This window comes from Algoriphagus algorifonticola (assembly GCF_007655305.1).
In the GTDB taxonomy this organism is placed as follows: Bacteria; Bacteroidota; Bacteroidia; order Cytophagales; family Cyclobacteriaceae; genus Algoriphagus; species Algoriphagus algorifonticola.
In genome coordinates, this window is sequence record NZ_VLOG01000039.1 from 1 (window position 1) to 57,671 (window position 57,671).

The 57,671-nt window shown below is 39.8% G+C and carries 49 protein-coding genes and 1 other RNA gene (1 of these 50 running past the window's edge); 20 read left to right on the forward strand and 30 right to left on the reverse strand.

The window, feature by feature from the left end; genetic code table 11:
- Window positions 1–8: 8 nt before the first annotated feature.
- Complete coding sequence (locus FL972_RS08365) at window positions 9–1,331, reverse strand: IS1380 family transposase (protein ID WP_144603723.1); 1,323 nt, start codon at window positions 1,329–1,331, stop codon at window positions 9–11.
- A gap of 563 nt (window positions 1,332–1,894) precedes the next feature.
- Between FL972_RS08365 and tnpA the strand changes: the two genes are divergently transcribed.
- A complete protein-coding gene (gene tnpA, locus FL972_RS08370) occupies window positions 1,895–2,341 on the forward strand; it encodes an IS200/IS605 family transposase (RefSeq protein ID WP_144604718.1) in 447 nt (148 codons plus the stop codon).
- 470 nt (window positions 2,342–2,811) lie between these two features.
- Here tnpA and FL972_RS08375 read toward each other — a convergent pair whose 3' ends face one another.
- Window positions 2,812–3,036 (reverse strand): hypothetical protein, encoded by a 225-nt coding sequence (locus tag FL972_RS08375; RefSeq protein WP_144604720.1) that lies wholly within the window; start codon window positions 3,034–3,036, stop codon window positions 2,812–2,814.
- A gap of 45 nt (window positions 3,037–3,081) precedes the next feature.
- The gene (locus FL972_RS08380) at window positions 3,082–3,480 is read right to left on the reverse strand and encodes a helix-turn-helix domain-containing protein (RefSeq protein WP_144604722.1); all 399 of its coding nucleotides are present in this window, start codon (window positions 3,478–3,480) and stop codon (window positions 3,082–3,084) included.
- A gap of 547 nt (window positions 3,481–4,027) precedes the next feature.
- Here FL972_RS08380 and FL972_RS08385 point away from each other — a divergent pair.
- From FL972_RS08385 to FL972_RS08415, 7 genes are all read left to right on the forward strand, one after another.
- Complete coding sequence (locus tag FL972_RS08385) at window positions 4,028–4,663, forward strand: hypothetical protein (protein WP_144604724.1); 636 nt, start codon at window positions 4,028–4,030, stop codon at window positions 4,661–4,663.
- Window positions 4,664–4,680: 17 nt separating this feature from the next.
- Window positions 4,681–5,304, forward strand: coding sequence for a hypothetical protein (locus FL972_RS08390; protein WP_144604726.1), 624 nt, complete (start codon window positions 4,681–4,683; stop codon window positions 5,302–5,304).
- Entirely contained in the window at window positions 5,291–6,274 is a 984-nt protein-coding gene (locus FL972_RS08395; protein WP_144604728.1) for a HEPN domain-containing protein, read from the forward strand. The genes FL972_RS08390 and FL972_RS08395 overlap by 14 nt, the downstream gene beginning before the upstream one ends.
- A gap of 255 nt (window positions 6,275–6,529) precedes the next feature.
- Window positions 6,530–6,808: an MPN domain-containing protein gene (locus FL972_RS08400; RefSeq protein ID WP_144604730.1), complete on the forward strand. Its 279-nt coding sequence runs from the start codon at window positions 6,530–6,532 to the stop codon at window positions 6,806–6,808.
- A 103-nt stretch (window positions 6,809–6,911) separates the two neighbouring features.
- On the forward strand, window positions 6,912–7,397 hold the full coding sequence (locus FL972_RS08405) for a hypothetical protein (RefSeq protein ID WP_144604732.1): 486 nt from the start codon (window positions 6,912–6,914) through the stop codon (window positions 7,395–7,397).
- A gap of 103 nt (window positions 7,398–7,500) precedes the next feature.
- A complete protein-coding gene (locus FL972_RS08410) occupies window positions 7,501–7,761 on the forward strand; it encodes a hypothetical protein (RefSeq protein ID WP_144604734.1) in 261 nt (86 codons plus the stop codon).
- Between the two features lie 364 nt (window positions 7,762–8,125).
- The gene (locus FL972_RS08415; RefSeq protein WP_144604736.1) at window positions 8,126–8,782 is read left to right on the forward strand and encodes a DUF6266 family protein; all 657 of its coding nucleotides are present in this window, start codon (window positions 8,126–8,128) and stop codon (window positions 8,780–8,782) included.
- 1,195 nt (window positions 8,783–9,977) lie between these two features.
- On the opposite strand, the gene FL972_RS08420 is transcribed toward FL972_RS08415, so the two are convergent.
- The 12 genes from FL972_RS08420 to FL972_RS08475 form a co-directional block, all read right to left on the reverse strand.
- A complete protein-coding gene (locus FL972_RS08420) occupies window positions 9,978–10,526 on the reverse strand; it encodes a GNAT family N-acetyltransferase (RefSeq protein WP_144604738.1) in 549 nt (182 codons plus the stop codon).
- 156 nt (window positions 10,527–10,682) lie between these two features.
- Window positions 10,683–11,645, reverse strand: coding sequence for a transketolase family protein (locus FL972_RS08425; protein ID WP_144604740.1), 963 nt, complete (start codon window positions 11,643–11,645; stop codon window positions 10,683–10,685).
- 22 nt (window positions 11,646–11,667) lie between these two features.
- On the reverse strand, window positions 11,668–12,519 hold the full coding sequence (locus tag FL972_RS08430; protein WP_144604742.1) for a transketolase: 852 nt from the start codon (window positions 12,517–12,519) through the stop codon (window positions 11,668–11,670).
- 9 nt (window positions 12,520–12,528) lie between these two features.
- On the reverse strand, window positions 12,529–12,978 hold the full coding sequence (bcp, locus tag FL972_RS08435) for a thioredoxin-dependent thiol peroxidase (protein ID WP_144604744.1): 450 nt from the start codon (window positions 12,976–12,978) through the stop codon (window positions 12,529–12,531).
- A 28-nt stretch (window positions 12,979–13,006) separates the two neighbouring features.
- Window positions 13,007–14,881, reverse strand: a complete 1,875-nt coding sequence (locus tag FL972_RS08440) for a M23 family metallopeptidase (RefSeq protein WP_144604746.1) — start codon at window positions 14,879–14,881, stop codon at window positions 13,007–13,009.
- Window positions 14,868–15,479: a fumarylacetoacetate hydrolase family protein gene (locus tag FL972_RS08445; protein WP_144604748.1), complete on the reverse strand. Its 612-nt coding sequence runs from the start codon at window positions 15,477–15,479 to the stop codon at window positions 14,868–14,870. Before FL972_RS08445 ends, FL972_RS08440 begins: the two co-directional genes overlap by 14 nt.
- 106 nt (window positions 15,480–15,585) lie before the next feature.
- Complete coding sequence (locus FL972_RS08450) at window positions 15,586–16,245, reverse strand: DUF4377 domain-containing protein (protein ID WP_144604750.1); 660 nt, start codon at window positions 16,243–16,245, stop codon at window positions 15,586–15,588.
- 350 nt (window positions 16,246–16,595) lie between these two features.
- Window positions 16,596–17,225, reverse strand: coding sequence for an SGNH/GDSL hydrolase family protein (locus FL972_RS08455; RefSeq protein WP_250161324.1), 630 nt, complete (start codon window positions 17,223–17,225; stop codon window positions 16,596–16,598).
- A gap of 440 nt (window positions 17,226–17,665) precedes the next feature.
- Window positions 17,666–18,709, reverse strand: coding sequence for a S66 peptidase family protein (locus FL972_RS08460; RefSeq protein WP_144604754.1), 1,044 nt, complete (start codon window positions 18,707–18,709; stop codon window positions 17,666–17,668).
- A 30-nt stretch (window positions 18,710–18,739) separates the two neighbouring features.
- A complete protein-coding gene (locus FL972_RS08465) occupies window positions 18,740–20,032 on the reverse strand; it encodes a D-alanyl-D-alanine carboxypeptidase/D-alanyl-D-alanine-endopeptidase (RefSeq protein WP_186300061.1) in 1,293 nt (430 codons plus the stop codon).
- A complete protein-coding gene (locus FL972_RS08470; RefSeq protein WP_144604758.1) occupies window positions 20,022–20,417 on the reverse strand; it encodes a DUF423 domain-containing protein in 396 nt (131 codons plus the stop codon). The genes FL972_RS08465 and FL972_RS08470 overlap by 11 nt, the downstream gene beginning before the upstream one ends.
- A 10-nt stretch (window positions 20,418–20,427) precedes the next feature.
- Complete coding sequence (locus tag FL972_RS08475; protein ID WP_144604760.1) at window positions 20,428–21,099, reverse strand: YggS family pyridoxal phosphate-dependent enzyme; 672 nt, start codon at window positions 21,097–21,099, stop codon at window positions 20,428–20,430.
- 48 nt (window positions 21,100–21,147) lie between these two features.
- Here FL972_RS08475 and FL972_RS08480 point away from each other — a divergent pair, with 48 nt between their 5' ends.
- A complete protein-coding gene (locus FL972_RS08480; protein WP_144604762.1) occupies window positions 21,148–22,698 on the forward strand; it encodes a GH3 family domain-containing protein in 1,551 nt (516 codons plus the stop codon).
- Window positions 22,695–23,315 (forward strand): LysE family translocator, encoded by a 621-nt coding sequence (locus FL972_RS08485; protein WP_144604764.1) that lies wholly within the window; start codon window positions 22,695–22,697, stop codon window positions 23,313–23,315. Before FL972_RS08480 ends, FL972_RS08485 begins: the two co-directional genes overlap by 4 nt.
- Window positions 23,316–23,459: 144 nt before the next feature.
- Here the strand turns inward: FL972_RS08485 and ald are convergent, their stop codons facing one another.
- On the reverse strand, window positions 23,460–24,578 hold the full coding sequence (ald, locus tag FL972_RS08490; RefSeq protein ID WP_091654269.1) for an alanine dehydrogenase: 1,119 nt from the start codon (window positions 24,576–24,578) through the stop codon (window positions 23,460–23,462).
- A gap of 429 nt (window positions 24,579–25,007) precedes the next feature.
- On the opposite strand from ald, the gene FL972_RS08495 reads away from it, so the two are divergent.
- A complete protein-coding gene (locus FL972_RS08495; protein WP_144604766.1) occupies window positions 25,008–27,422 on the forward strand; it encodes an alpha-ketoacid dehydrogenase subunit alpha/beta in 2,415 nt (804 codons plus the stop codon).
- Window positions 27,423–27,475: 53 nt separating this feature from the next.
- On the opposite strand, the gene FL972_RS08500 is transcribed toward FL972_RS08495, so the two are convergent.
- The gene (locus FL972_RS08500; protein ID WP_144604768.1) at window positions 27,476–28,153 is read right to left on the reverse strand and encodes a hypothetical protein; all 678 of its coding nucleotides are present in this window, start codon (window positions 28,151–28,153) and stop codon (window positions 27,476–27,478) included.
- A 66-nt stretch (window positions 28,154–28,219) separates the two neighbouring features.
- Here FL972_RS08500 and FL972_RS08505 point away from each other — a divergent pair, with 66 nt between their 5' ends.
- Window positions 28,220–29,215 carry an acyl transferase gene (locus FL972_RS08505; protein WP_144604770.1) on the forward strand — a complete coding sequence of 332 codons (996 nt, stop codon included), beginning with the start codon at window positions 28,220–28,222 and terminating at the stop codon, window positions 29,213–29,215.
- A gap of 280 nt (window positions 29,216–29,495) precedes the next feature.
- Here FL972_RS08505 and FL972_RS08510 read toward each other — a convergent pair whose 3' ends face one another.
- Together FL972_RS08510 and rnpB are read right to left on the reverse strand one after the other, a co-directional pair.
- Complete coding sequence (locus tag FL972_RS08510; protein ID WP_144604772.1) at window positions 29,496–30,653, reverse strand: sigma-54-dependent transcriptional regulator; 1,158 nt, start codon at window positions 30,651–30,653, stop codon at window positions 29,496–29,498.
- A 16-nt stretch (window positions 30,654–30,669) separates the two neighbouring features.
- Window positions 30,670–31,067: RNase P RNA component class A (rnpB, locus tag FL972_RS08515), an RNA gene on the reverse strand.
- A 151-nt stretch (window positions 31,068–31,218) separates the two neighbouring features.
- On the opposite strand from rnpB, the gene FL972_RS08520 reads away from it, so the two are divergent.
- The 3 genes from FL972_RS08520 to FL972_RS08530 all read left to right on the forward strand — a co-directional run bounded on the left by FL972_RS08520 (window position 31,219) and on the right by FL972_RS08530 (window position 34,890).
- Window positions 31,219–33,648: a TonB-dependent receptor gene (locus FL972_RS08520; protein WP_144604774.1), complete on the forward strand. Its 2,430-nt coding sequence runs from the start codon at window positions 31,219–31,221 to the stop codon at window positions 33,646–33,648.
- Between the two features lie 155 nt (window positions 33,649–33,803).
- Window positions 33,804–34,280 (forward strand): DUF4442 domain-containing protein, encoded by a 477-nt coding sequence (locus FL972_RS08525; protein WP_144604776.1) that lies wholly within the window; start codon window positions 33,804–33,806, stop codon window positions 34,278–34,280.
- Window positions 34,281–34,326: 46 nt separating this feature from the next.
- Window positions 34,327–34,890 (forward strand): DUF3109 family protein, encoded by a 564-nt coding sequence (locus FL972_RS08530; protein WP_144604778.1) that lies wholly within the window; start codon window positions 34,327–34,329, stop codon window positions 34,888–34,890.
- A gap of 3 nt (window positions 34,891–34,893) precedes the next feature.
- On the opposite strand, the gene FL972_RS08535 is transcribed toward FL972_RS08530, so the two are convergent.
- Together FL972_RS08535 and FL972_RS08540 are read right to left on the reverse strand one after the other, a co-directional pair.
- The gene (locus FL972_RS08535) at window positions 34,894–35,448 is read right to left on the reverse strand and encodes a DUF4287 domain-containing protein (RefSeq protein ID WP_144604780.1); all 555 of its coding nucleotides are present in this window, start codon (window positions 35,446–35,448) and stop codon (window positions 34,894–34,896) included.
- A 16-nt stretch (window positions 35,449–35,464) separates the two neighbouring features.
- Window positions 35,465–36,610 carry an acyltransferase family protein gene (locus FL972_RS08540; protein WP_144604782.1) on the reverse strand — a complete coding sequence of 382 codons (1,146 nt, stop codon included), beginning with the start codon at window positions 36,608–36,610 and terminating at the stop codon, window positions 35,465–35,467.
- A 95-nt stretch (window positions 36,611–36,705) separates the two neighbouring features.
- Here FL972_RS08540 and FL972_RS08545 point away from each other — a divergent pair, with 95 nt between their 5' ends.
- The 3 genes from FL972_RS08545 to FL972_RS08555 all read left to right on the forward strand — a co-directional run bounded on the left by FL972_RS08545 (window position 36,706) and on the right by FL972_RS08555 (window position 40,418).
- Window positions 36,706–37,590 (forward strand): PPK2 family polyphosphate kinase, encoded by an 885-nt coding sequence (locus FL972_RS08545; RefSeq protein ID WP_144604784.1) that lies wholly within the window; start codon window positions 36,706–36,708, stop codon window positions 37,588–37,590.
- Between the two features lie 87 nt (window positions 37,591–37,677).
- Window positions 37,678–39,051 carry a S8 family peptidase gene (locus FL972_RS08550; RefSeq protein ID WP_144604786.1) on the forward strand — a complete coding sequence of 458 codons (1,374 nt, stop codon included), beginning with the start codon at window positions 37,678–37,680 and terminating at the stop codon, window positions 39,049–39,051.
- 140 nt (window positions 39,052–39,191) lie between these two features.
- A complete protein-coding gene (locus FL972_RS08555; RefSeq protein ID WP_144604788.1) occupies window positions 39,192–40,418 on the forward strand; it encodes a S8 family peptidase in 1,227 nt (408 codons plus the stop codon).
- On the opposite strand, the gene FL972_RS08560 is transcribed toward FL972_RS08555, so the two are convergent.
- The 9 genes from FL972_RS08560 to FL972_RS08600 form a co-directional block, all read right to left on the reverse strand.
- Window positions 40,393–42,603 carry an adenylate/guanylate cyclase domain-containing protein gene (locus FL972_RS08560; RefSeq protein ID WP_144604790.1) on the reverse strand — a complete coding sequence of 737 codons (2,211 nt, stop codon included), beginning with the start codon at window positions 42,601–42,603 and terminating at the stop codon, window positions 40,393–40,395. The genes FL972_RS08555 and FL972_RS08560 overlap by 26 nt on opposite strands.
- 335 nt (window positions 42,604–42,938) lie before the next feature.
- Complete coding sequence (locus FL972_RS08565; RefSeq protein ID WP_144604792.1) at window positions 42,939–45,908, reverse strand: DNA polymerase III subunit alpha; 2,970 nt, start codon at window positions 45,906–45,908, stop codon at window positions 42,939–42,941.
- 468 nt (window positions 45,909–46,376) lie between these two features.
- Window positions 46,377–46,937, reverse strand: coding sequence for a pentapeptide repeat-containing protein (locus FL972_RS08570; protein WP_144604794.1), 561 nt, complete (start codon window positions 46,935–46,937; stop codon window positions 46,377–46,379).
- A 13-nt stretch (window positions 46,938–46,950) separates the two neighbouring features.
- On the reverse strand, window positions 46,951–47,763 hold the full coding sequence (locus FL972_RS08575) for a creatininase family protein (protein WP_144604796.1): 813 nt from the start codon (window positions 47,761–47,763) through the stop codon (window positions 46,951–46,953).
- A 14-nt stretch (window positions 47,764–47,777) separates the two neighbouring features.
- On the reverse strand, window positions 47,778–49,664 hold the full coding sequence (locus tag FL972_RS08580) for a tetratricopeptide repeat-containing sensor histidine kinase (protein ID WP_144604798.1): 1,887 nt from the start codon (window positions 49,662–49,664) through the stop codon (window positions 47,778–47,780).
- Between the two features lie 361 nt (window positions 49,665–50,025).
- Complete coding sequence (locus tag FL972_RS08585; RefSeq protein ID WP_144604800.1) at window positions 50,026–50,634, reverse strand: hypothetical protein; 609 nt, start codon at window positions 50,632–50,634, stop codon at window positions 50,026–50,028.
- Between the two features lie 147 nt (window positions 50,635–50,781).
- A complete protein-coding gene (locus tag FL972_RS08590) occupies window positions 50,782–51,339 on the reverse strand; it encodes a GNAT family N-acetyltransferase (protein WP_144604802.1) in 558 nt (185 codons plus the stop codon).
- Complete coding sequence (locus FL972_RS08595; protein ID WP_144604804.1) at window positions 51,336–51,827, reverse strand: VOC family protein; 492 nt, start codon at window positions 51,825–51,827, stop codon at window positions 51,336–51,338. Before FL972_RS08595 ends, FL972_RS08590 begins: the two co-directional genes overlap by 4 nt.
- 1 nt (window position 51,828) lies before the next feature.
- Window positions 51,829–53,988, reverse strand: coding sequence for an alpha-glucuronidase family glycosyl hydrolase (locus FL972_RS08600; protein WP_144604806.1), 2,160 nt, complete (start codon window positions 53,986–53,988; stop codon window positions 51,829–51,831).
- Window positions 53,989–54,157: 169 nt separating this feature from the next.
- Between FL972_RS08600 and FL972_RS08605 the strand changes: the two genes are divergently transcribed.
- Both FL972_RS08605 and FL972_RS08610 read left to right on the forward strand, forming a co-directional pair.
- Window positions 54,158–57,355 (forward strand): UvrD-helicase domain-containing protein, encoded by a 3,198-nt coding sequence (locus FL972_RS08605; protein ID WP_144604808.1) that lies wholly within the window; start codon window positions 54,158–54,160, stop codon window positions 57,353–57,355.
- A protein-coding gene (locus tag FL972_RS08610; RefSeq protein ID WP_144604810.1) for a PD-(D/E)XK nuclease family protein crosses the window boundary here: on the forward strand, window positions 57,348–57,671 show its start. The gene runs 2,541 nt beyond the window's last position; 324 of the gene's 2,865 nt are visible here — the first part of the coding sequence; it begins with the start codon at window positions 57,348–57,350; its stop codon lies beyond the right edge, outside the window. The genes FL972_RS08605 and FL972_RS08610 overlap by 8 nt, the downstream gene beginning before the upstream one ends.

Here is a 57,671-nt window from a genome sequence, read left to right on the forward strand (position 1 = left end):
AACCCGAATTATGCATTAGAGTAATTAAAGGGGTTGTTCAGAGTTGAGATTTGGGAGAAAATTCCGTCCATCCACCGCCTTCGTTTAGTGGGCAAAGAGATCTTGAGGACCTTTTTGTTAGCGTGAGAAGCTGTCCATGCTCCTAATGCAAAGCAATAGGATCTGAGGGTTCCCAAGGTTGCCCGATTATGATGATTGAGAGCAAAATGACGGAATAGACTCATTAGGTTGTAGGCAACCATGATGAATCTGAAGGAGGCTTCGGTTGCCCAGAAGTCCTGTAGGCAGAAGTTTTCCAGACCAAAGTCATACTTGAGTTCCTTGATTCTGTTTTCACAGTCTGCTCTGTTGTTGTACATGTTCCATATTTGATCCAGAGGAAGATCCATGTTGGTCACATAGCAGCTGTAGCGATAGCCTGGCTCATCCTCAAAGAGCATCTTGCCTGAGGCATTTGGCCTGATGTCGATTTGCTTTTTGACCAGGATATACCTTCTGGGTTTTCCGTTTTCGTGGCTAAACTTCATTTCGCTTAGTTCAATCCCTTTAGCCAATCTGATCCAGTCTTTGATGGCCCAGACTTCGCTTTTCACGTTGGGATACATTCTCACGGCCATGATGTAGTTCAGCTGTTGCTCTTCCAGATACGACATCAGTTCTTCGGTGTAAAATCCGCTGTCTGCCCGCACCAGACCTATTTTCTGGTCTTTGAGTACCTGATTGAAAGTCTCCTCCATGAACTCCTTGCAGCTGCTGCTGGCAGCGGTATCTCCCGGACGCAGCCAAGCATTGGCTACCATACGCGTCTGTTCCACAAAAGCCATCAGCGGATGATGAGAATTCCGGCCCCGTTTGTTGGGATTGTATCCTTTGGCACTGCCCTGCTGATCCCCATAGCGAGTGATGACAGTACTGTCAAAATCTACGGTGAGGCTTCCGATATTTAGCTGGTCAAAAAACCAATGCTGCAGTTCAGGAAAAATCTCTGTGTTCAGTGACTGGGAAAACTTGCCAAAAAAACGACTGTAGGTACTCTGAGAAGGCATGGTGTCCCAGCCGAATATAGAGTGGAGAACCTGATCATATCGTAGCCAATCACAATGAATGTAGCGGCTTGCCCCCGTCCAGATGCCCAGCCAGAAGCTCTCCACGATCTGCTTGGGATCATATCCCCGGTTAGATCCCGGTTGGGGAAGGTTAAGCGTTTCCAACTTTTCCCGGATCCTTACCTGATCAATAAATCGTTTCATTAAACTCATCCCTCCAAATGGGGTAACTGGCTTGGAGGAATATTCAATTGGAAGGTTAACCATTTTGGTGCTACTATTCATACTTCAAAAACAGCTTGTCCAACAAAATTTAACCACTTTTGGACTCAAATCGAAATCCTATTGCATAATCAAGGTTCAATACCTGTGCGCCCCCCTTCTAGTTGTAGAAAATATAGTTTGGGCTAAGCGTAGATTGCATCTACGCTTTCATATCCTTCGGAATTTGTAATTCCCATTTCCCACAAGTTCAACCCCTACAGGGTTGCTAAAACCAATAAGGACCATCCATTGCCACCCCCGGTTCCACCGGGGGCTATTCAAAAGTTTGATCCTTACAGGATCGTTTATCTTTGGCATGGAAAACAAGTATTTTAGGATCGTGATTTACTTGTGATTCCCTTTCCATAATTTAACTATCAAATGACCACGAAGTGGTCAAACCTTGAATAGCCGCGGGTTGTTGGGTGAGCTTGCGAACCCCAACCCGTGGATAAAACGATCCACCGCCAATGGTTTTCACGACCCCAAAGGGGTCGAACTAATTTCCACTTCATTTCTTCCTTGCCATTTTTGAATTAATTCACGATTTTCAAATCATCTTTTTCAATCAAAATCAATACGTTATGGCCACACATACCCAACTTTTGTATCACCTTGTTTTCTCCACCAAACACCGTGAACCCACCATCGTCCCTGATCAAAAGAAGCGCCTATTTGCCTACATCCACCAGCTTCTGACCAATAAAAACTGCCATCTATACCGAATTAATGGGGTGGAAGATCATCTACACATTTTGACTCATGTCCATCCTACAATATCTGTTTCTTCTTTGATTAAAGACATTAAATTGGCAGCAAATGATTTTATAAAAAAGGAAACAATTTTTCCAAAATTTAAAGGTTGGCAGGATGGTTATGGTGCCTTTTCAGAATCGATTAAAGAAAAAGACCGGTTGATCAAATACATCAAAAATCAAGAAGCGCATCATCGGAATTTCTCGTTTAAGGATGAGTACTTGGCGCTTTTGAAAGAACACGAAATTGAATTTGATGAGAAATATCTTTTGTAGTTTTAACCTCGAAACCCCAGAAGTTCAACCCGCTTCGGGGTTGTCTCCTACCATCCTGACTTTCATTCCCCCCGGTTCCACCGGGGGCTCCGCCACGGCGGACAAGTTATTGAAAGGTTCGACCACTCTGTGGTCATGAATTCCACAATTGATGATCAAGGAAATTTTCTGACCCCTGAAAGGGTCCAACCTCTGAATAGCCGCAGGTGAAACCCGTGGTAATAAAAATCAATTTGTGATGGTTTTTCCGACCCTGTCTGCGTCAAGCAGGCCCGAAGTGGGTCGAACTAAAAGCTTATCGTTTATTTTCTTTTCCAAAATTTTCCATCTCCACTGGTTTGTTATGTAATTCCCTAGCCCAGATAGCTCAAAGTCACTTAGGGTATAATAATGGGTGAAAAATTCTTGAGACCTTCGGTCTTTTTAAGATTGTGATTTAGAAGCGATTTGATTTTTCTCCTCGACTTTATTCAATGAAGATTGTTTAGAAGATCTTCAAACTCTTCATCAGATTCATTTCCAGGCCAAGTACCTATTATCAATTTCAGCGGATTAAGCAGTTTTCCTTCCGAAATTTGTCTTGTAATTTGTTCTTCCAGATTTTCATATTTAACTCTTTTAGGAGAAATACCTAAAAAGTCTTCCCAAGACATCTTTTCTATTTTATTATCCTGTTTTCTAGGTTTTGGTTGCATTTTTTTTAAAACCTCCTTTCCAAATCTGAAAATATAGTTTTCCGCTTACCTTTCTAACAACTTCTCCAACCTTGCCATCATCTCATCCTTTTCCTTTAGCATCCGCTCGTAAAGAGCGATTTTCTCTTCGTGAAGTTTTAAAAGTTGATCGACAGGATTAAATATTGGATTCTTATTTACAACTGAGGAGTTATCATTAAATGTACTTGAAATGACTGTAACCGCTTGTTCCTCATCAAACTTCTTAATTGCTTCCACGGGGATTTGGAGGATTTCGCCGACCTGACGAAGTAGCTCCTCCTCAATCTCTTCTCTCTGCTCTAGAAGACTGATTTTCTTTTGGGACCATTCAGGTCCAAGTTCGAAAGCCAAGGCCTCCTGCTTGATGCCCATCATCTCCCGAAATCTTTTGATATTTCTGCCGTGGTGGATTTTTTCGCTCATAGTCTATATCTCTTGCTTAAAAATAAGAATTTCCTTCGAAATGGATCAAACTAAATTATTCCATTGTCAAGCATGATCCAAGGAAATTTGGATTTTCTATGACAAGCATTGACTGAATAAATGGATTGGGCTAAAGCCCAGGGTATATTTTATTTCCACATTTTACCTGCAGCTGAAGCTGGATGCAATTCAGTAGCAGATGGCAATTCGAATCACCGAGCCAATGAATAGGAATGGTGCTTTAGCCCATTCCAATAATTGATCTTATGATGGATGGAGGCTTTAGCCCAATTAGGAGAGCAGAAGCTGGATGCAAACCAAAGTCTCAATTTAAATTGGGTAAATAGAATTCAGGATTTTTTGATTCATAAACCTTGAATAGGAGTGGCGCTTTAGCCCATTCATAAGAGGACAAAGCAAGCTTGGATGGGCTTTAGCCTACTTCTACAGAATAATTTATCCCCTGATCCTTCTAAAGCATCCATTTTCTGAATAGGCTATCTCAAAGACTGTCCTGAATTTAGGCCCGAAATCAAACGCCTAAATCATGTATCACTACCTCAATACATTTGAAAATGAAGGGATCTGTGAAGATCTGATGGATTGCCACATGGGCTTATATCGATTTTTCTGTGATTATTCGGAACTGAGCTTCTGGAAAAATGACCTTTCAGCTATTTTTGAGCAGGTCTTGCAACATAATCCAAGTTTCAAGCTTCTAAGCCCCAAATCGATAATTAACCAGGGAGGGGAATTTTTGCATTTGATTTATATCGGATTTTTTCTCTTCCAAAAAACTCAATTCCCTCCCTGTCCAAACCCATCATGGAAAGAACTTATTCTTAAACATACTAGAAAGAGAAGCCCTTCTCTAGTTGATAGAATCCGTCATTTACCGCAGTACCTTAATCCAAAGGAGATTGAAGATCCCTATTTAGTACTCAAGGACTTTTATTATCGACGGCAATGTTTCGATTGGGCCAGAAGGTGGAATCAACTGATTGAGGAATCGTTCAGCAGTATAACTTGTCTCGAACCTGAGGATATAGCATTGTTCCAAGCAGATTTTAGGGATTTTTATAAACTCCTAGAAGCTATCTATCTGATATATGTACGCCATTTCTCTCCTGAAATGCCAGATGGATACGATTCCTACAATTTAAACTTTCCCGTAATGTTTTAATTCAACTGCCAACAATCATGGAAAACACCTTCAGAACATTTAGAAAAAAATACCGCTGTCAGTCCAAGGAGCAGGCTTTTAAGGTATTGGATGATATTTTTGGCACCATTGCAGATCTTCCCTATTGGATAGCCAAGGTTACTACCATTCAAAATTCAGTTTTTGATTCTCGATCCATCCCCCACAAATTACTTCCGGATGCAGTACACTACAACGGTCAGGTATTTTTAAAGCTCATCAATGCAAGCATGTTTTTAATGGATTTTCCGCCGATATCGAAGGAGGAACTGAATTGGAAACACCTGATCGATGATTTAATTGAAAGCAGATATTTAAATCAAGAAAAACCAGATGCTTTTTATCATCTTTTGGCCTATTATCCACGGCATCTTAGCCAAGGTCAAATATTAAATCCAAGTAGATTTATCCGAAAGTTTTTTAAGCGTAAAAGCCTTGAATCCTGGATTCGTCGATGGAATCATTTTCGGGAAACAGCCTTTTACAAATTTTCTATTACAGAGGGTAATGAAGGAGCGTATTTTAAAGATTTTCAATACTTCCTCAAGCTAACAGAGGCTTCCTACCTGATATACGTTCGTCATTCTCCCACCCAAAACCCAAACAGCTATGCTTCAATTTGAGACTAATCAAGCGCCTGACGATCTATTCAACCTATTTCCAAAAAATGAAATCAACAAATACCTCTGGGAAATGCTTCAAGGTTGGATGATATTCTTAACCCAGCGGGAAAAAGATGATCTGGATATTGCAACCCGAATGTACTTTTATGAGCTTTTGAATCATTTGCTGAGTCATCTTGACCGGAACCGAGAGTTGCCCAAAGAAGCACTATCTACAAGAGAAATAGATGTACTCAGTTCGGCACTAATAGAACTTCTACATCCTTTGGCCATATACCGGAAAGAATCAGCTCAAATCCAGCACTGGTATATTTTACTCCCACATTTAAGTCCTGACGAACATGATGAATTGGAGACTGTGATTGGGTTTTTGGGCTCTTGTCAGTCAGGGAATCAGATTCATTGCATTTCGGCTTCCTACCTTAAAAAGAATTTGGAAATAGGCAACCCCTACCTTTGGTCGGAAGTTCTCCCAAGTGAAGCATATTACCTTGCACCGGGTTTTGAACCACTTCCTTTGTTTAAGGACAAAGAGCAACAGCAGGTATTCTCAAAAGCAGTAGAGCGACTTGAGATAGGATTAAAAAAGGCAGAGGAATTTTGGGTATTGGCACAGCAAACTGAAGGGAATATGAAACCCTTTCTTTTGCACCAAACTACCGAAATGGCCCTAAGATCCATCCTGTTTGCATGGGAAAAGCTGGACAAGAAAACCCATGAAATTCGAGTTTTGCTCCGCTTCGCCAGTAAATACAATTCAAAATTTCAAGAAGTTTTTTCAGGAGAAGATGAATTAATCTTGAACCTGATCGACAAATGCTACACCAATACCCGGTACAAGGAGGATTTCAAGGTAGAACAGAAATACCGATTAAAATTGGAGCATAAGGTAAAGCAAATCTTAAGCTACTCAACTGATGAATTGGAAAGATTAAAGGGTTTGGCTCTTGCAAAGGGAAATTATAATTGATATTGGGCTTATTCCCAAGGTATCTTTCATTTCCACCCCAATGGATCGGGGCAGATAGCAATTTTAGGGCATTTGCTAATTAATAGGAGTGAGCCTTTAGGCCATTCATAAAAAAGTGAATGGTGACAATTGGCTGGGCTTTAGCCAAAATCTAAAGAATAAAATATCCCTCAATCAATCTAAATCATCGCCTTTTTGAATAGGACAGAAATCCTGAAATAAAGAATTTGGTATTCAACCAAAATAAAATCTATCATGAAACCAATTGTAATCCACTTCTCCAATCTTGTCGATTCTGCACTTAGTATAAATGGAGACATCCATATTCATCATTCCGAATTCGATAGCAATATCCTCGATTTGCTTTTACGCTCTTTGGAGATCAATAGAAAGTTGATTTCGGGTTTTTGTACCGAATGGCAAAATGAAGAAGATCTCTACACAGAAATCCAAAAACTCATCAAGCAGCAGCGTACTTTGGAACTTGATGTGGCCAACAACCTAAAATCAAAATCAGATGGAATGCAACTTTAAAACATTTAAACGGAGATTTCGAATAAGCTCGGAAAAACAAGCTCTTCAAGAGGTAGATAACCTTTTGGAGTCCATCGCAGGTTTTCCATATTGGATAAATAAAATGAAGATTATTCAGCAACAGGTTTTTAACCATGAACCTGTCTGGGAGGATTTATTTCCTGATTGTATATTTTATCAAGGAAAGCTGATTTTGAAATTTATCTATGCAGGGGAGCATCTCATAAACTGTAGACCGAGTCCTTCGGTTACTGCTCAATGGGATAAGATCATAAGTAACCAACCTCAAGATATAAAACTTAAAAATTATCCGGATTATGTGAAGTTATTGGTTGAATCTCCCAAACACCTGACTAGTGAGGAGATCCTCGATCCCTGTTCTTTTTTGAACAAATTCTATCGTAAAAGAGCGGCAATTCAATGGGCGAAACGCTGGAATCAATTTAGAGAGTATGCGACATTCACATTTTCAATTTGCGAAGGAGATGAGGGAGAATATCTCGAAGATTTTGAGTATTTCTTAAAACTAGTTGAAGCCATCTACCTCATTCATTTATCTCAAAAATATATCCCTTTGGCAAATTCATAATTCAAAATTAACTGATAAACAGAGTAGGTGAATTTCCAAGAATATATCCAATAAGAAAAATCTTTAGAACTGGAAGTTTCCCAAAATTTAAACCCATCCAATCATGATACCTACTGAAATTAATTATCACAAAGAAGAGTTATTTGATTCAATAGCTGAATCGTCTACGGAGATCTATCTTTGGGAGCTATTGCAAGCCTGGATGATTTTTCTTTCTCAAAGAGATTTAAATGCTGAGGAAGTCAGTAATCGACTTTTTTTCTTTGAATTACTAGATAATCACCTTCAAAAGGGTAGAGAAGAATTCGACCGAAACCGCCTAGAAAAAAAACTTGAAAGCCAAAAAACTAATCCTTCCTCGTAGTTTTAGGTTTACTAGAAGTGTAGCAGCTTTATCCCTTTTTTTTGTCTATATGGGCTTTTAATTTTCACTATGACTTCAGCAAATCTTCTATTGAAATTATGTTTGGGATTAGTTGAGTGGAATATTCTTATTCAAGAATCAATCCAGATACATACATTTACACCAATTATCAAAACTTGATATGATCAGGTTTATTTAGGGTATTTGTAGGGTTTTTACAGCTTAGATTTAGGGTTAAATTTTATTTAAGGGAGTATAAAGCCTCATTTTTGATTTAATCTGATATTAAAATATTAAGGGTTTAATTGATTTATTTATCACAACCAATTAAATTACCTTTAGTTTTAATTAAAATTGATCTAAAATGGGAAATCTACCACCAAAAAACATCTTCTTCCCCCAAGGGAAAATCGGCAATTTGGTCTTTTACACCCTTAATGGTAAAACGGTAGTTCGGACCCGTCCAGGAGGAAGTCATAAAAACAAAACTCATCCCTCTAAACTTCAACTCCTACAGAGAGAAAAACTAAAAACTATTAATCAATTTCTTAAACCTCTAAAACAGGTGTTGGATTTCGGCTATCAGGAATTTCTCACCCAGAGCAAAAAGGGTGTACATTTAGCCTATTCAGAATTAAATCATAAGGGATATAACCATGATCGGAATCCTAAAATTGATCCTGCTTTTTTGAAAATCAGTAAAGGAAGTTTACTGGAGCCCCAAAATGCATTTTTTGAAAGAGTGGATTCTGGAATCCGCATCCATTGGAGCAATAATTCAGATGAAGGAAAATCAAAATCGAGTGATGAGGCTTTTATAGTTCTTTACCAGCCTGAGGCGGAAAAGTATATTTGGATAAAGGATCAATTTAAAAGGTCTGATGGTTTAGCGGAAATCAATCTTAGCGAGGCAAATAGCAATTTTCCATGGCATATTTATTTTGCTTTCAGTCAATTCAATAATTGGAAGAAATCTTACACCCTTTCAAATTCTATTTATTTGGGAAAATTGGTTTTATAGCAAGGCTTTCAATGCCTTGTTAGATAATATAATAGAGTGATTCAGAGCCCTGAAGGGGCGACCTGTTTTTTTGCCGATTGGCACCGTGATCATTTATTCAAATCAATGTATTATCGACCCCAAATGGGGTCAAACCTTTCAATAGCCGCGGGTGAACCAAAGGTGAAATCCGTGGATAAAATGATCCAGTGCCAATGGTTTTCCCGACCCCGAAGTGGGTCGAACTTTATTTTGATCTTTTTTTTCCTTCACAGAAGTTCAACCCCGTTCGGGGTTGTTGTCCACCATGGTATCTGGGTCGATCAAACCCCCGGTTCCACCGGGGGCTATTCAAAAGTTTGACCACTTTGTGGTCATGATTCCAAATCACCGAAAACTAGTTTTCCGACCCCTGATAAAGCCCGTCCCGATGACTGAAAGGATATCGGGAGGGTCAAATTTTTCAATACCTGTGCGCCTCAGACGTAGCCATGGGTAATGGATAAGCGAAGCGAATCCATACCCATGGAAAAGATGACTACCTTATAATGTTTTCCCGACCTCGAAGCGGGCCGAACTTTATTTTGATCTTTTTTTTCCTTCACAGAAGTTCAACCCCGTTCAGGGTTGTTTCCCACCATGGTTTGTTATGTTACCATTTCCCTAGGTTGCACCTAGGGCTATTGAGATGTTCGATCCTTTCAGGATCTTTTACTTTCCCATAATGTGTTCCAAATAATGACCCCTGATAAGGGGTCAAACCTCTGAATAACCGCGGGTGAAACCCGTGGAAATCACGCATCAATGGTAATGGTTTTCCCGACCCCGAAGCGGGTCGAACTTTTTCTTCCAATTACAGGACGTGCCTTTGGCACTTTTGGCACACTATTTCAGAATTTATGAATACCTCATAATTTATTAAGGAAGAAGGTTATGGATGCATAGCCCAGCCCTGGAGGGGCGTTTTGTATTAGCACCAAATTCGATTTGGGGCTTAGATAATATAATAGAGTGATTCAGAGCCCTGAAGGGGCGACCTGTTTTTTTGCTGATTGGCACCGTGATCATTTATTCAAATCAATGTATTTTCGACCTCGAAGCGGGTCGAACTCTTTTTTGCTGTCACAGGACGTGCCTCCGGCACCTTCACTTCGGTCTCCCGTCTTCCATCTTTTTGCCCCAAATCAAAGGTTTTTGACTGCAGAAATCATTGAGGTTATTCAAATTTATTTAATTCCTTTTTCATGATCTGAATTTGTCTGAACTCATCCTTCAATTTTTCAAAGTCGAGGCTATATTCGTAGATTTTTTGATATCCTGATTTTTCATAAAATCTTTTCGCCTGATGTTTGGAAACCATTGCCTCCAACCAAATAGCATCTAGATTCTGCTCTTTGGCTATATTTTCTAAGTATTTCATCAATTGAGCGGCGATTCCCTGACCATGAGTAATTCGGTCCAGATAAAGTCTATGGAGCTTCATAGCATTTGGAATTTCCACTTCTCTGGGAGAAAAAGGATAATCATATTTAAATATTCCTACCTTCTGCTCGTTCCACTCCACAAAAAAATAATGAGTTCGACTGCGTGAAATCTCTTTGGATAAATTTTCTCTGTTATAAATCAACTCTAAATACCAATCGCCGGTATCCTGCCAGAAATCCGAATAAGCCTCCTTATAAATTTTATGCATGAGTTGATGAAGCAATTCAAAGTCTTGCTCTCGTATCGGAATTAACTTGAGGCTATCCGTTAATTTTATCATGGTGTTAAAATTAAAAAAAAGGCCATTTCAAAAGCAATCGCATATCAGCCTAAGCGGAGTCGAAGGCCATTTCAATCTTTCTGGCCTACATTTCGACTTCGCTCCATGTGACAAATGCATTACTAATGAAACAGCCTTTTAGATATTTTTAGGCTCTTATTTCCGCTTCAAGGCCTTCTTAGCAGCTTTCACAATATTCGCAGCATTGAGACCATATTTATCGAGAAGGGCAGTGGGAGTTCCTGACTCTCCGAAACTGTCATTGACACCCACATATTCCAAAGGAGCAGGATTGTTTCTTGCCAAGGTCTGAGCTATCGCATCTCCCAATCCACCATTAATCTGATGCTCTTCAGCGGAGACGGCACATCCGGTCTTCTTGACAGATTCCAAAATAGCCTCTTCATCCAAAGGTTTGATCGTGTGGATATTGATTACTTCAGCAGAAATACCTTCTTCTCTTAGCATAGCCTCAGCAACATTCGCTTCCCAAACCATATGACCTGTAGCAAAGATGGTGACGTCTTTACCATCTATCATTTTCCAGGCTTTTCCGATTTCGAATTTTTGATCAGCAGGTGTGAAAATAGGCCAACTTGGGCGTCCAAATCTTAGGTAAACAGGACCCTCATACTCCGCAATCGCCAAAGTGGCAGCCTTGGTTTGGTTGTAATCACAAGGATTGATCACAGTCATATGGGGAAGCATTTTCATCATTCCCAAATCCTCCAGAATCTGGTGAGTTGCACCATCTTCACCTAAAGTCAAACCGGCATGAGAAGCGCATATTTTGACGTTTTTATTCGAATAAGCAACGGATTGTCTGATTTGATCATAAACCCTGCCCGTTGCAAAATTTGCAAAGGTTCCCGCAAAAGGTATTTTGCCTCCTATCGCCAAACCAGCTGAAATGCCTATCATATTTGCCTCAGCAATTCCTGTTTGGAAAAAGCGCTCAGGGAATTCCTTTTGAAAAGCTCCCATTTTCAGAGAACCAATCAAATCCGCACAAAGGCCTACTACATTTGGATTTTTTCTTCCTGCCTCCAGAAATCCGTCACCAAATCCTGAACGGGTATCTTTTTTCTCAGTATATGTAAATTTTAAGTATAAGCTCATGATATTCTTTGTGTTGGGTAGATTAATAATCGCCTAAGGTTTCCTCTAATTGTCCTAAGGCATCGGCTAATTGCTCGTCACTAGGAGGGGAGCCATGCCACTTGTGAGTTCCGACCATAAAGTCAACCCCATATCCCATTTCTGTATACAAGAGGTTCATTACAGGCTTACCTTTTCCTGTCAAGGACTTGGCTTTTTCCAATCCCTCAAGTACGGAGCTTAGATCATTTCCTTTTTTGGTTTCGATTACTTCCCAACCAAAAGCTTCCCATTTGGCCTTGAGATTTTTTAGATCCATCACTTCTGTAGTTGGACCGTCGATCTGTTGACCATTATAATCTACCGTGGCAATCAAATTATCCACTCCAAAATGAGCAGCATACATGGCAGCTTCCCATACCTGACCTTCTTGCAATTCTCCATCACCCATTAGGATATAAACCAGGTGATCATCTTTGTCCAGTTTTTTGGCCTGAGCAACGCCAAGTGCTACGGATAGGCCTTGCCCCAGGGAACCTGATGCTACCCGAATACCGGGAAGGTGTTCGTGGGTTGCTGGGTGTCCCTGCAGTCTGGAATTGATTTTTCTGAAGGTTTTGAGTTCTTCAACAGGAAAATAACCGCTTCTCGCTAAGACTGAATACCAGCCTGCGGAGAGGTGACCATTGGAAAGGAAGAAAATATCCTCACCTTTTCCATCCATTTTAAAGTCAGGATTGTGTCTCAACTGATCAAAATACAAGGCCACAAAGAATTCTGCGCAGCCAAGTGGAGCTCCGGGATGTCCGGATTGCACAGCATGCACCATTCTCAGTACATCTCTTCTGAGTTGAGTACAGATTTTTTGGAGTTGTTCGATAGATTGTTTTTCCATTACGGAGGTTTATTTTAGGATTTGAGCAGTGTGTTCTTTGGTTTTTACTTTTTCTATAATCTCCTCTATTTTCCCCTCTTCATCAATTACAAAAGTGGTTCTTGCAGCCCCCATATACTTTCTTCCATACATGGATTTTTCCACCCAAGTGCCATAGAGCTCGTGAACTTTTTTATCCTCATCTGCAATCAAAGAGAATGGAAGCTCCTGCTTGTTTATAAATTTTTGGTGAGACTTTTCAGAATCGGAACTGATCCCCAAAACTACATACCCGGCTTTTTGCAGGGCTTCATAATTATCTCTGAGGTTACAAGCCTGAGCAGTACAGCCGGGAGTATTGTCTTTAGGATAAAAATATAGGATTACTTTTTTTCCTTTAAAATCAGAGAGTTTGATGGTTTCTCCCGTTTCAATTTTTGCTTCAAAATCTGGTGCCTTTTGGCCTACTTCTAATGACATACGTTTAATTTTTTTAATAAAACATGAATTAAGCGATGGTTCCTTTCCATTCGGCTACATTACCAGCCATGTCAGTTACCCTAAGAATAACAGGTCCGCGGAAGGGATGTTTATCCAGTTTTTCTGACCAGATCAATGCCTGCTTATGCTCATACCGCATCAACACCCATTTCCCATCTACTTTTGCTTCGAAACTCTGAATTCCGGATAAATCATCCCGAATGGAAAAGCGGATTTCTGTGGAATTTACTCTCACAGGAGTTATGCTGGGAGCCTTGATGTCTTCAGCAAGCATAAAAGTACCAAAATTTCTGGTTTTAAAGCGGATTGCTCCGTCTTCCCAAGTTCCTCCTACAAAAGATTTACTGCCTCTGCTATTGACTTGGTATACATGAGTTCTGGATTTATTCAAATTTCCTGGACTGGTGTTCCAGAGCACTTCCATGGAATTCCATAAATATTCCGAAGGATCATTGATTTGTAATCTTGCAGAACTGCCTGTCCCACTTTCCTGAATTCTTAGATACAAATCATCCAATAGGGTATTTTTATCAAATTTGATTTGAACATCTCTTTGCGCAAAAAGCTTTTCTTCTCCAGCAGGAATGGCTGCTTTGAGTGGGGTGCTGATTACTTCTGAGCAAAGATCAATTTCTTCAGGAATTCCAAATTGCATATCCCACAAATAAGTCCGGCTATTTGCATCTTGATAGGCAGGCAGCATTTCAAAAGTCCGGGTACCCACGTAAAATTTAGCCAAGCCTCCGAGTTTGGATACTGGAGCCTTAATTTTAAGAATATTTCCGATATAATCCACTTGAGCTTTACTAGGAGTGGCTCCATCTGCGACTACAAATTCCTGATCCTTTCCCTGCAATGAGAATTGAATTTTTTGAGTATTTCCCAAAGCATCGATCAGGCGCAATTCATAAATTTTTCTTTTTCCCGGCTCCAATTCCAAATGTCCTATCCCAGCCTGATGAGGTCTGAGATATTCAAATTTCAGGTTGGGTTGATAGTAGAGCTTCGAAAATCTGTTTTGGTGCGTATGCAGCAAAAACTGTCGGGTAAAATTGAAATCTACTTTATCAACTGTTACTTGAAAAAGCAAGGAGTCATTTTCCCGAATTTCAAAATATGGAAACCCATTTCTGTTACTAGCTCCGTCCAATTGGTCAAAGCCTTGCACTTCAATTCCTACTTTTCCGGTGATTTGAATGGTTTGAGGTATTTTGTATACGCCACCACCTGCAACAGGAGTGAACTCCATTCTCTCAAATTTTCCATTAATTCTGGAATCAATTTGAAGGGGGACAAGTGCTAATTTCTGTGGAGTAGGAGCTATGTTGTCAAGGATTTCCGGAAAACCAAAAAGAAGCGGATCCATAGCCCTGTCCAGACTGTCTCTAATTTCAAAATGTAAATGAGGACCACCTGAACTCCCAGTGTTTCCTCCATCAGCTATGCGTTCTCCTTTTTTGAAACTCAGTTCTCTTGGGGTAGGGTATAACTCCAACTCATTGACTTGGGCTTCGTACATGCGTTCTATCATGTACTGATGAAGCTTGGGATTAAAATTTCTCAAATGCCCATAAAGGGTTATGTGCCCCGTTGGATGCTTTAGATAGATGACATTTCCATAGCCGTAGGTGGAGATTTTGATTCGGTGAACCCAGCCATCTGCAGCTGCATAAATTGGTTCTCCTTCCACGCCTCCAAACTTATAATCAAGCCCAGTATGGAAATGGTTGGGTCTTAATTCAGAGAAATTTCCGGACAAATAATTCCTTCCTCCAGGCTTAACAGGCGATCGGAAGTAATCCCGAATGACTCCCTGAGAGAATGAATTTTGACCAAGAAAAAGAAATAAAATGAATACGGGTAGTAGTTTACTTAACTTCAAAATCAAGCATTTTTTGGGTTCCAATGAATCCTTCCAGTCGATCTCCAATTTTGACAGGACCTACTCCTGCCGGAGTTCCTGTATAAATCAAATCGCCTTTCTTCAACGTGAAAAATTGGGAAACGTATTCAATTATCGTAGCAAAATTGAATAGCATTAAGCTGGTATTTCCTTGTTGCTTGATTTCCCCGTTTATCGTAAGGTGAAAATCAATGGATTCCAAGTTGGGGATCTCTGAAACGGGGATAAAATCACCAATAGGAGCTGAGCCGTTGAAGGCTTTTGCTATTTCCCAAGGCAAACCTTTGGCCTTGCATTGATCTTGAAGATCACGGGCCGTAAAATCAATTCCCAGACCTATTTCCTCGTAATACCTATGAGCAAATTGCTTTTGAATGTACTTTCCCTCTTTGCTGATTTTCAGCACCAATTCAGCTTCATGATGAATGTTTTTTGAAAAATCAGGATAGTAAAAAGCTGCCCCATTTTTCAATAAAGCTGTATCTGGTTTCAAAAAAACTACCGGATTTCCGGGGGTTTCATTTTTTAACTCTTCAATATGAGCCGCATAATTACGGCCAATGCAGATAATTTTCATAGGTTTTAGGGCTTTTATAAAGCTTGAAAATGGTAGGAATTTCCAAACGTGAAAATAAGCATATCCTTGGCAAAAAGTGGATGAAAAGCCGAGAATAAGGATAATTTTACTCGGATGGCTTGAAGCGGATCAAGAGTTTTCCCTTTTCATCAAAAAACTCCAAAAAGTTATCCGGTGTGAGTTGATATTGGGTGGTGGATTGGACAAAGCTAAAACTTCCTTCTTGAATGGGGTTTTGGCCAAGGCAAATTTTATCAGCTTCCAACCGATAATAGGTATGCGCTAATTGGATTTTTCTTTCCCCTACTTCCCCCATACCTGTGATTCCTTTAAAACAACCTCCATACGTTTCAAGCGTTCTGCTTAATTTTTGAATCCGAATAAAAATTGGAAAATAGGGTTGTTCCGGTATGGATATATTTTGCCAAGCTCCCTCGATTGATCTTATCCAATCTTTTTGTTTCTCTAAAATAGATTTCAATTTGAATTTTTGAGAAGGTTGATCCACTTCATATTCTACTTTTAGTTTGTAAAAATATCCTTCTTCAAATTTAAAGCCTTTAATTTCGAAACTCTCCGGTTGACGTTTCCACTTAGAGTAATCTAGCTCTTCATTATCTTGAGTAAGAAAAAAAATTCCTGCTTCGGCATTGGGATATAATTCTGAATTCAGGAGATACGGATATACCCAAATGATTTTTGTTTCCTTTTCAGCACAGGAAAGGAAAATGGCTAAAAGTAGGCATAAGTATTTGCTCGCCTTCATCTCAATTAATTTATCCCAGACAGGCACTTTCCCTTCCATAATAAATGTAAGGATTATTTCTTTTCATTGGAAACTAGCCCAAAGCTGGAAATGGAATTATTTATATTTGAATGATCCAAGCCTAGAGTATAGGTTTCATTTACCCAAAAGATATAGTTTTATACGCTGCTATCTTTTGATAGGAAATTATCTTATATCCGGCTATTGAATTATCCAATCGCATAGAAGAAACTAATTCTAAGCTTAACCAAATGCTTATTTTTAAATTCATCAGCTACTTCTGAGATTAAAAGGCAAAGGAGTTGGGAGAAATATTCAGAGTGACAAAAAAGATCCGATCAAGGAAAGGTTTATTGCTTAAACTTGATAGAGTTTACAACCTTGAATAGTTCAGAAGCCCAGTGTTCGTATACTTTTCCTGATGGGTGCAACTGATCCTCAACGACCATATCGGGCTGAGCACCTACTCGGCGATAATGTTCAGTAATCTCCACGAACTTCACTCCAAATTTCCCGCAAACGCTTTTCTTTGCCTGGTTGTAGGCATCGATTTCAGCAGCAACTTTCTGCTTGTCAGTGGATCTTTTATCAGCAAAAGGAGTGACTCCCCAATCGGGAATAGATACGACCACCACTCGGTTTGGTCTATTTCCTGCAAATCCAATTGCTCTTAAAAGCATTAATTCAAAGTCAACCCGATAATCGTCTACGGATCGTCCTCGGTATTGATTATTTACTCCGATTAATAAGGTGACTAAATCATAGGGAGTGCCTGTTGGAGCAGCTTCATTGATTCCTTTATCCAATTCGTCAACAGTCCATCCGGTTTTGGCAATGATCTTAGGTTTGCCCCACTTGAGTTCGGTCTGAGTATTTAATTTTTCAACCAGAATGTTGGGGTATCGATCCTTTTCAGGTACTCCCTCTCCAATCGTATAACTATCTCCTAATGCAAGGTAGGTTAAAGGTTGATCTTTCACGGTGGTAAAATTTTGGGGTAGCTCTATGCTCGCTGTGTTGCAAGCTAAAAGAACTGATATAAAAATAAATAAACTATACATTTTCATCTGTTTATAATTTGTTTTTCAAAGGTCAGTACCTGTCCCGAAAATCGGGATGGAATCTTCGCATTGATTCCCCGATACATCGGGGCGTTTCTCTGTGTGTCACTTTGGGTCGTGCTCGATTTCATCTGTTTATATTTTGATTTTTAGAGGTCAGATGGAATGCCCAAAATAATCATCCCCTTGTGTGAGATTTTTCCTCATGGGCATTTCATCTGTTTATAATTTGTTTTTCAGAGGTCAGTACCTGTCCCGAAAATCGGGATGGAATCCCTGCCTGCAGCAAGCAGGTCGTACCTTTTCCCTGATACATTATGACATACAAGTGTGGGTCGCTTGCGTCGTGCTCGATTTCATTAGGATTGAAATACTGGTTTCAGCAACTCTATTGAGCCTTTTGTAGAATCCATTCGGACTTCAGCTCCATTAGGAATGATGAATTGTTTAGAAATATGGCCAATCATTGCACCTGAATAAGCTGGAATATTAAGAGGTAAAATATAATCATCCAAAACCTGATCTACGGATAATGAACCATATCCACCTCCCGGCTCACAGTCACTGCACTGACCAAAAATAAACCCTTTAATCTGGTCTAATGTTCCATTGAGCTTCAGTGTACTCATCATTCTATCCACTTTATAAGGATCTTCTCCAATATCTTCTGTGTATAGAATGGCATCTTTGAAATCTGGATAGTAAGGAGTGCCACTCAAAGCTGTCAATACGGTCAAGTTGCCACCCAAAATTTTCCCATCTGCTGTTCCTGCTTTGAGCACTTGAATTCTGTTGTTTTTAATGACCAAATCATCTCCTTTAACTTGTTCATTTTTATATTGAACCAGTTTTTTCTCAAAAAACAGTTGATTGAAGGCTTGAACATTGAAACTGTTCCAACTGCCGGTTCCATTGGGTCCATGAAATGAAATAAGGCCTGTTTGGGAATGAATGGCACAATGAAGAGCGGTAATATCCGAATAGCCCATCAAGGGCTTTGGATTATTTTTGATCAGTTTATAATCGATCAATGGTAAAATCCGCGCTGCTCCTGAGCCGCCTCGGATACAAATAATTGCCTTGACAGTCGGGTCTGCAAACATTTGGTTTAAATCCGATGCTCTTTCCTGATCTGTGCCAGCCAAATGACCTCTTCTGTTTTTTAGATTTTCTCCGAGCTTAACTTGGAAACCAAGGGCTTCCAATGCTTCTTTGGCGAAGGTGAATTGCATCCTGTCGGCAGTAGCAGCTGAGGGACTTATTAACCCGACCACATCTCCTTTTTGGAGGGATTTTGGGAGTAAAGTACTTGGGTTACTTTCAGAAGAAATGGAATTGAATCCGAAGAAAGGACTGGCTCCGGCCAAGACACCGAGTGATTTGAGAAAAGTGCGTTTGTTCATCCAATGAAGATTTTTGTGAATTTAATTCAATTACAATATATCCCTGGTCATGACCAGTACCTTTTCCATTTCTCTTCTTATCTCAGAAGCTTTCCAGGGATAGTTGGAATTCATGAAAGCAAAGCAATAGAGCTTTCCCGACTTAGTTTTAATTAGTCCAACCAAGCTGTGATTATTACTCATAGTACCAGTCTTTGCAAAAATATAAGCTTGGGCTGCCTGATAATTATTTTTGATCGTGCCGGATTTGCCGCCAGTCGGAAGGAGTTCAAAAAGCATTTGATCAGGTACTACCCGATACAATTTTTCAAAGAGCCCCACCATCGTTCTGGGAGTAAATAAATTATACCTGCTCAAGCCACTGCCATCCACCCAAATAGGTTGATCCGGTAAATCCGATAAATAGGTTTTGATAATGTATTCTATCGCCCTTTCAGAATTTAATTCACCAAAAAGCCGATCTGAAATCATCAATAATAATTGCTCCGCTAAAAAATTGTCCGATTCCAGCATCATTTCTTTTAAAATCGGGAATAAAGGTGCTCCTCTCCAAAGTTTATGGTTTTCAGGTAACTTTTCTGCCTTGTAAATCCAATTCTTCCCCGTCTCATTTTTCGCGAACTCTGTCAAAAGCTGTGGGGAAGTAATAAATGGTAGAAAGTCCTCTCTTCCTCTGTAAGAATCGGGGTTATAGTAAAAAGTATTGGAATGGAAGTCTCTTTCCATGTCTTTTGTTTCCTTTTCATTGGTACGGATCGATGACTGAAATTTTGTTGGAAAGACTTTAGGGTTGACTCTTCCTGCAAATACGTGCATTACATTCCCATAGATAGGAAGAGAAGATCGTTCAGCTGCATAATAATATAAGTAATCATCCCATTGCCATCCCGCTCCAAAAGGTGTGGACTTAAGGTTGGCGTCTGAAAATTGAATCACTGAATAAGGCTTGAAAAAATCCTGAAATTTGGGTTGGGGCAATTTTTTATAGTTCCAAGAAGGATCTCCAGCTCCCCAAATCTTTAAGGTGTCCCCTGATTGGACATATCTTAGGGTTTGGGTGCTATCATTCAAAATTAAGATACTAGAAAACAAGGTAAATAGCTTTGTGACTGAGGCAGGAGTAAATCTCATTTGAGAGTTTTTCTCATATAAAACCCGCTGGGAATCCAGATCATAAAGCATGAAACCTGTCAAATGTCCTGAAAAAAAGCTCCCTTCTCCTAAGGCATTTTCAAGTTGTAAATACTGATCTCTTGTCAACTGGGCCTGAGCCTGCTGAAAGACGATCAAAAAAAGAAAAATAGTAATAATTCTAATCTGCAAGAATTTGGTCATTGCGAAGTGCTGAGTAAAATAATCCAAGCCAACCCATGATAAAACCTACTCCACCTAATGGAGTAATGGCCCCCCACCAAGTTACACCAGACAGGGAAAGAATATAAAGAGATCCTGAAAAGACGATTATTCCGAAAACCATACTCCAGGAAGCAAATACCAAGCTTTTCCAATTGGGTTTGGTCAATTTGATAATACCGATTAAGGCAATAGCCAAGGTATGGTAAAAGTGATATTTCACCGCCGTTTCAAAAGTGTCGGCTCTTCCGGTGTCCGCCAATGTATCTTCCAATCCATGTGCCCCAAATGCTCCTAAGCCTACAGCTATAGCTCCGGAAAGTCCGGCTAGCATGATCAATTGTTTTCCGTTCATTAGCTCTTGATTAATAATTTCTTGCTCCAAAAATTGCAGAACCTATCCTGACCATAGTACTTCCTTCTTCCTGCGCAATCAAATAGTCTCCGCTCATGCCCATGGATAAAATTTCCATTTTCATGAAGTCAGGAAGGGGATTGGTTTTGAGTTCCTCGAAGTGATTTTTTAAACCCTGAAATTCTCTTCTGATCTGTTCTTCATTTTCGGTGAAGGTAGCCATCCCCATCAAGCCTTTGATTGTTACATGACTGAGCTCAGAAAAGTCTGGGTCTGCCAGCATCTCATCCATCTCTTTTCTGTCAAATCCGAATTTGCTGTCTTCTTCAGCAATATGCATTTGCAACAAGACAGAGATTTTTCGATCTATCTTTTTTCCTTGCTTATTGATTTCTTTTAAAAGCTTGAAGGAATCCACTCCATGAATCAAATGCACGTAAGGTGCAATGTATTTGACTTTATTTCTCTGCAAATGCCCGATCATATGCCATCGGATATCTTCAGGGAGTTGAGGTTGCTTCTCCTGAAGCTCTTGAACTTTGTTTTCCCCAAAATCCCTAATCCCAGCACTATATGCCTCTTTGAGGTCAGTTATAGGCTTGGTTTTGCTGACTGCTACAAGTAAGCATTCTGGATTTTTAAAGGTTTTTTTTACGTTTTCAAGATTTGCTTTGATATCCATTTTCTATTTTTAAGCTCTTAAATTTTTGAAAAAGGCCAAGACAAAGATATGGCGATCATCAGTACTTTACTAAAGAAAGGCATTCGCTTGAGAGAAAGTTTAGAGCAAGAGTACTCTCAACCTATAGAATTGCAAAAACAGGCTTTGAAAAAACTGCTCATAGCCTCAAATAGAACTGCCATTGGAGAAAAATATGATTTTTCGGGAATTTTAAAATCTTTCAAAGGAGGAAATGATCAGTTTTATGAAAAATTCAAAAACTCAGTTCCGATTTATGATTACGACAAAATCTATAAAGAATGGTGGCATAGATTACTCAATGGGGAAAGAGATATCACTTGGCCGGGAAAAGTAAAGCATTTCGCCTTGAGTTCAGGTACATCGGGAGCCGCATCGAAATATATTCCAATCACTAAAGATATGGTGAAGGCCATCCGAAGAACAGGAGTGAGGCAGATTTTAAGTCTTTCGAAATACGACTTGCCTAAATCACTTTTTACCAAAGGTATCTTGATGTTGGGAGGAAGTACCGATTTGGAATTTAATGGCACCTATTTTTCTGGTGATCTAAGTGGAATCACTGCTGGAAAGTTGCCTATTTGGTTTCAGCGTTTTTACAAACCCGGGAAAAAAATATCCAGAAATAAGAATTGGGGAGACAAGCTGGATCAAATAGTCGAAAAAGCACCTAAATGGGATATTGGGATTATTGTGGGAGTTCCAGCCTGGTTGCAGATCTTATTGGAGAAAATCATAGAAAAATATCAAGTGGCTCATATTCATGAGATTTGGCCCAATCTTCAGATTTTTGTCCATGGAGGGGTTTCGTTCGAACCCTATAAAAAAGGTTTTGAAAAGCTATTGGGAAAGCCGCTTACTTATATTGAAACCTATTTGGCTTCTGAAGGATTTTTGGCCTTTCAGGCTTTACCAGGAAGAAAGTCTATGCGACTCGTGCTGAACAATGGGATTTTTCATGAGTTTGTGCCTTTTAACGACAAAAACTTCGATGAAAATGGCTCCATTCGCCAAGACGCAGAAACATTGAAAATTGATCAGATTGAGGAAGGAAAAGATTATGCAATACTGATTTCAACTTGCGCCGGGGCATGGAGATATTTGATTGGGGATACTATTCGCTTTGTTTCGAAGGAGGAGTCTGAGATCATTATCACTGGCAGAACCAAGCATTTTTTGAGTCTATGCGGAGAGCATTTGTCGGTGGATAATATGAATAAGGCAGTAGAGCTTGCTTCTAACGAGTTTGATATTACAATCAAAGAATTCACTGTTTTGGGTGAGCCTTACAAAAATTTATTTGCCCACCATTGGTACATCGGAACCAATGATGCAGTGGATGCCCAGCAATTGGGAGAAAGAATTGATGCCCTGCTAAAAGAGTTGAACGACGATTATGCTGTAGAGAGAAGGCATGCTTTAAAGAAGGTGTTTTGTGAGGTTAGACCCAGTTCTGACTTTTATGATTGGATGAGAAGTCAGGGAAAGGAGGGAGGTCAAAATAAATTTCCCCGAGTTCTTAAAGGCGAAAAAGCCGAATCTTGGAGGGAGTTTTTGAAAAAGAAAGGAGCCGACTTTTGATCACTGCTTTACTGGAAGGCTTGAGTATGGGGCTCTTGCTTTCTGCCCTTATCGGCCCCGTTTTCTTTACGCTGATTCAAAGTAGCTTGGAGCATGGATTTAGATATGCTGCTTTGGCCGCTTTGGGGATATTGGTGTCTGACTGTATCTATGTTTTGATCACCTATTTTGGTGTCAGCTATCTTTCTGGGATTGATCATTTTGAATTCGTTTTAGGGGTTTTCGGAGGCCTGGTTTTATTTGGTTTTGGGATTAGTAATTTGATGAAAGCCAAAACTTCCCGTCCTAATTCTGGAGGGATTACTCTGCCAATCCAAAAAAAGACGGCTTTTATAAAGGGTTTCAGCATCAATGGAATTAATCCCTTTGTGCTGTTATTTTGGGTTTCGATAGCCAGCTTAGTGCATTTGAAACCTGATTATGGAAAGGCTGAAGCAGGTAGTTATTATTCAGGTATTTTAGGAACCGTTTTTTCCATTGATTTACTGAAGGCTTTTATAGCAAAAAAATTAAGGCCTTTGGTTACGCCCCGATTGATGAAAATTTTGGGCTTTTTGGTAGGCTTTATCATGATAGGATTCGGTACTAGGATGATCTATTGGGCTTTAAACCAATAAAAGAGGCTGTCTCATTATATAGTTTCTAGGTCAGCCTGAGCAGAGTCGAAAGCCTTCTTCTAATCTGGCCAACATTTCGACTTCGCTCAATGTGACAACTCCACTATTGAGACAGCCTCTTTAAATTTATAAGCAGGAAATGAATTAGTCTGCTAGGTATTTTTCAACCATTGCGTAAGGCATATCGAAAGCATCAGCTACTGCCTTATACACGATTTCACCTTGAATTACATTCAATCCTAATTTCAATTCCGCATTGTCATTACAAGCTTGTTTCCAGCCTTTTTCTGCAAGTTGGATTGCGTAAGGAAGGGTTGCGTTAGTCAATGCCAAAGTAGAAGTGTAAGGTACAGCTCCTGGCATGTTAGCCACACAGTAATGAACCACATCATCAATGATGAAGGTTGGGTTCTCATGTGTAGTCGGCTTGCAGGTCTCAATACAGCCGCCTTGATCCACGGCCACGTCAACTAAAACGGTTCCTGGCTTCATATCTTTCAACATATCTCTGGTGATCAAGTGAGGTGCTTTGGCTCCCGGGATCAACACTGCGCCAACTATCAAATCAGCAGATTTGATCATTTCTCTGATGTTGTATTCATTAGACATCATAGTGTTCACATTGGCAGGCATGACATCATCCAGGTATCTCATTCTTGGAAGAGATACGTCCATGATTGTCACGTCAGCTCCTAAGCCGGCAGCCATCCAGGCAGCTTGGGTTCCTACGATTCCACCACCTAAGATCAAAACTTTAGCAGGCAATACACCTGGCACTCCACCTAAAAGAATTCCTCTTCCTTTCAATGGTTTTTCGAGGTAGTTAGCACCTTTTTGAACAGCCATTCTACCGGCAACTTCAGACATTGGAATCAAGAGTGGAAGGCTTCTGTCAGCTTTCTCTACAGTTTCATATGCCAAACATACCGACTTGCTTTCAACCATAGCCTTGGTTAGTGGTTCGTAAGAAGCAAAGTGGAAATAGGTGAACAACAATTGGTTTTCTCTGATGAGTTTGTATTCAGATTCAATAGGCTCTTTTACCTTCATGATCATTTCTGCGATCTCGTAGGTAGCTTCTATAGTTTGAAGAATTTTTGCGCCTGCATTTTCATATTCTTCATCTGGGAAACCACTACCTTCTCCAGCTGTGTGCTGTACGTATACAGTATGGCCTCTTTTTACCAATTCTTTCGCTCCTGCAGGAGTTAGAGCTACTCGGTTTTCGTTGTTTTTAATTTCCTTTGGAACACCTATTATCATGGCAAGTCTATTTGGATTTAAATATGGCGGCAAAGATAGTAAGCCAGTTTATTCTAATCGCATTTTTAAGAATAGTATTTGGTCTCATTTTGAAAAATCTTGAAAATCAAAAGATTCTTCTAAAAATCGGCTGGAAAATACTGATTATTTCAAAATTTAAATTTTAAAAGTTGAATATTTTGAGAATATAGTATGGATAAAAACCTGATTTGCAAAATAATCTAAACTCTTAGAAATCGAATATTTGATCAGTGTTGATGGTATTGACAGAATAAAATTTGTTTCTGGGCTAATATTTAACCAAAATACCAAATTTTAAACTGAAAATAAGTTCAGCTTAAATTTGTAAAAAAAAATGATTTGGCTATTTTTGATCTGCACTAGAACTGTGCGCACCCAAACCCAAATAACTTTAGATTAAATAAGTCTATGTCAGAATTACAAAAGATAAAAAAAAGTAAGCCTTCCTTCGTCCCGGAGCCTTCAGCTATTTTGGAAGATTTTAGAATAGCGATGATTAGCAGACACGCTTCCCTGATGGGAAGAAAAGAGGTGTTCATGGGAAAAGCGAAGTTTGGTATTTTTGGTGATGGAAAAGAGCTTGCTCAAATTGCTATGGCAAGGGCTTTTCAATTAGGAGATTTTAGATCGGGTTATTACCGGGATCAGACTTTTATGATGGCTTTGGGTGAGTTAAATGTTAAGCAATATTTCGCTCAATTGTACGCCTATACGAATGTAGAGGAAGAGCCTGCTAGTGCTGGAAGATTAATGAATGGTCACTTTGCAACCCGCTCTTTAAATGAGGACGGTTCTTGGAAGGATTTGACTAAAATGAATAATTCGGCAGCTGATATCTCTCCAACAGCTGCTCAGATGCCCAAACTTTTGGGCTTGGCTTATGCTTCAAAGCTTTTCAGAGTCAATAAAGGCATGAAGAAACTAAAGCAATTCTCGGTCAATGGTAACGAGGTTGCTTGGGGTACTATCGGTAATGCTTCTACTTCAGAAGGAATGTTTTTTGAATCTATCAATGCAGCTGGAGTCTTACAAGTGCCGATGGTGATCTCTATTTGGGATGATGAATATGGAATCTCGGTTCCTAAAGAATTTCATACCACCAAAGGAAGTATTTCAGAGGCTTTAGCTGGTTTCCAAAGAACTGAGGAAAAACCTGGTTTCGAAATCATCAAAGTAAAGGGCTGGAATTATGAGGCATTGCTTCAGGCATTTCAAGAAGCTGGAGAATTAGCAAGGAAAGAGCATGTTCCCGTTTTAATTCATGTGGAAGAAATGACTCAGCCTCAAGGGCACAGTACTTCTGGTTCACATGAGCGATATAAGTCCAAAGAAAGACTGGACTGGGAAAAACACTGGGACTGCATTAAAAAGTTTAGAGAGTATATCCTTGAAAATGAATTGGCTACTGCTGATGCTTTGGATAAAATAGAAGCAGAGGCAAAAGCTCATGTTAAAAAAGAGAAAGAAGCTGCTTGGTCTGATTTCAGCGGTGAAATCAAAAAAGAACTAAACGAGGCAGTTGCCCTGATTAAATCAGCAGCGAAAGACAGCACCCGGAAAGTGGTGTTGGATCAGTTGGCCGATGAACTGAAAAAAACAATCAATCCCATTCGGAAAGATGTGGTTTCAACAGTTAGAAAAGCTTTACTGCTTTTAAGATTCGATTCTAATTCTGGAAAGAATGAATTGAAGGCTTGGTACGAAAAGCAAAACGAATTAAACCACGATCGCTATAGCAGCCATCTTTATTCTCAGTCTGAATGGTCTGTATTGAAAATTGATGAAGTTCCTGCGGAATTCAATGAAAAGTCTGCCGTAGTGGATGGACGTGAAGTTTTGCAGGCATTTTTTGACAATAAACTAGAAAATGACCCTCGATTCTTTGCTTTTGGAGAGGATGTAGGGAAAATCGGTGATGTTAACCAAGCTTTTGCCGGTCTTCAGGCAAAACACGGGGAGTGGAGAGTCAGTGATACCAGTATTCGTGAATGTACCATTATAGGTCAGGGAATTGGGGCTGCTTTGAGAGGCTTGAGACCAATTGCAGAAATTCAATATTTGGATTACCTGCTTTATGGACTTCAAATGTTATCTGATGATTTGGCTTCCTTACAATACAGAACTAAAGGAGGTCAAAAGGCTCCTTTAATCGTGAGAACCCGTGGTCACAGACTGGAAGGAGTATGGCATGCCGGATCTCCTATGGGTATGATTCTTTCTACCTTGAGAGGAATGGTGGTCTGCGTACCGAGAGATATGACTCAGGCTGCCGGTATGTACAATACTTTGCTCAAGTCTGATGAACCGGCTATTGTAGTAGAATGTCTTAATGGCTATAGACTGAAAGAGAGGCTCCCTGAAAATATTGGAGAATTCACAGTTCCTTTGGGTAAACCAGAAATATTAAGAGAAGGTACAGACTTAACAATCGTGACTTACGGTTCCATGTGCAGAATCGTAATGGATGCTGCTCAGGAATTGTCTGAAATAGGAATTGAGGTAGAAGTAATCGATGTACAGACTTTATTGCCATTTGATGTGCATGGCATTATAGGGGAGTCTGTGAAGAAAACGAATAGAGTAATCTTTGCTGATGAAGATGTTCCGGGAGGAGCTTCAGCATTTATGCTGCAGCAAGTGATAGAGGGCCAGAAAGTATTTAGATTCTTGGATTCTGATCCTCAGACATTACCGGCTAAAGCGCATAGACCTGCTTATTCATCAGATGGAGATTATTTCTCCAAACCAAGTATTGAAGACGTGGTGGAGAAGGTTTACAGCATGATGCATGAGGTAAATCCTAAAACCTTCCCTGCGCTGTAATTTGATTAGCATAAAAATAGAAAGGGCGGTGATCATTCACCGCCCTTTTTGCTTTAGGGTGTATTTCTAGTTATCTGCCTGAGTGTTAATTCCGGGCTGGATACTTCATTACTTCGATTCAATTGCCTATCCTGAATTTGAACGTCAATTCTGATGGTGTCATTCCGGAAGATAGCTTCCCAACCTGAGGAAAGCATGGCATACTTGATATTTCCTTCTACTGCCTGCCCTTCTTCTGAAGTTAATATTCTTGGAAATCTTCCATTGAAAGTGGTGAAGAATGGAGGGTCTTGCCATCTAAATTCGGTAAATCTCCCATTTCTTTTGATGAAGAACTTCACAAAAATGTTGTACTGATTGGGGTTCTGTCTCACCCAAATAGTATCATTGACAGTTTGATTATTGACAATGGGGTTGATTACATAATCAATGGGATTATATGTCGGTGCTGAAGGAGGTCTATTGCTGTATGTAATTAAGTTTCCTGCAGCATCCCTCTGAAAATCAAAGGCATTGAATGGAGGATTGATATCTGTTGCAGATAAACCTAAATCTCCTTCTGCATCTTGAAAATCTATCCCAACAATCAAAGAATCCGGTCCGGCAGTAGGTACGTACTCCAGTGACTCAAAGGTAATGGAAGGGACTGTTGGAAAATTATCCGGTGGATTCACGCATGCTCCCACAAAAAGGACAAGAAAGAATAAGCTGAAATAACTTTTTAAACGCATAAGGCGGATTAAATTTACAAACAGAACCAATTAGGATCCGATTGGGTTGATGCAAATTATAAAACGATGCAGGATTTTAAAAGTTTTTCTGAGAAGGTAGAGAATTTAAAGTCTGAAAACTTTGAAAATCTAGCTTTGGAGATTTTTGAGTTTCAGGCAAAACACAATTCCATTTATAGTGCTTATCTGAAGGCAAGGAAAATTGATCCTAAAAAAATCAATGCTTTAGGGCAAATACCTTTTTTACCAATTCGCTTTTTTAAAGACTTTCCAATTGTATCGGGGCCTTTGGATCAATTCAAAGGTTTCTTCTCAAGTTCCGGTACCACAGGAATGATTACCAGCAAACATTATTTCTGGTCTGAGGACTGGTATTTACAACAAGCGCAAAAAACTTTTGAAGAGGTATATGGTGGTCTGTCAGATTTTCACGTATTGGCTTTATTACCCGCATATTTAGAGAGAAAAGGGAGTAGTTTGGTGTCTATGGCTTCTCATTTTATCGAAAAGTCGGGCTCGGAGCATTCTGGTTTTTACTTATACAACCATGATGAGCTTTTGCAAAAATTGAAGCTCCTCTCTAAGGATTCAAAAAAGGTGCTGTTATTGGGTGTGACATTCGCGCTTTTGGATTTGGCAGAAAAAAAAGAATTATTTCCTAATGCTGAAAATTTAATTGTCATGGAGACAGGAGGGATGAAGGGGAGGAGAAAAGAAATGATTCGGGAGGAAGTTCACCAGATTTTAAAAGAATCTTTTCATGTTGATAAAATCCATTCTGAGTATGGAATGACCGAGTTGATGTCTCAGGCTTATTCAAAAGGGGATGGAAAATATACCTTACCTCTCAGTTTGCGCGTTATGTTAAGAGATGTCAATGATCCTTTGGAATGGACTAATCGTTCTCAAGGCGGAATCAATGTGATTGATTTGGCTAATTTCCATTCCTGTTCTTTTATAGAAACTCAGGATCTGGGCAGGATAGATGTGAAAGGGTATTTAGAAGTCTTGGGGAGATTTGACAATTCTGAGATTCGCGGATGTAACTTGTTGGTTCAGTAATTGCTTACTTAAAATTTATTAAACATATTTGAATAGCTTATATTCTTGATCAATATCAAAAGAGTCTCAAGCACATTGGAGTTAGAGACGATTTTAATTCGTCAGGAAGTTGAAGTTGACCAAGAAAAGAAATAATTAAATACACATGAAAAAATTAGCCACTATCGCATTATTGATCGGAATTTTAGCACTAGGTGCATGTGCTTCCAGTAAGCCTTGTCCTGCCTATGCAAAAGCAGAAGTTGGGCAGAAAGCTAACGTTTAAAAAAAATGCTGACTCTTAGTAGTCAGCATATTTTTTAATATCCTCCAGGCTAATAGTGGGTTCCCCCAAAATTACCAGACGCTCCACGACATTTCGTAGTTCCCTGATATTGCCTGTCCAAGGAAATTCCTGAAGTTTTGCCAAAGCATCTTTGGTAATCCCTTTTTTAGCATCTCCGCTTTCCTGAGCTATATCGTCTAAAAACTTGTCTATCAACAAGGGTATATCATCTTTTCTGTCTTTCAAGGCAGGAACCTGAATCAGAATTACACTAAGTCGGTGATATAAATCTTCTCTGAATCTTCCTTCTTCAATTTCCTTTTTAAGGTCCTTATTTGTAGCTGCTAGTACCCTCACATCTACTTTGATATCCTTATCACTACCAACGCGATTGATCAGATTCTCCTGAAGAGCTCGAAGTACTTTAGATTGTGCTGAAAGAGACATGTCTCCAATTTCATCCAGAAATAGCGTGCCTCCTTGGGCTTGCTCAAATTTCCCGGCTCTTTGCTTATGGGCAGAGGTAAAAGCACCTTTCTCATGTCCAAATAGTTCTGATTCTATTAATTCAGAAGGAATAGCTGCGCAATTGACTGCCACAAAAGGATTGGATACTCTGTTACTTTTTTGATGAATCCAGTGAGCAACCAATTCTTTACCTGTTCCATTAGGGCCTGTGATTAATACCCTGGCATCTGTAGGAGCTACTTTTTCAATAGTTTCTTTGACCAATAAGATAGGCTTGGATTCACCTACCATATCAAACTTCTTGGAAAGTTTCTTTTTTAGGACTTTGGTTTCAGTCACCAGATTTTTTTTATCCAATGCATTCCTTACTGTTAGAAGGAGGCGATTGAGATCGGGTGGTTTTGGGATAAAATCAAAGGCGCCTTTTTTGGTGGCTTCTACGGCAGTTTCAATACTCCCATGTGCAGAAATCATGATAAACTGAGGTGATTTTTCCAAAGCCTTAGCTTGGTCCAGAACTTCTATTCCGTCCATTTTGGGCATTTTTACATCACAGAGAACCAGATCGAAGTCCTCTTCCTTCAATTTGGCCAGGCCTTCTTCACCATCTTTGGCCTCACTCACCTCAAATTTTTCGTATTCCAGGATTTCCCTGAGGGTTGCTCTGATGACTTTTTCGTCATCAATGATCAGTATTTTCGACATAAGGCTAATTTAAGAGAAAAAGTGCAAGTCTGTAAGCCGGGTTCTGTTTCTTCTGAAAAATCAGAAGAAGCCTGTCATTTATCTAGTCCTGACTTCGCAGTCAGGATCTATCGATCTACCCACCCCGGAATCCCCGAAAGGAATCGAACGAGCAGCTCTTTGCCCGAGGCCTATTTGATCTTTCAACCCATAAGGTTTGCCATGCGCTGAATGTCACCATCCAACCGGTAGGCTCTTACTCTACCTTTTCACCCTTACCCCGATAGCTATCGGGGCGGTATATTTTCTGTGGCACTTTCTGTATATCCACCTTTTCTGATGAATACCCTTCCCGTTAGGAAGTATGGCGCTCTGTGTTGCCCGGACTTTCCTCCTTTCCGATAGAATCGGAACGGCGACAAGCCGACTTGCACAGAACAAAGAACGCTAAAAATCTTCAAAAGGATTCTATAAGATTTTTAAAGACTGTCTAAATAAGCCGAAAAAAAGACCAAAATATTATTTGGATTAATTATAAACAGGCTCTACTTTTGTTTTAATTTAAAATTAATCCAAATAAATAATAATGAGATTATATCAGATTTACTGTGTTGTTCTTTTGGGGTTCTTATCTTTTTCATTAGAAAATATCGTTATAGCTTCTGAGGCCAAAGAAAATGTGCTTTCTGTAAAAGGAGTTGTATATGATACAGAGCAAAACCCTGTTTCTTATGCAAATGTCTATGTAAAGGGAACGGTAAAAGGTGCCCTGACGGACGCGAAAGGTAAATTCCAGCTTTTTGATTTAGAGAAGGGGGTTTATGAGGTACAAATATCAGCAGTAGGATATAAGACCAAATCTCAAGTAGTAGAGGTAGATGCCAATGGAGTCTTGGATTTGGGCTTGGTAGTATTGGAAATAGGTGTGGAAATGCCTGAATTCTCATTAATTGCCAACAAGGATAGGATTTTTAGCCAAGTTCCGGGTGCAGTAAACTATCTGAATAAAGAGGATATTAAATCTTTGATGCCTGTTTCAGGAAATGAAGTATTCCGAAGGGTATCAGGATTGAATGTGGTGGACGAAGAAGGGTTGGGTATGCGTGTCAATATTGGGATTAGGGGACTCAATCCGGATAGAAGCCGAAATGTATTGATGCTCGAGGATGGAGTTCCTGTCGCTTTGGCACCATATGGGGAACCGGAAATGTATTATAGTCCAGCGATTGATAGAATGGCAGGAGTGGAGATTTTGAAGGGTTCAGGACAGATTTTGTACGGTCCACAGACCATTGGAGGCGTAGTGAACTATATCACACCTAATGCTCCTGAGACAGAACAAGGGTCGGTACAAATACAAGGAGGTCAAGGGAGCTTTTTCTCAGGCTTGGTTAATTATGGAAATACCTTTGGTAATACAGGTCTGCAAGTAAATCTTCTTAGAAAATCAGCAGATAATGTAGGTCCTACCCAATTTGGAATTACAGATTTTAATACCAAGTTTCTTTTTAAATTAAATGAAAAGAGCGAGTTAGGAGCCAAATTTGGTATTTATGATGAAAGATCAAACTCAACTTATATAGGATTGAATCAGGTGATGTTTGATCAAGGTGGGCAGGATTTTACCCGACTTGCGCCTGATGATAGGCTTGATGTATCGAGATATAGCTTAAGCTTTAGTCATGTGTATAGATTTAATCCTGATTTTAAATTAAGGACTATTGCCTATGGATATACCACAACCAGAAATTGGAATAGACAGGACTTTTCGATCAATAATTCCAATACCCCTCCCCCCAATTGGACAGGGGTAGTCTGGGGAGATACATCTATTCCTGGTGGTGCGATTTTTATGAGAGATGGAACAGGTCAGAGAAACCGGCAATTTGAAGTGGCAGGAATTGAGCCTAGGGTTGAATTGAATCATAGTCTTTTTGGGCAAAAGAATGAGTTGAAAGCTGGTGTTAGATTCTTGGTGGAAAGTGCCAAAGAACAGCGTGTAAATGGAACCAAGGCTGGTGTGAAAAGCGGAAACCTCATCGAAGATGAGTTGAGAAATGGCCGGGCTTTCAGTGCTTATTTTCAAAATGAAACTGAATTGGGAGAAAAGGTTTCTTTACATGGAGGTCTACGCTTTGAAAACTTTAATTACGAGAGAAATATCTTTAGGAGGAATTTCTCTGGAATCGGGGTAAGGGATACTTCCATTGTAGCATCAAATGCTGTCAATGAAATAATTCCAGGCGTAGGATTTACAGTGAAGCCTACCAATACTATTACTCTTTTCGGCGGAATTCACAAGGGGTTTGCTCCTCCTAGAACCAAGGATGCCATTACCTCTACCGGGGATGCTTTGGATTTGGAAGCTGAAAGAAGCTGGAATTATGAGGCAGGCGTTCGTTCTGAGTTGAATAACTGGATCTATGTTGAAGCCACAGCCTTTTTGATGGACTTTTCCAATCAGATCATACCAGTATCTGAATCTGCCGGTGGCTTAGGATTTGGTGTAGTCAATGCCGGTGCTACCCGTCATCAAGGATTGGAAACATCTTTCATTTTTGATCTATCGAGAGCATTTGGTCTGAAGAAGTGGGCAATAGATTATGACATTCAGGCAACATTCATTGACGCTTATTTTTCTGAAGATAGATTTATCGGCGATGTAAATATTAATGGGAATACGACCCCATATGCTCCGGAATGGTTGTTGAATTCCTCCTTAGCGATAGAATCTGAGAGTGGATTTTCGGCCAGATTGACATATAATTTTGTAGGAGATCAATTTGGAGATGAGGTTAATTCCATAGAGCCATCTGCTAATGGAAGAACTGGATTAATTCCTTCTTTCTTTACCTTGGACGCCGTAGTAGGTTATGAAATCAAGAAGGCCAATTTGGGCTTCAATCTTTCTGTCAAGAACCTCACTGATGAGCGATATATTTCTACTCGCAGACCTCAGGGAATCCGTGTTGGATTGCCAAGATTTATAACAGCTGGAGTTAATTTTAATTTTTAAAAAAAAATTCAAAAAAATTAAAACTTCTGAAAACCTTTTGGTCTATGCAATGTTCTTATTGCCAAAGGCTATAAATAGCTTTTCTTCATAGTGCTGGGTTGAGCCGCTCCGAAAGGAGCGGTTCTTTTTTTGTCCCTTTTAATTATCTTTTAGGAATGAACTCAGATAAGAAATCAAAATTTGAAAAGCTGATCAGAAAGATCAATTGGTATCCTCCCTATTTTTTTTCAGGGATTAAAGTGGTGGATTATAATGAGGAGTTTACCTATTTCAAAACTCAGTTGAAATTGACTTGGTGGAATAGGAATTTGGTTGGGACAGCTTTTGGCGGATCATTATACGCCATGTGTGATCCATTTTTCATGTTTATTTTGATGATTAATCTTGGAAGGGATTATATAGTTTGGGATAAAACCGCCTTTATTGATTTCAAAAGCCCTGGAAAGGGACGTGTTTTCGCTGAATTCCGCTTGAGTCTGGCAGAAATTCAAAGAATCAAGGCGGAAGTAGAACAAAATGGTAAAGGAGTCTTTGAATTTCCTTGTGAAGTTAGATCCGAAAGCGGTGAGCTTGTGGTCAGTTTGGTAAAAGGTGTTTATGTAAGAAAGAAGAACTTTGATTCCAAAAACTGAGTTGGCAATTCAATAGGATATGTACCTTTGTTCAAAATAAAAGTCTATGATACTGGTTGGAAATGCGGTTTTGTCTGACGACATCAAGGAGAATTTTTTTGTATGCGATTTAGAGGCCTGCAAAGGTGCATGTTGTGTGGAAGGAGATGCAGGAGCACCATTAGAAGATGAGGAAACCGAGATCTTAGAAAAAATTTACCCCATAGTCAAAGATTATATCACAGAAGAAGGACGTGCCGCTATTGAAAAACAAGGCGTATGGGTGATAGATAAAGACGGAGATAAAGGCACTCCAACTATCGGCGACAATAGAGAGTGTGCTTATGCGCTTTATGACGAAAAGGGTGTCTTAAAATGTGGAATAGAACAGGCGTATTTGGATGGGAAAATCGATTTCAAAAAACCTATTTCCTGTCATATGTATCCGATCAGAGTGACAAAATACGATCAGTTTGATGCCTTGAATTACGATAGATGGCATATTTGTGACCCTGCTTGTCACCTTGGGAAAAGCCTTCAGGTTCCGCTTTACCGCTTTCTTAAAGATGCCTTGGTAAGAAAGTATGGAGAGGACTGGTACGAGGAATTGATTCAGGAGATAGAAGGCTAATTTTTATCCGGCTCCTTGATAAGCTTTCAATAGCCAGCCTTTCACCTCATCATTCCAATCATCTGGTCCAGTCAAATTGATTTTATGACTGCACATGCCATTGGTTTTGCTGTCGATTTCCAGTATTCCCTCGGGTTCCTGACCTTTTAAATTCAATCCGATTTCCATTCGGTTTTTTGTTGCAGGAATGATCATCGCAAACTGCTTTTTCCGCCTTACACTGACATAGGCCTTTTTTGGGGCAAACTCGATATCTTTTCCGAAACTCTCAATTTCCATTTTAATACTCTCGTACAGGGCGAGGAAATGCTCTTTTCCCTTATATTGTTCCTGTACAAGAGTATCAAGATCATCAGCAGAGCCTGCATCGGATTTAAGTGTTTTATGGGCAATTAGATTTGCAAATCCATGGGTGAAGCCATGGTCTCCTTTAAGAAACTTAAGTATTTCTCCGTGCTTTTCTAGTTTTTGCTTTTTGACAAGATCAACCCATTCTTCCAGACTTTTTCCTGTGTTTTTCTGGAGGTTTTCAATCATAGTTTTGGCTGCATCATCCATATGTCTGGGCTTTGGTTTATACTTTAATATAAACCTTCTTTTTATCCATCCATAATCCTATCAGCCAGATGAGGAGCATGTAGCTGATGGCAAAAAGGAAAGAAGCGTTTTTTGGTCCGAGCCAGGAGGTGTAGAAATTATCATAGAGAAATCCTTTGAGGGTACTTTCTCCCACCGGAATCATATAGAAAATAGAGATGACAATTCCAGATAAAACATATAGTATTAAGGGGTTTCTGCCGAAAACCTGAAAGAAATAAGTCCAGGATTGCTGGTTCTTTACTTCTATCAAATAAATAAGAGCTCCAAGAATTATCAAGTCCCAACCTACAGTTAATAGTACATAGGAACTGGTCCATATTTTCTTATTGATAGGGAATCCCAAATTCCAAATGTAAGCTCCAGCAATTAATATCACCCCTGAAATCAAAAGAGTTCTGACAGTTGAAGGAAGATTCCCTTTGCTTTGGATAAACTTTCCAGCGATATATCCTGCTAAGACATTGACAATAGAAGTAAGAGTGCTTAAGATTCCTTCAGGGTCAAAAGGGATTCCCTCTCCCATATACATTCGATCAGAACCAATCAAAAGTAGGTCTAATTTTAGAGCTGCATTGCCTTCTAGGCTATAGGGTGCAGCTGCATCTCCAAAGAAGTATAGAATTAGCCAGTAGGAGAGTAAAGCTATTCCTGAAAAAATCCAGGCAATCTTGGGTCCTCCCCAGTAGAGGATCAGGGCTGCAAAGAAATAGGCCAGAGCTATTCTCTGTAAAACCCCGAAAAAGCGGACTTCGGAAAGTGAAATAAATTCTATTGCTCCTGATTCGTTGTAATCAAAGAATGGAAATGCATTCAATAACCAACCGATTATAAAGATCAATAAGGTTCTTTTTCCCACTTTTTTGAAAAACTGGGAAGAAGGCATGTCATTTAGCTTTTTCATGGCAAAACTCATAGCATTGCCTACTACGAATAGAAACGTTGGGAAAACCAAATCAGTGGGCGTGAAGCCATGCCAATCCGCGTGGGCTAATGGACCATAAAGATTAGACCAGCTGCCAGGTGTGTTGACAATGATCATAAATGCAATGGTCATGCCTCTCAAAACATCCAAGGCTAGGTACCGATTACTTAAACCGGATTGAATAGGTATTTGAGTCATTTTGGGTGAGGGTCTTTTTTTGAATTTTTACTGAAAGGGTGAATATAAAATATTATCTTGTTTGGGTCACTTTTAACAAAATGATTAGCACTTATATGAAGCAATTCGATATTAAAAAATTGGAGGTAAATGAGCCAGTAAAATTATCCGAAAGGTCAACTTATATGGATTTGGGTCTTTCTGAGAAGAAACTCAAGGATGAATTAAATGATGTACGGGAAGATTTGAGTAAGCATCAAGACACTATGTATGCCCATGGTAAATATGGAGTATTGATTTGTTTGCAAGGAATGGATACTGCAGGGAAGGATAGTTTGATTCGGGAAGTGTTTCAGGAATTTAATCCCCGGGGAGTAGTAGTCCATAGCTTCAAGGTTCCCACCAGCAAGGAACTGAAGCATGATTATTTATGGAGACATTACTTGGCCTTGCCGGAAAGGGGGAAATACGCGGTGTTTAATAGAACGCATTATGAAAATGTCTTAGTGACACGGGTACATCCTTATTATATCATGGGAGAAAATATTCCTGGAGTCGAATCAGTGGAAGACATAACACCTGAGTTTTGGGAAAAAAGATTTGAACAAATAAGAAATTTCGAACAGCATATCGCTGAAAATGGAGTCGTCGTTTTGAAGTTCTTTCTTCACCTGAGTAAAGAGGAACAAAGACAGAGACTTTTAAGAAGATTGGAAAATGAAAAGCATAACTGGAAGTTTTCCCCCGGTGACTTGAAGGAAAGAGCTTTGTGGGAAAAATACCAAGAATGTTATGAGGAGGCTATAAATAAAACTTCCTTACCTCATGCCCCTTGGTATATTATTCCGGCAGATAATAAAGAAGCAGCTAGATTATTGGTTGCTAAAGTGATTCAAGAAAAAATGAATGAACTGGAAGGAATCAAAGAACCTGAGCTGGAAGATGAAGTAAAAGCTAAATTGGGAGAATACAGAGAGATGCTTTCTAAAGAATCCGAATGATTGAACTGTAAAAAATAATTTTTGAATTCAAGACTTTTGATTTAACTTAATTGCTTGATTTTTAAATTAATATACTTCTTTGATGCTATGAGACATTCTGCTTTTTTTCTGATGTTATTTTTGTTGGGTGCTTGTTCCTGTGAAAAAGACTCGAAGGATTCTAACCTTACCACAGAACTTTCTGATCCTTTTGAATTGGTTTTTTTAGATGATATTCAATTCAAACCTTTCAAATTGGGTTCGGTTGATTGCCCCAATCCTAAAGCTTGTGAGGCGAAGGTTAATAAGTTAAAAAAAGAGGTGCAAAAACATCTGAAAGATGTAATAAAACTTCCCAAAGACATCAATTTCCAAAATATTAGTGTCTTAGACAATAAAGTCAGTGTATTGATAGATGGGGTTTCTAAGCAAGACTCATTACTTATTCAATCTTACGTTAATTCTAATTCTTCAAAATTTGAAACAAAAGCTGATATAGAAATTCAAGGCAGAAGACCTATGATGCAGGCTGAGCTTTTTCCACAAGGCAGGAGACCCATGATGCAAGAACAGCTTCGCTATGATGATGTAAACCAAACCAGTAAATTCATTCAATTAATTCGTGGGGGCGTTACGAATTTTCCAAGCATTTCGAAGAGAGTTTGGATTGTTGATACAGGCGTGGATACCAGGCATCCTGATATTATTTTTGAACAGGCTGAAATTGATTTAAGTAAATCTTTTGCAATGAATTCAAATGATCCTTTTGAAGACCCCATTGGACATGGAACCAACATCGCAGGAATAATAGGAGCCTCATCGGCATCACCAGGAGCCAATGAATATCATATGAATGGCGTATATCCAAGAGCTAAAATGGTCTCTTTGAAGGTTTTTGATAATAAAGGAAAATCAACTGAAAACCGAGTAAAAAATGCGTTAGAATATGTATTACTGAATGGTGCTTCTGGTGATATTGTTAATTTAAGTATAGGTCAACAAGGATCTGGCCCAAATTTTTGCACCAGTGGAAAAATCAGAGATAAAATCATAGCCTTGGTTGATTTTGGAATAGATGTCGTAATGTCAGCTGGTAATGAAGCTGAGCCCTCTAATACCAATTTCCCGGGTTGTATCAATCATGAAGGAACTGGAGGAAATACTGCCAGAACTTATACCCTTGGTTCAGTAGAAGTTGATGCCTCCAACAATCCTCTATTTTCTTTCTTCTCGAATTACGAAATCAATGAAACAGATGGTATCATCGATTATTTAGAACCGGGGGAATATATCTTCACTACTGGTCATTTAGAATCTGATCTAATTCCAAAGTACACAGTAGTGTCAGGCACTTCTTTTTCAGCAGCAATTTTCTCAGGAATCCTTTATGGGAACCCTAATCCAGTGATCTGGAAAACAGTTCAAAGAGGGGCAGCCCCAGGCCAAGGAGATCCTGTTTACTTAGTCGGAAAGATTCAATAAGTAGTTGAAAAGCCTATTTATCTGAAATAAAGCTTATTAAAGCTGAGCGCTGTTCAATTTTATATTTGCTTTTTCCAAGTAATGTTTGAATTTTTTCAATAAAACTTAGTAAGTTGAGTTTCAACTTAACGTATTTTATTATGAGAAAAGTGTTTTTTATCCTAGCTCTGATGATTTTTTCATCTTTAGGATATAGCCAAAGCAAGAATTTTGTAGTGGTTTTCAAAGATAGTTTTGAGGAGCCTATCAGAAAAAATCAAACTAGAAATCCAAACAGGCAAATGCAGGCAAATCAAAATGCTGGCAAGAGGACTGAAAAATTAAGTAAAGTCGATAACTTTTTAAGACAAAAAAACATTGCTCCCGGTAAGGCCAAAAAGTTTGTTGATGGAGCTGTTGGCTTTGTAGCTAATCTAAATTCTTCTCAGGTTAATCTCCTTAAATCTGATCCTTCGGTAGATAGAGTGGTGGAGGATTTTACCATGCAAAGTAGGCCAAGAATGCAAAGCTCACGACCTAGAATGCAAGGGGAGAGCTTAGGAGATTTGTTCTACAATGAATCAACCAAATCGAGTTGTGCGATTCCTTTAATGGGAGGCTCTCAGCGCTCTAATTCTAGTTCTTCTATATGGATCATAGATTCAGGGGTAGATTCTAAACACAATGACTTAAACGTAAATCCAAATCGAAATTTCTCTGTTTCATTTATATCCACTGAGTCGGATCCATTTGCCGATTTTGCCGGACATGGTACACATTGTGCTGGATTAGCTGCAGGTTCAGGAAGTGGCAATCCAGGAATAACTGGAATGTCGCCTGGTGCAGAGATTATTTCTCTCAAAGTGCTGGATAAAAATGGAATGGGTAGCTGGTCAAGCCTAGTATTAGCTTTAGATCACGTGGAGAAATTTGGAGTTTCCGGTGATGTAGTCCTAATGAGTCTTGGAGCTCCTGTTGGGCTCAATTGCGCTAACTTTGAGCCATTCCTAAATGGTATAATATCCGATTTAGGTTCCAAAGGAATCACCGTAGTAATGTCTGCTGGGAATGACAGTTCTTCTGCAAACGAAAACTTGCCTGGTTGTATCAACGGCTCCAATGTTTTTACAGTAGGAGCATTAGACTTTACTTGTGAAGGTATGGGTGGGTGCAGTGGCTTATCCAATATGGGAAATCCACCAATTGATTGGTTTGCACCGGGAGCTAATCTGATTTCCACTTTTCCTGGAAACCAATATCAGGTAATGTCTGGTACATCTATGGCTGCAGCCTTGGTGGCAGGATTGGTTCATTCCAAAGGCGGAGCGCCTTCCAGCATGTCTACTATACAATGTGGAGGGATTACTTATTCCGTAGCAGGTCGCTAGTCTGTAATTCTTGATTCATCTCCATTCGCTTCTTCTGTAATTCGCTCAGTAAGGAGCGAATGGGCTGATGACTCAAATAATTTTTAAAAATCGGGTTATTGACTAATTGAAAGTCATCTCTAAATCCTCTGTTATAGGCTTCTTTCAAGTAAGTGCTTGCTTGATTGATATTTCCTCTTACAGCCTCCAGTTGTGCCAAATCAAGCCATAGGTTGAAATCCTCTTTGAAATCTTCCAAGGTTTCTTTTCTAATAGAAATGGCTTTATCTAAAAGTACGTTTGCTTCCTTGGTTTTACCCAGGGTTTTGTAGATATAACTTAGGTAAACCGGAGAGATAAAGTATTCGTCGGATTCATAATCCGGTTTTTTTCTTAAAGATTCCTCTAAATAAAAAGCCGCTTTTTCGAAGTCACCCGCAAAAAAATGAATTGTTCCGGCGGCGACAAAACCCAAAGAGGTGGTGTCATTATTGACAAGAATTACCTGATTTGCCAGCTCTATACCTTCTTGAATTTTATTCTGCTCAAAGTATGTAAAGGCTTTTTGCTCGTAGCTAAGTGGGTCCTTTTGAATCTCTATAGATTGATCTATCCAATTATGGGCCTCATTAAATTGATCCAATACTCGGTATATCCAACCAGTAATCTGATAAGGTAGGTGGTTAGTGGGATTGAGAGTAGCTGATTTTGATTGAAGTTTTAATGATTTGGCCAAGTCTCCACTGATAAAATATACAGTTGCGAGATTGCCCATCGCAGTACTTAGGTTGGGATTGAGTACCAAAGCCTTTTCAAAAGAGATTTTGGCATATTCATTTTGTCCCTTATAGTAATAGGCTGAGCCTTGTGCAGTAAATGCCTCTGCAAGGTAAGGGTCAATGGCCAAAGCCTTGGCGCTGGCTTCCATACTGGAATCCAACCATTGGTCGCCTTCACCGAAATAAAGATACTGAGCATAGGCATTCGCCAATCCGGTGTAGGCTAATGCATATTCTGGGTCAATTCTTACTGCTTCTTTGAATAATTCTGCCGCCTCCAGGGTCGTCTGCTTTCTATATAGTGAATAAAGCTCCCTGCCCTTCAAATAGAGTTCGTAAGCATCAAAGCTACTTGTCTGAGCTTTGTTTAACTGATCTTTTTCGGCTGCACTGAGATTGCTGTTGAGTACACGTGCGATTTCTGAAGCGATTTCTGCTTGAATCTCAAAAATGTCGCTGACTTCCCTGTTATAAGTTTCTGCCCAGAGATTCTTGTTTTCAGATGGGTCGATGAGCTGCACGTTGATCCGGATTTTATCTCCAATCCATCGAATATTACCTTTCAATATGGTGCTTACTCCTAAGGTATTGGCAATGGAATCCAATGGAAGATCGGGTCCTCTGAATGGTTCTACCGCATCTTTGGTGATTACTTTAATGCTCCCGATTTTGGAGACCTGAGTGATAACATCGGCAGTCAGTCCTTCAGAGAAAAACTCTTGTTCGGAGTTGTTACTTAAATTGGTGAATGGAAGTATAGCAACTGATTTATCTTTTTCCCAAACAGAAGTATTCCATAGAATAGAATAGATCAAATAGGTCAAAAGAATGAAGGATACACTCAAAACCGCCCAAAACTTCCAAGGGTTTTTTTCTTGAAAATGGATGTTGTCCAGTATTTGAGAACGTTTTGGAATCGCACAAGGCGGATTGGTGACCGCATGAAGCTGAACCGGATGCTCCACATTTTTGAGGCGGAACATTCCCAGTTTTTGGGTATTAAAATCGGTTTTGAAAGGTAATTGCTCTCTTGCTTTTTCTGAAATCAGAATACAGGATGGAACCCCTATGCCTTGAATCCTTGCAGTTAAGTTTACCGCGTCTCCAAACACATCCCCGTGATCAAAGATGATTTCTCCACAATGTAAACCTATTCGAATTTGCATGTCAGGAATACTCTGAAGCCTCTTGTGGATCTCTATACTGGCTTCCAAAGCTTCAGGAACCGTCTCAAAAGTAGCGAGTATGCCGTCACCGAGTTCTTTGATGATATTTCCCCTGTAGCTACCCAGAATTTCTGTATGGATTTCCAGGTTTTTTTTCATCAAATCAAAAGCATGATCCTCATCTTTTCCCATGAGTCGGGTATAGCCAACTATATCTGAAAAAAATACAACAGATTGTTTTCTATTATGATCCTGACTCATAAAAATATTTTTGAGGAGCTTTTCTGATTATTCTGCACATTTCCTGCTACAAACTAGTCAATTTTGTATCCTAAGTAAGCAAAACTTTCTCTAAACTTGAAGAGATTTGTGATAGCTATAAATACAGTTTTTCTTAGAAAAGTTTAATTGTTTTTAATCCTCAGATGATACTTGCTTAAAATATCGTGTTGGAGGCTTGTTTTGGTGAATTTCAACTTTGTGCATAACTCTAAAGTGCTCGGATATCCTGTTTTTCCAGTTCAGAGCTCAATCGGTTTCTTTTCTCCGAAGCCTTACCATCCACTAAAAAGCTTCAGAATAGCTTTTGTTCATGCTCAATTATCTCCAGCATTCCAGTAAGCCATTCGTTCCAGCGAGTTGACTTCGATGGAGTAAAAGCCGAATTCTTCTACTACTTTTCCTTGGATTCTGTAAATCGCCCGACCTTTGAAGGGATATTTTTTGACCACAGGAGGGAAGTGGACGGTATCTATCCAGTCTCCGTTCCTATCCAGAAAAGTCCCGAAGTTCATCACCTCTCCTTTCACTGTTCGGGTATATTTAACCGTTACCAAATAGCCCAAGACAGTTACCTGTTTGCCTAAGTACTGTGTCATCTCCCGGGCTTTGATTCCTTGAATGCTTTGGTCTTTGACCAGATGAAAAGGTGAGTCCAGTGGAAATTCCAGAATATCGATCTGATCCAATATTTCCTGCCGGATATCTGTTTCGTCCAGATCGGGTACTTGAGGAGGCTTTTTTCCGAAACTGATTTCTGCTGTGGGAGATCGGAAGAGTTCGTGGGTGCTCACGACCGACTTCCTCTTATTTTGGAGGAAATGGGCTTCCCATAGGAGTTCTTGTTTGGTTTTTCCTGTAAAACGAAAACAGGTCATCCGGATCAAAATCAGAAGCTGCTCCAAGCCAATTTCTACCCTTGCCACAAAGTCTGCCAAGCCCAGAAAAGCACCATTCCTTCTGCGTTCAGTCAGTAGTTTTTCTACGGTGGCCTTTTCCAGGTATTTCATATGAATAAATCCCAGAAATACCGTCTTGCCATTGATACGGGTTAGGTATTCACTTTCATTGAGATGGGGAGCCTGAATCTCCGCGCCATTCATCCGCAGTTCGTGTACATAGAACTCGGTATGGTAAAAGCCCCCAAAATTATTGATCACTCCCACCATAAACTCCAGCGGGAAATAGGCTTTCAGGTACAGGCTTTGGTAGCTTTCCACGGCAAAAGAGGCCGAATGGCCTTTGGCAAAGGAATAACCTGCAAAGCTTTCGATCTGATGCCAGACTTCTTTCGCTACCGAATCTTCTCTGCCCAGTTTTTTGCAATTGGCGAAAAACTGATCCTTTACCCGCTGAAATTCATCTTTGGAACGGGATTTTCCACTCATGCCCCGTCTCAGTACATCCGCTTCGGCGAGACTCAGCCCGGCAAAGTAATGGGCTACTTTGATCACATCTTCCTGATAGACCATGATGCCATAAGTCTCCGGCATGATCTCCCACATGACCGGGTGTGCCTGCTTTCTTCGCTCTTCGCTGATGTGTCGGAGAATATACTCCCGCATCATTCCCGAGCGGGCTACTCCCGGGCGGATAATAGAGCTGGCAGCTACTAGTTCCAGGTAAGTATCCGCTTTCATCTTGGCCAGTAGCATGCGCATAGCTGGGGACTCCACATAGAAAGCACCGATGGTATGCCCAGTTTTTAGGTGTTCCTTGATTTTCGGATCCTTCTTAAACTTCTCCACCTGCCGGATATCCACTTTAATTCCCTGATTTTGGTAAATGATTTCCAAGGCAGATTTGATGTGTCCTAATCCCCGCTGACTTAGAATATCAAACTTGTGCAGTCCAATGTCCTCTGCAATGTGCATGTCAATATGGGCTAGCGGGAAGCCCTTTGGCGGCATCTCCGTGGCGGTGTAGTAGTGGATGGGCTTATGGGAAATCAAAATTCCGCAGGCATGAATGGTCAGATGCGAAGGCATATCATGCAAGACTTTGGAATACTTGATGATCAATCTGTCAAATTGGTCCGGCTGATAGCCAGCTTTATCTGCATGATGGATCAGGGATTCGATGTCAGTTTTGGGTAGCCCGAAGACTTTTCCCAATTCTCTCAGCATGGAATTGTACTGAAAAGTGCTGTAGGAACCCAAAAGAGCAACGTGTTCGTGCTTGCCCTGATTGTATTTGCGAAAGATATAATCGGTGACTTCATCCCGGTCGGTCCAGCTGAAATCAATATCAAAGTCGGGAGGATTTTCCCGGTAGAGATTGATAAAGCGCTCAAAGTACAGGTCTAATTCAATAGGATCCACATCCGTGATGCCCAGACAATAAGCCACGATGCTATTGGCTCCCGAGCCACGGCCCACATGGTAGAAGTTGCGCTGCTGCGCAAAAGTGATAATATCGTAATTGATCAGGAAATAGGATACAAAGCCCTTTTGCTGGATGAGTTCCAGTTCCTTTTCTATCCGCTGACTGATCTGTGGTCCGAGTTCCGGGTAGCGTCGGATAGCGCCTTTGAAAGTTTCCTGTCGCAGAAAATCAAAGTCTTCCCAGTCCGATCCCAGAATGTCTCGGCGATTTTTGACGGCTTGGAAGTAGAATGAAAACTGGCATTGTTCGAGCAGTTTCTGAGCGTTGACGAGTAGATAGCTGTGATTTTCGCAACGGGCTATCATGTCAGCGTAGGAATAGAACTGATCACTGGGGTCAGCTTGCTCTTCCGGAGAAAGTTTGCTGAGCAGGGTATTCAAGTCCATGCTGCGTAAAAGACGGTGTGCATTAAACTCTAGTTTGGAACTGAAGGTCGCCGGCTGTAGGAGTACCAGTTTTTCTTTTTTCCGGTACCAAGGAGAGATGAGGAGCTTGTTGAGCTGCCCGGGATGCACGCCGATGAATTCATTTTCCCGCAGGTGAAAAGCTTTTTCAGAAAAGGGATAGATGATAAAGCTATGCTCAAATTCAGGAGCTCTAGGTTTGAATTCCCGCTTGTGGATCAAATGTTCCGATAGATGCTCATTCAGTTCAAAAAAGCCTTCCTGATTTCGCGCTAAACCGATGTACTGTTGCTGAACTCCATTACGGAAGTCGATGCCTACGACAGGATGAATGCCTGATTGCTGTGCCGCCCGGATAAAAGGGAATATACCGGCAGTACAATTGATATCGGTCAGTGCCAGGGCATCAAGTTTTTTGCCCTTCGCCTCAGCGATCAGCGCTTCCACAGACATCGTCCCGTATTTGAAGCTGAAATGAGAATGGCAATTTAAAAACATTGATGATTTACGATTTTTGAATTACGGGGTGTAGGAGAATCTTTGTTTTGGCCGCTGTTGTCCTGCTTCTCCAGAAGCTGGACTAGATTTGCATTAATGCTGTTTCTAGAAAAGCAGCATAACTGAGACTTTTTAGAGGCTTATTTCTGTAAGCTAAATGTCAATATTATTAACATTTATATGTTTATAATGTAAACAAAAAGTACTCTTCCTGTCAAGTATTTTGATAGGTTTTGGAAGAAAATGTCAGAAAAGTAAATTTTGAATTTGGATATCCGCTTTCTTACCAGTATTGACAGAAATACGGCTTATTGTCTGCTAAAAGGATCAGAATCCGGAAGCTTCGCCTGTCAGCCGTGGCTGGGTCTTCGGTCTCCGATCGCCTGTACTGAGCGAAGTCGAAGTATCCAACCAGTCAAGCAAAGAAAATAAGGCAACTGGCATGATTGCGGAAGTCAGACTTTGAATTTAGTCTATTTTGATTCCATATTTTTCCAATAATCCGGGTAGGCCATACAAATCAAATCGGGCTCCTTTGATTTTATTGATTTCAGGATCTAGACGGAGATTTTGGGTATTTCGGAAATCAACTTTCTCCAAGACAGTCTGATCAAATACTGTCCCGGATAAGTCAGAGCCTTGAAAGTTTACCTCAGTCAGATTGCATTGGCTGAAGTCTACCTCAGTCAGTTTGCAATTTTGAAAGACTGACTTTTTAAGTTGGAGATTGAAAAAGTTGCTGTAATCCAGCTGACAGTTTTGGAAATTGAATTCCAATAAAAATGGGTTGGCTGTATTGAAATGCACGCCCAGCACTTTACAGTTTTCGAATTTGACAAGCTGAAAGGCTACTTTAAATACCTTGGCATTGCTCCAGTCGCAGGATTTGAAAACACAATTCTCAAAAGAACTTCCATGAAAATTGAAATTGGAGAAATTGCAGTTCTCGAAGCAGCAGGAATCATACTCACCAATTTCAAACTCAATTTGGGTCAGGTTAATAAACTTTTGATCGGAAAAGTAGGCCATGATTTATACCGGATTAAATGCCTGCCAAATCCCATTTTGCAATGGTGTCTTGGATCAATTTCAGCACTTTGTCATTGACTTTTCGGAAGTATTCGTCTGCTTGGTTTTGGTCAAAATTTGGATAGCCCTGTCCTTCCTGATAGAGTCCGATTGATGAAGGGAAAGGAACTGCGGACCAAGCTCTATTTTGTGGGTAGGCTGTAGCCTGATTGGGATTGTATCGTTCTTTGTGAACTAGACTAGGATCAATAGCCTGAATATAGGCTGTCTCATTCAAACCTGCATGACCTCCATCTTCCTTAAAAACTTCCATGGTCACATCCGAAGCATAGGTCCACCAGTTGATCACTAAAGTGCGAACACCCAATTCATTGGAAACTTTTTCGGCAACCTGTTGGAGAACGGCAGTTTGACCTCCACCATGACCATTCAGGATAATGATGTTTTTAAAACCATTTCTGGCCAGCCCTTTCAAAATATCCCGGATAAAAGGGGCATAGGCTTCTTCTGAAATTTGAAAAGCCCCCGGATAATTTGCCATGGAGCCGGTGATTCCATAGTTGAGGGTGGGAGCGATGAGCGCATTCAGTTTGCCTGCCAGATCTTTGGCCATAGCAAATGGGGCAGTATTATCAGCACCGTTGTTGATAACGCCATGCGGTTCTAAAGTGCCAGTAGGTAAGAGGACAGTGTTGATTTTTTCTGGGACAAATTCTGCAAACTCCATCCAGTTAATTCTATCCATTTCCCGTGTACTGGGATTTTGCGGATAGGCATGATTTACTAAGCAAAATAAGGTCAGGAGGGTGGCTAAAATACTTTTCATCAGTGACATCTGTTTTAGTAGGAGATTTTGTCTGTTTGCTTGTTTTTTTTGATTTTTTCAAAACTCAAAATGATTTCGGTACCTTTTCCTACCTCACTTTTGATCTCGAAAATTCCTTGATTTTTATCCATAAATTGTTTTACAAGCTGCAAGCCCAAACCTGTTCCTTTTTCATTTTGGGTTCCGTCGGTTGATTTAACGCGTACCAGTCGGGATTTAATTTCCTCTAATTTTTCAGCATCAATTCCTATTCCGAAGTCCTTTATGTGGAGTTTTTGATAAGTTTCCTCTTCATCTGACAGCCAGATATGAATTTGACTGTTTGGTTTTGAAAACTTGATGGCATTGTGAAGACAGTTTTGAAAAATGATACTGATTTGATGAGGGTCAACCAGTACTTTTTCAGCGCTTTCTAAGTCTGAATAAGCAATTTGAATGTTCTTACTGCTTGTTTGATATTCCAAATGTGCAATTTGATCTCTAAGCATTGGAGAAAGCTGAGTTTCCACCCTATTAGTTAATATTCCATCTAATTGAGCATGAGACCATCGGAGAAGCTCGTTGAGCATTTGCTCTGTTTCAGTTACTTGTCGAATCAGCATTTTTCTTACTTTTTGAGATTCTGATTCGCTCAAGAAACCTTTCTCTTCAATTTCCAAAAGTTGCTTTACAGAATTTATTGGGGATTTCAAATCATGGGAAAGGATTGAAAAGAGTTTATTTTTCTCCTCATTGATGGCTTCCAGTTTTTGGTTTTGGTTTTCTATTTCCGATTGTTTGGCTTCTAACTGGAAATTGATCTCATCTTTTTGTTTCAAAAGCTTGGCATACAATAAAAAACCAATTACTGTCACTATTAGAGCAATAATCAAAGTGATGGTCAGTTTGCTGTTGAAAACTGCTTCTTGCTCAGCAATTTCTTTTTCTTTTAGCAAACTCAAATTGTCGGCAGCTGTAAGCTGTAATTGAAGGTAACTGATTTCGGAGTTTTTATTTTCACTGTAGAGGCTATCTGAATAGGCTTTATTGAGTTTAGTGTATCTCAAAGCATTAGCATAGTCTCCAAGATTTTCATAAGCTTTTGCAATTACTTTGGTAGCCCTTTCCTTATCCCAAAATGCTTTGGCTTTTTCAGCAAGCTGCTCAGCAATAAGTCCATATTGCAATGCTTTACTGGGGTTTTCTCGAACCAGGTAGATTTCCGCCAATCCGGTATTGGCAAATGTTTTCTCCCAAGTAGTAACTTCTGGTTTGATACTCAAGACTCTGGTATAAAACTCTTCTGCCTGAGTTAGGTCATTTAGTTCAAAATTTATCTTGGCAAAGCGGTTTAAAGCCATTGCGTACAATGGTTTTTCTTTGAATTTTTCCAATAGGTTCAATGCAGTGGTCAGGGATTCATTTGCCTTTTGGTATTGCTTTAGCTCCATCTCCGCAATGCTTTTATTGAAATAGCTCTTGCCTAGCCCATAATCATCCACTAATTCTCTGTTTAGTCGAATACATCGTTCCCAGATTTCAATGGCCCTGGCATAATTATGCTGACTCAGGTAGATAAGTCCGCGTCCATTTAAAGCATAGGCCAATTCTTTTTTGTCGGGGTTTCTGTTGAAAATATCATTTGCTTTAGAAAAATTTCGCATGGACTCTGCATAATTTCCCCTGACATAATGCAGAGAACCTAGCATATTGACCACTCTTCCTAAGTCTTTCTCATCCTGAGATTCCATGGCCAATTTTTCGGCTTCCTCAAGAAACATCTTTGCACTGTCCCAGTCTACATATAAGTATTTTTCACCTTGGGTAAGCAAAGAGTCAATTTCTTTTTTATCCTGAGCTAGGCATAAGAAGGTGCTGAGTGAAAAAAATAAAATTGATACAAATCTAAAATAGGGTATCATGACTTGATTAAAACAAAGGCTTAATGAATGATTGAATTTAAATCAAGCTTTGGAAATTAAAAATTGAATTGAAGAAGAATTCTGTTTTTAATAGGGGCTTCAAACTTGAATTTTTTTTAAGCTAAATCCAAACTGCCTTCCATTCTCGTATCTGTTTTAAGATAGTTTATATGTAAAAAATTTAAATCTGGTAAATAATTAAATAGTTAATCAAAACCTACTGATCGGACTATTGAATAGATGTCCATTGAAAAGCATAATTTTTTGAATAGTTGAGTTGGGTAAAATGTCGCTCCGAAAGGGGCGGCATTTTTGTTTAAAAAAAGCAGGCAATGAATTAAAGCCTGCTTTTTTCATCAAATTAGTCCAAACATTTAACAGTAGGATTCCACTTCACGAATATTCCTTCCGGATTATTTTTCCAAACCCAGACATGAAGTTGATAGTTTCTGAAAGGAAGAGGTAAGGGAGGCTGAACTTCTTCAAATTCTTGATTTCCGAAATATGGGACATCTTCATTTTCTAAATCCCATAAGTCTGCTACAATTACAAACTCCACTCCAACAAGTCTCATCCTTCCATTGGATTGTTCTTCATAAAGCAAAGCTTCAGGTTGGGTGGGGTCAAATTCTCCATCAACTTCAGGAAAATTGACAAAATGATACCCCATTCCTCCATCTGGAGAAGCAACGCAATCTGAACCTTGGATATAGCCATCATCTATAGCAACATCAAATTTTTGATATTTAGCTGTAGCAGCTCTTAAGTTTGCTAACATACTAAGTGTCATAGGATCCATCCGAAGATTTTCCAGCGGGTTGGGAAATGGACTATCTTCCAAATATTCAAGTTGAGGATCATTCATCGGATACACAGTTTCTATGTCATTTGGAATACAAGAGCTTATTAGAAAAATCAGCAATAAGCATAGGGAGGGTATTAAGGAATAATTTCCTTTTAAAGATTTCATAAGTGTTAGGTTTTGTTGGGAAGTAAAGAATAGATAAAAACTCCTTGACGGAGACCGAGAGCATCCCTCAATGGGAGGTTTCAAGGTTAATAAATAAAATTAAGTGACTGAATATAAGTAAATTGAATGGATTATTCTAATTTAAGGTTAGACTAAATCTCCACCGATTGAACTATCCAAAGAAATTTTAAAAAGGCTGAAAGGCTGTAATCTGGGATGATTTAAAAGTTCAGGATGCTCAAATTCCTCTATAAATTTCATTCCGATTTTACGCATCACTTGTAAGGAGGCATGATTTGCTGAAGTGGCGTAAGAATATATTTCTTCTAAGCCTAACTGTGAGGCATAACCTATGCAGGCGAGGGCTCCTTCGGATGCCAAACCTTGGTTCCAATGCTTTTTTCCCAATCTCCAACCTATATCAATACAGGGAGTGAAACTTGCTTCAAAATCTCTTTTCCCCAAACCTATAGTTCCGGCCAACTCACCGCTTGCTAAAATGTCAACCGCGAAATAGCAAAAGCCATATGTTTGAAAGTTTTGATTCATTCTCTTGATGCGCTTTTGGCTTTCTTCCAAAGTGAATGGTTTTTCGAAAAAATGCATGATCTCGGGGTCTGAATCGATTTCAAAAATGGCCTCCAAGTCGGATTCAAACCAAGTTCGAAAACCTAACCTTTCACTTTGGAAAATATATTTCTTCATGGATTTAATTCACTGAGCAAAGAATTAATATCAAGTCTTCTAGTATACATGGTCAGTTCTCCCGATTCATCCTTGGGCCAGAGGTTCCTAGGTCTATCCCAATATAACTCTACGCCATTTTCATCAGGATCATCCAAATACAAAGCTTCAGAGACTCCATGATCTGCAGCTCCTGTCAGTGGGTAGGATTGATCTGTCAGCCTTTTGAAAAGAATAGCTAGATCCTTTCTTTCAGGAAGAAGAATTGCTGTGTGAAACAAACCGGGTGAGTTTCTTGGGGCAGGAGGGGAGTTCTTACTTTGCCAGGTATTCAACCCTATGTGATGATGATATCCTCCCGCTGAGATAAAAGCTGCATCTTTTCCATATCTCATCATTAATTCAAAACCCAAGAGCCCACAATAAAAGTCAATCGATCGCTCCAGGTCACTCACTTTCAAGTGAACATGGCCAATGCTGGTTCCAGAGGGAATTTTGTAAATATCCATATTACCAATTAGGCTTGATTCCGGGTGCAAAAGGAAAACTCAGGCTTTTGTAATATTCCAAGTTTCCTTCAGGTTGTTCAATTTCAGAAGGAAAAGGTCTATCTGCAAATGTCTGAAAATAAAGAAGACAGGCATTTCTCCACCATTCGGCTTCTTTGACCTGAACTTTCAAAAGCTGATTCACGTGATCAAACCGTTCCTCATCAATGACATTCTCTAACGATTGCCAAGTTTGGAGAAAACTTCTGGAGCTTTTGACTCCCCGATAATAATGTATAGCTATTTCGGTCCATAGGGTATTCCCTGATTTCAGCTTAAAATCCCAAGGGAGATGATGAAACCACAATAGGTATTTTTCAGGTATTTTCTTTGGATCAGACCATACCTCTGCGATTTCAGGAGCGTATTGATTTAAGGCATTACTCCCTGAGGAAGTTCTATTAAAACCTATCCCATCTGACCCTGCGCGATGGTAATAGAGTGAAGTCCAATCAGCTCTTCCACCTTCTACCCAAGGTCCGGGTCCATAGTGATGACTTCTTCCCATGATGTGATGCAGGCCCAAAGGTGTCATGTAATTCACGGCGGCCTCATGAGAACTAATCATAATTCCTTGAATCTTTTCAATTCCATTTAGCTTAGGCCCAAAGGTTAATTCTGACCATTCTTTCGCTATTTTTTCGGAACTTAAATAGGGATCCCAAGCTAATCTTCCGAAGGCATACCAGTTGGACTGCCCGAAAAGATGCCCTGTCCAATTTCTATCAGTTCCAATATTGGAGACTCCAGCCATCAGGGTTAATTTTTGCCCAGAATCTTTTCCATCAATGATTTTAGCCACTGTTGATGAAGACTTTGGTCTATAGGTATTAGATTTCAATACCTCCTCCCAAAAAGTACCCAAATAGACCAATTGAGTAGCCTGTCCCAAATATTCTTGGGTAATCTGAAATTCCATCCCGAGATTGGTACTTTTTACGGCTCCAAATAAAGGATGGAATGGCTCCCGAGGTTGGAAGTCAATTGCCCCATTTTTTACCTGAATGATCACATTTTCCTTAAATTTTCCATCCAGAGTTTCAAATTCCAAATTTGCCTGTTTGTGGCGATCCTCATCAATTTCATGAGAGTAGACAAATGCCCTCCAAATGACCAACCCTTTATATGGAGCGAGAGCATCTGCAAGCATATTGGCTCCTTCTGCATGATTTCTCCCGTATTCATGTGGGCCGGGCTGTCCTTCTGAATTAGCCTTAACTACAAAGCCACCAAAATCTGGGATGGCTTCATAAATCATCCCTACTTTTTCCTTCCAAAATGCTGCAACTTCAGAGTTTAAAGGATCAGCTGTTTCTAATCCACCAAGCTCGATAGGGGCAGAAAATCGGGCTGTCAAATAGACTTTAATACCATAAGGGCGGAAAATATCTGCCAAGACCTTTACTTTTTCTATGAAGTCTGGTCTTAATATCCAGGCATTTGCATTCACATTAGTGAGCGAAACTGCATTTATTCCGATACTGGCATTAGCCCGGGCGTAATCTATGTACCGAGGATCCACGTAGCCTGGAAGCTTATGCCAATCCCAAATCGAAAACCCAGCATAGCCACGTTCTACAGTTCGATCCAAATTATCCCAGTGATTCAGCATTCTGATTTTTACTTTGGGACTATCTGATAGTTCTTCCTTAAAGTCTACCTTTTCTCTTTGGATTTCCTGGAGTAATCGATAAACGCCGTACAAGACACCGATTGGTTTGTTTCCAATAATGCTAAAGTAGGTTTTGCCTTGAAGTTCAATTGGACCCATCCAGTAACCTTCATCTCCTAAATTTTTGATTTCCATTTGTTGGTCTAAGCCTATGACCTGAGCAAGTTCCTCTCTGGTACCCAGCCACATTTTAGCCACATTGATCCGGTCAGTTGCATAGATAGGAGATTGCCCGATCATTTTTGGAACAGCTTTTTCCAACTCTAATTGGATGGCGTCGTACGTTGGGGTTTTTCCAAAAAAGTAGATTCCACTAAATAATGATTCGACTTCTGATCGAATAGTGGGAGTCTTGATGGAACTGTAGTCCAACCACAATTCATAGCCGTCCTTGGCCTGAACGGATTGGATGCAGAAGAAAAAAAGAAAAGCGTAAATTAGGTTTTTCATAGGTTTATTGGTTGACGATTGAAGTTCTCGAAAAATCAAACTTTTTCCTATAGCTTTTTGATGGATGTAAGGATCCTTTAGAATGCACGACATTTTTTGTCAAAAATAAAATTTCACTCCTTCAATTTCATCAAGCTTTCCTATCTTCAAACTCACTTTTTTCCAAGCTATGTCAGACAAACCTTTTATCATCTACAAATCTTCAGCAGGATCTGGGAAGACCTATACGCTTACACTAGAGTATCTCAAGTTGGCACTAAGGCAACCACCAACAGCTTTCAAGCAGATATTAGCAGTGACTTTTACCAATAAGGCCACTCAGGAGATGAAGGAGCGGATTTTGGATGTGCTGTCAAGATTGTCTCAGCAGGTGGATGAGGCGGAGTTTATGGATCAGGAATTAATGAAATTTCTGCAAGTGGATGCTGAAGGTTTGAAGCATAAGGCGAAGGCTACACTGACGGCTATCCTGCACGATTATAGTCATTTTTCAGTCAGCACGATTGATAGCTTTTTTCAAAAAGTAGTTCGTGCATTTGCCCGCGAGATTGATCTCAATGCGAAGTTTGAGGTAGAATTGGATCAGGATGGAGTTCTTGAAAGGGTAGTAGATCGAGTTGTCATGCAGGTGATGGATGATGAATTCCTACATAAATGGCTGGTTGATTACGCCACTGAGCAGATCCAGAATGGGAAAACCTGGGATATTCGGAGAAATATTCAGGGCTTGGGTAAACAGATTTTTCAGGAGAATTTTAAACAGCATGCAGGCGAAATCAAATCCTTTTTGAGTGAGAAAGAAAATGTCGATCAACTCCAAAAACTGGTCAAGAGTCGAAGAGATGGTCTTATCAAAATTGGTAAAGATTTAAAACAGCAGGCCAATGAAATAAGGGTCGCTCATGGCTTGGCATGGACGGATTTTAGTGGTAGTTCCAATTCCTTTGCAAAGAAGTTTGATCAACTCGGTGATAGAAACAAGGTCGTTCCAGATATTACAAAAACAATGGTTGAGGCCATTGATAATCCTGGAAAATGGTATGCTAAATCAAGTAAAAAAATCAATGAAATTGAAAGTGCTTTTCAATCAGGTCTAAATGATATTCTAAGGCAATTTGAACCTTTGCTTTTCCAATGGAATACCATCAGCGCTATTTCTAGAAATATTTATGTTTATGGAGTTTTTAGGAATTTGCTAGATGATTTATCTCTGATCAAATCCGAGGAAAACATGCTTTTGATTTCGGATGCCAATGAGTTCCTGAAAGAAATCACCTATGAAAATGACGCCCCATTTATCTATGAAAAAGTAGGGAATCAATACCAACATTTTTTGATAGACGAGTTTCAGGATACTTCGGGCTTTCAGTGGGCTAGTTTCAAGCCTCTACTCGAAAACTCCCTTTCTTTTGGTCATCGTAATCTTTTGGTAGGGGACGTTAAGCAGTCTATTTATCGTTGGCGTGGAGGAGAAATGAAACTCCTTCTTGAAAGAGTGGAAGAGGAGATAGGTGCTCATTTGATTAAAACAGAGAATTTGGATACCAATTATAGGAGTTTGCCTCGTATCATTGAATTCAACAATGCATTGTTTGAAACGCTCCCAACTTCTTTTGAGCGGGTGCTTTCTGACACTTATGGGGTGGATGATCCAAGTATTTTGTCTAAAGCTTATGCCGATGTAAAGCAAAAAGTATCCTCGAAAAAAAAGCAATCTAATTTCCAAGGTATGGTGCGGATGGAATTCTTGGAAGAGAATAAGGAGCTGGAAGAGGATGGTAAATTTGATAAACAGGTCCTTGAAAAAATTCCAGAACAGGTCAGGAAACTCCAGGATTTGGGCTATCAGTTGAAGGATATCGCTTTTTTGGTTAGAACCAAGTCAGAAGGTGAGCAGATTGCTGATTGCCTCATGCTGGAAGTTACTAGCGATCAATACCGATACGATGTGCTTTCGGATGAATCCATGTATTTGCATAAGGCAGCCTCAGTCAAAGCCCTGGTCGCTGCCCTTTCATACTTGTATCAACCCGATGATGAGGTGCAGTTTAAGACCATGTGGTATTATCGAGCTGTACTTTTAGATCAGAAAGTTGATCACAAACTGTTTTCCTTGGATCAGATTGATGAAGATTTTGCTAAGGAGATTGAATTATTTAAAGCGCAGGAACAGGTATTGTTGCAACTTTCTTTATTGGAAATGACCGAAGAGTTGATTCGCATACTTCGAATTCAAGAGACGGGATTGGAGAAGGCCTATATCTCCGGATTTCGGGAAGCAGTCTTCGATTTTATTTCTAAAAATCGCTCAGATCTGGGAGCTTTTTTGGATTGGTGGCAAGACAACAAGCAGAAGCGTACAGTAAAGATCCCTGAAGGACATGATGCAATGCGAATTCTTACCATTCATAAATCTAAAGGTCTTCAATTCAAAGTGGTTTTAATGCCATTTTTAAAATGGACCATTTTTGATACCACTAAAGACAACATTGTTTGGGCTCCTTTTAAAGATTCAGATACGGGAATTCAGGCAATTATTCCATTGAAGCTGCAGAGTAGCCTAGCCCAGTCTTTATTCGCTGAAACCTATGGTGAAGAGGCAATATTGGCCTATTTGGATAGCTTGAATATGATCTACGTGGCCCTTACTCGAGCAGAGGAGGTGTTTTGGTCTCTTTCTCCCTATAAGGGTTCTTTTAATTCTCAAAATTACCTAGAGATCCATTTGCAGCAGATTTTAGAAGGAGGAATTCAAAATCTGGGAACCTTAGAGCAAGAGTCAAAGATCTTTCAATGGGGAGATTGGCCAGAATCCAATATTCCTGATCAAACGGTATTTCAAACGCCACCCTTGCGCTGGACTTATAAGAAATGGCAAGAATTATTGGAGGTCAAACAATATGCAGTTGACTTTTCCGCCGAAGGCATGGAGCAGCGGAAAAAGCGGAATTTTGGCTTGCTTGTTCATGAGATTTTAGAAAAATCCAATACCCTAGCCCAGGCTAAATTGGAGCTAGAAAGTCTATATTTTGAAGGGAGGTTGAGTTCAGAAGAGAAAGAAGAGGTCCTCTCTCAGCTTCAGGCATTGTTCGAAAATCCACTTTTTGCTTCTTGGTTTGATCCAGCTCAGGATTCATTGAATGAGCAGGGCATTCTTTTGCCAGGAGGAAAACAAAAAAGACCTGACCGTATTCTCCTCCACCAAAGGGAAGCAGTGGTGGTAGATTTTAAAACAGGAGAAGAACGGGACAGCTATAGCAAGCAGGTTAAGGAATATATGGAACTCGTGAAGTCACTTACCGCAAAGCCATGCAAGGGCTACTTATGTTATTTAGAAACAGGAAAAATCGAAGAAGTACATGCATAATTTTTTAAGAAATACTGCTAAAAAAATCCTGAAGGAATCAGAATCTTTGAGAGAGGTAATTGTGGTTTTACCCAACAGAAGAGCTGGATTGTTTTTTACGCAGCATATGGGGACCTTGATTGATCAGCCTACTTGGATGCCTGAAGTAAAGACGATTGAGGACGTGTTTTATGGATTTGCAGGAAAACGGCCGGCAGATGATTTAACACTGATTTTTGAATTGTACCGGGTTTATGGGGATTTGCACCCTGATCCTGAGTCATTTGATCGCTTTTTCTTTTGGGGTGAAATGATTCTGAAGGACTTCAATGATGTG

Coding starts and splice junctions, on each gene's coding strand:
- FL972_RS08365 (WP_144603723.1), bottom strand. CDS start 1,331: ATGAATAGTAGCACCAAAATGGTTAACCTTCCAATTGAATATTCCTCC.
- tnpA (WP_144604718.1), top strand. CDS start 1,895: ATGGCCACACATACCCAACTTTTGTATCACCTTGTTTTCTCCACCAAA.
- FL972_RS08375 (WP_144604720.1), bottom strand. CDS start 3,036: ATGCAACCAAAACCTAGAAAACAGGATAATAAAATAGAAAAGATGTCT.
- FL972_RS08380 (WP_144604722.1), bottom strand. CDS start 3,480: ATGAGCGAAAAAATCCACCACGGCAGAAATATCAAAAGATTTCGGGAG.
- FL972_RS08385 (WP_144604724.1), top strand. CDS start 4,028: ATGTATCACTACCTCAATACATTTGAAAATGAAGGGATCTGTGAAGAT.
- FL972_RS08390 (WP_144604726.1), top strand. CDS start 4,681: ATGGAAAACACCTTCAGAACATTTAGAAAAAAATACCGCTGTCAGTCC.
- FL972_RS08395 (WP_144604728.1), top strand. CDS start 5,291: ATGCTTCAATTTGAGACTAATCAAGCGCCTGACGATCTATTCAACCTA.
- FL972_RS08400 (WP_144604730.1), top strand. CDS start 6,530: ATGAAACCAATTGTAATCCACTTCTCCAATCTTGTCGATTCTGCACTT.
- FL972_RS08405 (WP_144604732.1), top strand. CDS start 6,912: ATGAAGATTATTCAGCAACAGGTTTTTAACCATGAACCTGTCTGGGAG.
- FL972_RS08410 (WP_144604734.1), top strand. CDS start 7,501: ATGATACCTACTGAAATTAATTATCACAAAGAAGAGTTATTTGATTCA.
- FL972_RS08415 (WP_144604736.1), top strand. CDS start 8,126: ATGGGAAATCTACCACCAAAAAACATCTTCTTCCCCCAAGGGAAAATC.
- FL972_RS08420 (WP_144604738.1), bottom strand. CDS start 10,526: ATGATAAAATTAACGGATAGCCTCAAGTTAATTCCGATACGAGAGCAA.
- FL972_RS08425 (WP_144604740.1), bottom strand. CDS start 11,645: ATGAGCTTATACTTAAAATTTACATATACTGAGAAAAAAGATACCCGT.
- FL972_RS08430 (WP_144604742.1), bottom strand. CDS start 12,519: ATGGAAAAACAATCTATCGAACAACTCCAAAAAATCTGTACTCAACTC.
- bcp (WP_144604744.1), bottom strand. CDS start 12,978: ATGTCATTAGAAGTAGGCCAAAAGGCACCAGATTTTGAAGCAAAAATT.
- FL972_RS08445 (WP_144604748.1), bottom strand. CDS start 15,479: ATGAAAATTATCTGCATTGGCCGTAATTATGCGGCTCATATTGAAGAG.
- FL972_RS08450 (WP_144604750.1), bottom strand. CDS start 16,245: ATGAAGGCGAGCAAATACTTATGCCTACTTTTAGCCATTTTCCTTTCC.
- FL972_RS08460 (WP_144604754.1), bottom strand. CDS start 18,709: ATGAACAAACGCACTTTTCTCAAATCACTCGGTGTCTTGGCCGGAGCC.
- FL972_RS08470 (WP_144604758.1), bottom strand. CDS start 20,417: ATGAACGGAAAACAATTGATCATGCTAGCCGGACTTTCCGGAGCTATA.
- FL972_RS08475 (WP_144604760.1), bottom strand. CDS start 21,099: ATGGATATCAAAGCAAATCTTGAAAACGTAAAAAAAACCTTTAAAAAT.
- FL972_RS08480 (WP_144604762.1), top strand. CDS start 21,148: ATGGCGATCATCAGTACTTTACTAAAGAAAGGCATTCGCTTGAGAGAA.
- ald (WP_091654269.1), bottom strand. CDS start 24,578: ATGATAATAGGTGTTCCAAAGGAAATTAAAAACAACGAAAACCGAGTA.
- FL972_RS08495 (WP_144604766.1), top strand. CDS start 25,008: ATGTCAGAATTACAAAAGATAAAAAAAAGTAAGCCTTCCTTCGTCCCG.
- FL972_RS08500 (WP_144604768.1), bottom strand. CDS start 28,153: ATGCGTTTAAAAAGTTATTTCAGCTTATTCTTTCTTGTCCTTTTTGTG.
- FL972_RS08505 (WP_144604770.1), top strand. CDS start 28,220: ATGCAGGATTTTAAAAGTTTTTCTGAGAAGGTAGAGAATTTAAAGTCT.
- FL972_RS08510 (WP_144604772.1), bottom strand. CDS start 30,653: ATGTCGAAAATACTGATCATTGATGACGAAAAAGTCATCAGAGCAACC.
- FL972_RS08520 (WP_144604774.1), top strand. CDS start 31,219: ATGAGATTATATCAGATTTACTGTGTTGTTCTTTTGGGGTTCTTATCT.
- FL972_RS08525 (WP_144604776.1), top strand. CDS start 33,804: ATGAACTCAGATAAGAAATCAAAATTTGAAAAGCTGATCAGAAAGATC.
- FL972_RS08530 (WP_144604778.1), top strand. CDS start 34,327: ATGATACTGGTTGGAAATGCGGTTTTGTCTGACGACATCAAGGAGAAT.
- FL972_RS08535 (WP_144604780.1), bottom strand. CDS start 35,448: ATGGATGATGCAGCCAAAACTATGATTGAAAACCTCCAGAAAAACACA.
- FL972_RS08540 (WP_144604782.1), bottom strand. CDS start 36,610: ATGACTCAAATACCTATTCAATCCGGTTTAAGTAATCGGTACCTAGCC.
- FL972_RS08545 (WP_144604784.1), top strand. CDS start 36,706: ATGAAGCAATTCGATATTAAAAAATTGGAGGTAAATGAGCCAGTAAAA.
- FL972_RS08550 (WP_144604786.1), top strand. CDS start 37,678: ATGAGACATTCTGCTTTTTTTCTGATGTTATTTTTGTTGGGTGCTTGT.
- FL972_RS08555 (WP_144604788.1), top strand. CDS start 39,192: ATGAGAAAAGTGTTTTTTATCCTAGCTCTGATGATTTTTTCATCTTTA.
- FL972_RS08560 (WP_144604790.1), bottom strand. CDS start 42,603: ATGAGTCAGGATCATAATAGAAAACAATCTGTTGTATTTTTTTCAGAT.
- FL972_RS08565 (WP_144604792.1), bottom strand. CDS start 45,908: ATGTTTTTAAATTGCCATTCTCATTTCAGCTTCAAATACGGGACGATG.
- FL972_RS08570 (WP_144604794.1), bottom strand. CDS start 46,937: ATGGCCTACTTTTCCGATCAAAAGTTTATTAACCTGACCCAAATTGAG.
- FL972_RS08575 (WP_144604796.1), bottom strand. CDS start 47,763: ATGAAAAGTATTTTAGCCACCCTCCTGACCTTATTTTGCTTAGTAAAT.
- FL972_RS08580 (WP_144604798.1), bottom strand. CDS start 49,664: ATGATACCCTATTTTAGATTTGTATCAATTTTATTTTTTTCACTCAGC.
- FL972_RS08585 (WP_144604800.1), bottom strand. CDS start 50,634: ATGAAATCTTTAAAAGGAAATTATTCCTTAATACCCTCCCTATGCTTA.
- FL972_RS08590 (WP_144604802.1), bottom strand. CDS start 51,339: ATGAAGAAATATATTTTCCAAAGTGAAAGGTTAGGTTTTCGAACTTGG.
- FL972_RS08595 (WP_144604804.1), bottom strand. CDS start 51,827: ATGGATATTTACAAAATTCCCTCTGGAACCAGCATTGGCCATGTTCAC.
- FL972_RS08600 (WP_144604806.1), bottom strand. CDS start 53,988: ATGAAAAACCTAATTTACGCTTTTCTTTTTTTCTTCTGCATCCAATCC.
- FL972_RS08605 (WP_144604808.1), top strand. CDS start 54,158: ATGTCAGACAAACCTTTTATCATCTACAAATCTTCAGCAGGATCTGGG.